The sequence below is a fragment of the Prosthecobacter sp. genome (genome assembly GCF_044232965.1).
Classification (GTDB): Bacteria; Verrucomicrobiota; Verrucomicrobiia; order Verrucomicrobiales; family Verrucomicrobiaceae; genus Prosthecobacter.
Genome location: NZ_JBIIKX010000043.1, coordinates 1 through 51946, shown reverse-complemented (window position 1 = coordinate 51946; position 51946 = coordinate 1). Strand labels below are relative to the sequence as shown.

Sequence of the window (51946 nt, the reverse complement as noted above, 5' to 3'; positions counted from 1 at the left end):
GGACACGCTTGAGAGCGCCACAAGGTTCCATCATGCGAATCGGCCACCAACAGCACCCAGGCCGCGAAGAAGACTGGCCCCCAAGTTTTGGCCTTTTTAACCCCTCTTTTTCAACAGGCTGCTAAGGCTCATGCAGGATGTGAACTGCGACACCAGCGCGCTGATCCGCGAGTTTACCGATCACCACTACGGCCCCGCCGCCGAGCAGGCCCGTCTTTATCTGGAAGAACTGGAGCAAGGGCGCGAGGCAATGCGCGAGCTGCCGCGCGGTGTCACCTACACGCCCGGACCTCGTTTTGAAGACCACATCTACCCCTACCTCACCGAGGAGAACATTCACCGCTGGCAACGCCGATTTGATGCCATGGAAGCCAGCGCCGCCGCATCCCCCGCAGCTCTGGCCAATGTCCGCCTGCTGCGATGCGAGCTGGATTTCGCGAGTCTGTGGAAGTGGTTCAAACTGCGCCAGTCGCACCCGGACTACTTCAAAGACGCCAACGTATTCGCCAACCGCATCAAGGCCGCCAGCCCGAGACCCTTTGCCCCCGGCACGCTCGCCGACTTCATGGCCATCATCGAAGGCGGTGGTGAAGAGAAGCCGCTGCCTGCCGAGTTCGACGGCATTGACCGCTCCCTCATCCAGACCTTTGTGCCCACCAACTCAGGGCGTCAGGCCGGACCCAAGACCGTGAAGGATGCCGAGGCCGCCCGTGGCTTTGCATCCACCATTCATCTGCCCGACATGCCGTTTCAAATCGGCTTCTACCAATGGGAATCGCGTCAGCCGTCCAAGGGCAAGGAAGGTGCGCGAATCCGCCTGGAGCAGAAAGACATCACCCCTGGCAAATACCGGCTCTACAAACTGGGTGCGATCATCCTCACGCCGGACAGTTGGATTTGGTTCTCGGCCAAGAGCTGGGCCACGAATCAGCAACTCGGCGAGCGCCTCTACGAGCCTGGAGCCATCAATCAATGGGACTCCTGGGTCTCCCTGAAGTTCGACGGCCCCACCTATGGCGGCACGGCGAAAGAAGATCTGGTGCTGTGTGATCGAATCATCGTCGTGAAAAAGCCGTGAAGACCTCTTCCATGAAGCCGCCGATCCAATTCATCTGCCGACTCCTCCTCACCGCCCTTCTCATCGCGCCCCTAACCGCACTCCACGCCGCCGAACCGAAAGCGGGCGACTCGAAGCGGATCGACCTCGGAGACGGCGTTACGCTGGAGGTCGTCTATCTATTGCCAGCTACTCGGATCGACCACGGCCATGTCATCGGCAGGGTGTTGGCGTGACGAACCATTAACCCCCATTCCCGAAAATCATGTTCCGATCCTCCTTGATCCTTCTGTGTCTCAGCGCGTGCGTGCTGCGGCTTTCCGCCGAGTCGCCTGCTGCGCAAAAGCTCGCTGACTTTAAGCGCGTCGTCATCGCGGATGACGCGAACGCGGTGCAGCGGGCAGCAGCTGCCGAACTGGCAAGCTATGTGAGCCGGATCACGGGTCAAAAGGTGGAAGCCATGAAGGCGAGTGTGTTCGCCCTTTCGAAGACAACCGGCCAGTCTTTCTTCGTCGGCGATGGCGCGGCGGAAGTGGCGCTGGGGAATTCGCCGAAACCATGGAAAACCGAGGAGTGGATGCTGCGCTCCGTGCCACAGGGGCTGGTGCTGGCAGGTGATGATGGCGCGGGTGATCCGTGGTCCATCACCACGGCGGCGGGGAGCATGCTGGCGGTTTACACGCTGCTGGAGGATCATCTCGGCGTGCGCTGGTTCTGGCCGGGCGAGTTTGGCGAGCATGTGCCGGCAAATGCCGATGCGCTCGTGCCCGGGCTCATTGACCGAAGGCAGCCTGCGTTTGAGATTCGTTCCGTGGAGCTCGGTTATTCGAGCATTTACCACACGAAGGTGTTTAACGATGCCGCCAGGCGCTGGGCACGTCGATCGCGCCTCGGCTGGGTGAAATCGGCGGTGTTCGGGCACAGTTGGGAGGCGGCGTTTGATCTGCGCAAAGGCGAGACTTTCAAACAGCACCCGGAATGGTTCGCGCTGGTCAATGGCAAACGCCGGCCACCGCAGATGTGTACCACGCACCCCGATGTCATCGCCCGCATGGTGGACTACGTGCTGGCGGGCAAACAGGACATCATGAACATCTCGCCGAGCGATGGCGGCGGCTTCTGCGAATGCGAGCGCTGCCAGGCGCTCGATGTGCCGGGCGTGCTCGCGTATGACAAAAAGCACGTCCAGCTCAGCGACCGCATTTTCACCTACGCCAACGAAATCGCCCGTCGGGTGCGCGAGAAGAATCCGGCGAAGAGTTGCGGCATGTTCGCTTACACTTACTACAACAAACCGCCCGTGAAGATCGCCAGGCTGGAGCCGAACCTGTATCTTTCCTTCGTTTTCCAAAGCGGTGCTCATCGCGATCCTGAAAACCTGCGCGAGTGGCGGGAGTCCGTCTCGGGCTGGCAGAAAATCGGCGCCAAAATGGTCGTGCGCGAAGGCTGGGGCAATCACTACTACCACGACATGCCGTTCATCCATGATCGTCAGATCATCGCGAATCTGGCCGAAGCGAGCAGTCTGGGATTCGTCGCCGCGTATGGAGAAGGTAGTAAATCCTTCGCCACCATGGCCCCGAACTTCTGGGCCATCACGCACATGATGTGGGATCCGAAACGCGCACCGGATAAAGTGATGCCCGACTTTTACCAATCCGCCTACGGACCTGTCGCCCTCGAAATGGAGGCCTTTTTTGGCGCTTACAGCCAGGCGCTCGACGCGAACTGGTCCAAGCGCGACCGCATCGTGGACGCCACAGGGATTGCCTATGCCAATGTCATCGCCGCCTGGGGCAAACTCATCCCCGCCGAGGCCGTTGCGGAGGCTGAAAAGCACCTCCAGGCCGCCGAAGCCAAAGCTCCTGCGGGCGAATACGCCGATCGCGTGAAGTTTCACCGCTTTGGCCACGAATACACCAAGGGCATGCTCGAACTGCTCGCCAACTACAAATCGCTCAGCGAGCTCGGCGTGAAGATGGATTTTGCCGTGGCCGTGAAAGCCACGCGCGATGATCCCGCTGCCCGCGATGCCTTGCTGAAGCGCACCTACGAGCTGGGCGAGCAGCGCGAGCAAATGCTCCTCGCCCACCGCGACTGGGCCGGCCCCGATGAAGGGCTCTATGCCTTCACCAATGACCGAAACATCCGCCAATGGCACGCCAACGTGAAAAAAGCCCTCGGCATCACCAAACCGAGCGCAGTGACCAAGGAGACACTCGACGGGAAGCAAGGCCGGTGAAGATCGTCTCGCGTGATATTCTTCCCCCAACTCAGCCGTAGTGGTTGACTCATGCTCACCATCAACGGCACCTCCCGCACCAACTGCTCCGGCGTCACGCGCCGTGAGGTGCTGCAGATTGGCGGTGCGGGGTTGTTTGGGATGACGCTGCCGGGCGTGCTCGCGGCGCAGGAGGCGCAGCAGGCCTTTGCGGGAGGGAAAGCGAAGTCGGTGATCTTTTTGTTCCTGTTCGGTGGTCCGAGCCAGCTTGAGACCTTCGACATGAAGCCGGGTGCCAAGCGCGAGGTGCGCGGCCCATTCAAACCGACCCAGAGCCGCACTCCCGATCTACTCATCAGCGAGCATCTGGGTCGTCTGGCGAAGATCTCGCACAAATACGCGGTCATCCGCTCGATGACGCACAACTACAACGATCACAGCGGTGCGGGGCATTATTTGCAAACGGGCCATCGCTGGCATTTGCCCGTCGGCGGCGGTTTTTCGGCCACGCCGCAGGATTGGCCGTCGATGGGCTCCGTGGTGGAGCATTTGAGCCAAAAAATGCCCGGTGGCATGGAGCGCGATCTCGCCTCGTATGCCGTGCTGCCGAACCGGCTCGGCCGGTTACAGGATCGCGGTCAATACATCCGCCCCGGCGAGTATGCGGGCTGGCTCGGTCAGGCCTACAACCCGATGACCACCGTCATCGACAAAAAGGAAGTGAAGGACAATCCCTACTGGCGTGCCTGCGCGGATGGCGAGCTGAGCTATGAGATCGAAGGTCTGAAGCCAGTCATCCCCGTGAGCCGAATCCAGGAGCGTGTCGGCTTGCTCGATCAATTTGAAGCCGTGCGCACGCGTCTCGACATGGGCGATGGCGACGCGATGGATCTGCACCGCAAGCGCGCGATGGCGCTCATCTCCTCGGACAAAACGAGTAGCGCTCTCAACATCCGCGCCGAGTCTGAACAGATGCGTGATCGCTACGGTCGCCATCTTTTCGGCCAGAGCTGCCTCATGGCACGTCGTTTGGTCGAAGCGGGCACGCGCTTCGTCACCGTGCATTACGACTGCCCGGATGGCTATGGCTGGGACTCGCACCGCACGAGCGATGACGTGCGTGATCATCTGCTGCCCACGTTTGATCAAGGCTGCTCCGCGCTGCTCACCGATCTCGACGAGCGCGGATTGCTCGATGAGACACTCGTTATCGCCATCGGCGAAATGGGACGCACGCCGATCCCGAACGCCACCTGGGGCCGCGGCCACTGGAGCACGTGCTTCCCCGCGCTCATCGCCGGTGCCGGAGTGCGCGGTGGCATCGTCTATGGCAAGTCCGACAAAGAAGCCGCTTATCCCGATGACAAACCGGTGTCGCCCGAAGATCTCGCCAAAACGATCTACTGGTCACTCGGCATCGATCCTGATCTGATGCTCATGAACCGCGAGAGCCGCCCGATCCCGATCGTGGATGGCGGGAAGCCGGTGATGGGGTTGTTTGGGTGAGTCATCCAATACGCGACAAAATGCTCCCGCTGGAGCTGTATTGCTTCCATGCGCACACTTCTGCTCGCCTTCCTCGTCACCGCCTCTGTATTCGCTGCGGATGCTCCCAAAGCTCCGCTGATGGCCGGAGCCGCCACATCCAACATCACGCCGGAACTCGGCGGCGAGGTCGTGGGAGGTTTCGCGCCGTATCCATGCACGCATATTCACGATGAGCTGCATGCACGCTGTCTGGTGCTGGATGATGGCAAAACGAAGCTGGCACTGGTGGTGTGTGATTTGCTCGGCCTGCATCGCAGCGTGTCGCTGAAGGCACGGGAACTCATCGAGAAGGAAACCGGCATCCCGGCGGCGAATGTGCTCATCAGCGGCACACACACGCACTCGGCCGTGAACGCGCTCGGTGGGCCGGTGCGCGGCTTCTTCTCGGACTTGGAGCTCACGGATTACCAAAAGTTCGTGGCGCGACGCATCGCGGATGGTGTGCGGCGTGCGGCGAATCTGCTGCGTCCGGCGGAAATCGCGTTTGGCACTGTGGACGTGCCGGAGCATGTGCACATCCGCCGCTGGTTTCTCAAGGAAGGCTCCATGCCGCCGAATCCGTTTGGTAAAATCGACAAGGTGAAGATGAACCCCGGCGCGGGCAATCCTGCACTGGTGGAGCCTGCGGGTGAACCCGACCCAACGATCAGCATCATCGCGCTGCGTGAACCGAGCGGACGGCTCATCTCCGTCTATACGGCCTACTCGCTGCATTACGTTGGCGGCGTGACCGGCGCGGACATCTCCGCCGATTACTACGGCGTGTATTGCGAGGCCTTGAAGAAGCTGCAAGCCAACGGCGGCGACTACCCGCCCTTTGTCGCGATGATGGCGAATGGCACCAGCGGCGACGCGAACAACATCAACTTCCGCAATCCCCAACCGGGCAAGAAGCCCTATGAGCAGATGCGCTACGTCGCTGAAGATGTCGCTGCGAAGGTGAACGTGGCTTTGCAAAAACTGACGTGGCAAGGTGAAGCGCCGCTCGCCGCGAAGTATCGCGAACTCGACGTGAAATGGCGCAGCATCCCCGATGAACTCATCGCCTGGGCCAAAGAAACCGAATCCAAGGCCCCACGCATCCAAGGTGGCAAAGCCGATCTGCCCCTGGCCTATGCTGGACGCGTGCAGCGCCTCGCCAAAGCCAGCCCGGAGACCAAATTCCCCGCGCAAATCCTCCGCATTGGCGACATCTGCATCGGCTCCTCGCCCTGCGAGACCTTTGCTGAAACCGGCGTCGAATTCCGCAAGCGCAGCCCCTTTGCGAAGTCCTTCATGGTCGAACTCGCGCATGGCTACTACGGCTACATGCCCACGCCGCGCCACTTTGAACTTGGCGGCTACGAAACCTGGCCCGGCACGAACAACACCGAATCCCAGGCCTCCGTGAAGCTCATGAACGCGCTTATGGAGATGGCTGCGGAAGTCAAAGCAAACGGTCCGTGAGTGTGCCGTGGACGACGTGCCTGGCTTTTGGCACTCTCTCAATCATTTGGGCAGAGGAAACTGGGCACGAAGAAGGTTCTCCGCTTCTTCGAGGGCGATCCGGTCAGGCGGATGGCCGATGACGTTTTCTAATTCCGGTTGATCAGAGGTGTGATCGTAGAGTTCGCGTGATTCGATCTCGCCGGTCTGCCAGTGCCGCCACTCGGTGTAGCGCCACTTGGCGGTGCGGACACTGTAACCCATGTGTGTGGGTTGTTTCGTGGGGGTGCGGTCGGGATACGCCGGGCGTGGATGCTGGGTGAAGGCGGCGGGCTTGACCGTGAGCGCCGGATTATCCAGAACGGGGAGCAGACTTCTACCTTCGAGACCCGGCGCGGCAGGCAAGCCGCAGAGGGCGTTCAGAGTGGGGAAGATGTCGATCATTTCGACAAGGGCATCGGTTTGCACACCTTCTTGCCCGGCCTGCGGCGTGGTGAGGATCAAGGGAACGCGGGCGTCGAGCTCAAAGTTGCTCGTCTTGGCCCACAGGCCGTGCTCGCCGAGGTGATAGCCGTGGTCACCCCAAAAGACGATGATGGTGTTTTCGAGAAGGCCTTGCTCTTTCATCGCCGCGATGACCTTGCCGATCTGAGCGTCCATGTAGCTGATGCCTGCAAAGTAGCCGTGGCGCATCTCCGCGATCTGCTCCGCAGTGGGCTGCTTTTGCTGATCTGCCGGGCCAAGAATCTCGGTGCTTTGATGCGAGGCGATTTTGGGTGCGTTGACAGGCCATGCCGGGTTCAGAGCAGGCAACTGTGCGCGGTCGTAAAGGTCCCAGTATTTCTTCGGGGCATTGAAGGGCGCATGAGGCTTCCAGAAACCGAGCGCGAGGAAAAAGGGGCCGTTCTTTTTCAGCTCAGGAAGGATGCGCACAGCCTCGGCGGCGACGCGGCCATCGTAATAGGCTTCGTCAGGCACGTCGTAGCACTCGCACATGCCGACGGAGCCGTATTTGCGCAGGCCTTCGGTGTGTTTGGCGTGGTTTTCGGGGAGCGCCCCGCTGATCTGCGGCGTGTCGTCACCGTGATTGGCGTAATGGAGAAATTCGGGGGCAGACCACGAGCGCGGATCGCCTTTCTCCTTCGTGTGCCAGTTGTGGAAGAGCTTGCCGGTGCAGCGCGTCGTGTAGCCATGCTCCTTGAACCACAGTGGCAGCGTGGTGATCTCCGGCTTCAACTCGCGGAAGTGCGTGCCATTGACGTAGAGACCGAGCGTGCCCGGTCGCAGACCGGTGAGCATGCTGGAGCGGCTGGGATTGCACACCGCTTGCTGACAATAAGCACGCGTGAATGTGGTGCCGCGCGCCGCAATGGCATCGAGATGCGGCGTTTTCGCCACCGAGCCGTAGCAGCCGAGCTCCGGCCGCAGGTCATCGGCGGTGATGAGAAGCACATTCGGCTGAGCGCCATCAAGACGCGGCAGGATCATAAGTGCTCCGAGGAGGATGACAGGGACGATGCGATCAGGTTTCATGGCGGCTGGTTGATGATGAGTTGCACGCATGGCTTTAGCCCGGACAACTGCAAGACAGGAGGAGTTCGGCGCGATAGTCGAGCATCACTTCTTCACTTCAACGTGTTTACCATGAAAGCCATTCCGCTTCTGCTTTTCCTTCTTGTTGCTTCTTCAGCCTTCGCAGGATGGCAGGCTGGCGCGGCGAAGGCCGACATCACGCCCACGGAGTCCGTGCCGCTGGCAGGTTACGGCGGCAAGACGCGAATGTCGCAACGGGTGGAGCATCCGATCTGGCTGAAAGCGTTGGCGCTCAAGGATGATGCAGGGGCGACCTCGGTGCTCGTGACGGCGGATTTGGTGGGGCTGAGCGACAAGATGATTGCAGTCATCGCGAATTCGGCGCTGGAGAAGCATCGCGTTCCCAGAGAGCGGCTGATCTTGAACACCTCGCACAATCACTCGTGCCCGGTGACGGAGGATGTGCTGTGGTTGTATTATGAATTCACGCCGGAGGAGGCTGCGGCCAAGGATCGCTACACGGCGATGGTGTATGCAAAATACGACGAGGTCATCGGCGCGGCCATCGCGAGCCTCGCGCCTGCGGAGTTGGCCTTTGAGCAGGGCTTGGCCGGAGTGGCGGTGAATCGGCGTCGTTCGCGTGGCCCGGAGAGTCGCGCCTTCGGCGGGCAGGTGGATCAGGATGTGCCGGTGATCACGGTGAAGAGCGGAGATGATCTCAAGGCCATTGTCTTCGGTTATTCGTGCCACACGACGGCGCTCGGCGGCCTCAGCATCAATGGGGACTACGCGGGCTTTGCTCAGTTGGAGCTGGAGAAGTCGTTTCCAGGCTCGGTGGCGTTGTTTGTGCAGAATTGCGGCGGCGATGCCAATCCGCTGCCGCGCATTCGCGGAAAGGATGTCGAAGCGACCGAGTTGGCGTCAATGTATGGCAAAGTTCTGGCCGAAGCGGTGCGGCAGGTGATCGCAGGCGCGATGAAACCGCTCGGCGGACCAATTCGGGCTGCTATGAGCGAGACGGAGCTGGATTTGCAGCCCGGCATTCCGCTCGATGAATTGAAACAGCGGGTTCCGAACCTCAGCGGCATGCCGAAACGGGAGTTCGAGCATTTCATCCGCCAGTATGAGACGCTCGGCTCGCCGCCGGACCGCGTGAAGTATCCGATTCAGGTCTGGCAGTTCGGCGCTGGCTTCACGTTCATTGCGCTCACGGGCGAGACGGTGGTGGATTACTCGCTGAAGTTCAAAGCGGCTTATGGCTGGAACAACACCTGGGTTTGCGGTTACAACAACGACCTCACCAGCTACATCCCCAGCCTGCGCGTGCTCAAAGAAGGCGGTTACGAAGGCGTGACCGGCATGTTTGAGTATGGACACCGCGCGCCCTACATGGAGACGGTGGAGGAACGGATCACGACGAAGGTCGAGGAACTCGTGAAGGCGGCAGCAAAGTAGTCATCTTGCTCCCGCGAGATGAGCACAACGCTCACGCCGAAACGACACGCCTCCGAAGTTCGTTGCCACCATGGCACTGCGAAAGCACTCAGCTCGTCTCGCGGAGCGAGACGGCTACTTTACGACCGGAGCCGTCTGCTCCGGCGTCACGCGACCGCCGGGAAGCTCCATGATCTTGATGTTTCGGAAATGAATCTCCGCGCCTTCGGATTCGAGACAGAGGTAGCCTTTGCGCACGGTGCTCTGGCTGATGCCATTGACGAACTTGCCGTTGATCGAGAGCTTCACCGTTCCATCGACGCAGACGACGTCGTAGGTGTTCCATTCGCCTTTGCCTTTGCAGCGCATCTCATACGACATGCTGCGGCGGCCGCGTGGATTGTCGGGGATGCCTTCCAGGCCGTTCGCGCCGAAGAGTTCGCCGGAAACATAGCCGGGATGATTCGGCTGGCCGTCCTTGGTAGGATGCAGCTTCGGCCAATCGAGTTCCAACATCTGCACTTCCATCCCTTTGGGCAGATCTTTGCCAGGAGCGGCAGTTCCCTCGCTCCAAACGAAGACGCCGGAGTTGCCACCGGCCTGCGTGTGCTTCCACTCGATGTGCAGGAAGAAATTCTCATACTGCTTCTCGCTGCGCATCACGCCGATGGGCAGGCCTTTGCATACGAGCAGGCCATCTTTGACGCTCCAGGTGTCCTTGCTGGTGTTCACATCCACCCAGCCGGTGAGATCCTTGCCGTTGAAGAGATCGCGCCACTGCGGCACGTCTTCGGCGAATGCGGTGGTGGCGAGGAGGAGCGGGAAAAGGAGGTGTTTCATGGCGTGACTCTCACAGCGCGGCCCGGACGAGCATCTTTCACGAGTTCGCCATCGCGGACGACAAAAGTGCCGTTCACGAGCACATGTGGAATGCCTGCCGAGGGCGTGGTTGGCGCTTCAAACGTCGCGCGGTCGATCACTTTGGCCGGATCGAAGATGGTAATGTCCGCATCGGCTCCGATGGCGATGCGACCTTTGTTCTTCATCATCGGCACATGGCCTTCGAGACGCTTCGCGGGCAGGATGGTCATCTTCGCCAGCGCATCCATGAGCGGCAGCAGTTTCTTCTCGCGGGAGTAATGGCCGAGCACGCGCGCAAAGGTGCCTGCGCCGCGCGGATGACCTTTGCCATCGACAAACGGAATGCCGTCGCTGGCGATCATCACGCCGGGATGCGCGATGGCCTTCTCGACGTTCTCGTCCTTCATCATGTAGATGATCACCCAGCCGCCTTGCTTGCGATACGACTCAAACGTCTCCTTTGTGAGCCTCTCGCCCGTCGCGGCCCAGGCGAGATCGCCATAACTGATTTTGAGATTGTCCTGCCAGCCGGGGTTGAACATCGCCGACTCTAGCGCGGTGGAAGCGGCGGTGTAGGGATACACTTCGGTCGTGAGATCCATGCCTGCGGCCTTGCTGGCGTCGATCAGCTTCAAGACCTCCGGCACATCCGTGATGCCGCTGCTGCCGACATGCACGATGTGCAGCGCTGCGCCGGTTTTCTTTGCCGTGTCGATGGCCTCGCGGATCGCAGCGATGCCAAAGGCACGCGTGTGGACAAAAGCGGGCACCTTGCGCTGCGCCGCGATGCGAAACATGGCCTCGATCTCGCTCGGATCAGCCGCTGGCGTGTAATTGATGCCGAATCCGATGCCCAGCGCGCCTTCATCGAGCCCGCGACGAATCGCCTCATCCATGAGCTTCAATTCGGCCTCGCTCGCGATCTGGTTGGCACCTGCGGGCGATGCGCCGAGGCCGGAAACTCGGGCGCGATTCACCGCCCAGTGGCCGATGCGAAGCTGCGGATGAAACGCGGCAAAGCGCACCGTGATGTGGCCGACAGCAGCCCCGAAATTCAGCGGCGCTTTGCCTTCCATGGAGCGATACCATTCACTCACCGGATAAACGCCGACTTCCATGTCGAGCACCGTCGTCACGCCATCACGCGCCTGGATCTGCATGTCGCCAGTGGTCTGGCCGTGCGCATGGATGTCGATGAAACCGGGAGACACGACGTGACCGGCCACATTGATGATTTGATCACCGGAAAGTGGCACCTCGGAGATCGCGCTGATTTTGCCGCCGGTAATGCCGATGTGCCGCACGGCATCGAGACCGCTCGCCGGGTCCATCACGCGACCGTTGGCGATGACGAGGTCGTGCGCAGAAAGTGGAAGCGAGGTGGCCAAAGTGGCGAAGGCAGTGAGGAATCGAAGACATGCATTCATAAATTGGAAAGTGGCGGGCGTTGCGGTGGTTGCATCTGGATACGCGCAGCCAGCACGATTGCTGTTCGGAGTCCGTATGTTTTCTCCAGCCATGAATCATCTCCTGCTCGCCGTGCTGACGGCATTTCCTGTCCTCGCCTTTGCCCAAACGAATGCTCCCGCTCCGTCGGGTGATGCGCCGTCCATTCCTGTCGAACGACACGCTGCGATCACAGGGCAGGGCTATTTCCCGGTGGCGATTCGATTGCACGATGGCCGCATCGCCGTGGTGATGCGTGGTGGCGCGGGACACCTCGGTCTGGCGGGGCGGCTGGACATGATCTTCTCCAGTGATGAAGGCAAAACGTGGTCGAAGCCGGTGGTGGTGAATGATTCGCCCATCGACGACCGCAATCCGGCGCTCGGCGTGGCCAAGGACGGCACCCTCGTCGTCGGCTTCTGGCGCACAGCGACGTATGACGAAGCGGGCAAATACAGCCCGAAACTCACCGACAAAGAACGCAGCACCTGGGTCACGAGGTCAAAGGATGGCGGCCAGACATGGTCGGAGCCGACGCGGATCGACGTGAGCGACATCGAGCTGGGCAGTCCGTTTGGCCGCATGGTCACGCTGCCAGATGGGGCGATGCTGATGGCGATCTACGGCTATCAGGTGCGCCCCGCAGGCGAGAAGCTGCCCGGCGACCGCAACCACAGCTATGTCTATCGCTCCACCGACGACGGGCAGACGTGGAAGCGCCTGTCGGAGATCGGCGATGGGAAACAGCAGCTCAATGAAACCGCATTGGAGCGGATGCCCGATGGCCGGATCATCGCCGCGATGCGCTCACGCGCTGGCGAGGTGTGGCTCTCCGAAAGCGCGGACAGTGGCTCGACTTGGTCGGCCACAAAGCAACTCACGCCTGTGAACGTGCATCCCGCCGATCTCTGCGTGCTTCCCGATGGTCGCGTGCTCATGACCGTCGGCAATCGCGTCGGTCCCACCGGCGTGCTCGGCATGGTGGGCGACACGCACGGTCAGTTCGATTGGGAAAAACGATTCGCGCTCGTGAATGACGCGCTCGGTCGTGATTGCGGCTACCCGAGCAGCATCGCGCTCAAAGACGGGCGCGTGCTCACGCTTTACTACGCCACTCGGGTGAAGAACGAGCCGGCATGGAAAGCACACTGCGGCGCGGTAATTTTCACCCCACCAGCTCGTTGATCACCTGCCCGCCTTCGACCACGATGGGGCGCGGGCGGCCTTGCGGATCAGTCCAGTGCGCGTGGGTGTCGATGCCGAGATGATGAAACACCGTGGCGGCAAGATCACCTGGGGCAACGCGGCGGCTGTCGATGTCCCCGCCTTGCCTGTCAGTGCTGCCGATGACCTGGCCGTGCCTCATGCCACCGCCAGCGGCGACCATGGACATCACGCGCGGCCAGTGATCGCGTCCGGCGTTCTTGTTGATCGTCGGGCTGCGGCCAAACTCGCCCATCATGAGGATGAGCGTGCTGTCGAGCAGACCACGGTCTTCCAGATCAGTGACGATGGCGTGCAGCGTGCGGTCCACGCTCGGTAACAGCGGCGTGAGACCCTTTTTGATGCCGCCCCACTTCACCTCATCGCCATGATGATCAAAGTAGCCCCAGGCACCGCTCACGGTGACAAAGGTGGAGCCAGCTTCGACGAGACGACGTGCCAGCAGCGCTTTCTCGCCAATGCTGTCGCGGCCATAGCGGTCACGCATCGCAGGCGTTTCGGCGTCGAGATTGAAGGCGCGTTGCGCGTTGCCGGTCATGAGCACCTCGTAGGCCTGCTGCGTGTAGCGATCCGCAGCGGCAATTTGAGCATTGCCATCGACGCTGCGCTTCCAGTCGTCCATCTGTGTGAGCAAATCACGGCGATTGCCGAGACGCTCGATGGTCAAGCCTTCGGAGAGTTTGAGACGGCCGGACAAATCCTTGCCGCTGACAGGTTCGAAGTCGCCACCCATGTGCCCCGCGCCCCAGATATCGGCAGGCAGCGAGTCAGCCAGAGCAACGTAACCAGGAATGCCCGGTGCGTTTGCCCCGCGAAATTTCGCCGCAATCGAACCCATCGACGGCCAACCGCCTCCATCGCGACCATCGTTCGTGCGCTTTGCGAGCGGATTGCAGGCCTGCATGGTGATCGGCGTGTGATTGCTGGCGCTGCAATCAACCGAGCGGATCAGCGTGAGCTTGTCCATGATCTTCGCGGTGAGTGGCAAGTGCTCGCAGACATGAATGCCGGGCACTTTCGTCGAGATGTGACCGAAGGGGCCGCGAATCTCGCTCGGCGCGTCCGGTTTTGGGTCCCACATGTCGATGTGACTCGGCCCGCCGGAGAGCCAGAAGAGGATCACGTTCGTCTTGCTCTTCGCTTGGCCGGTTGCGGCGGCCAGCGCCTGCGTCTGGAGCAGCGAAGGCATCGAAATACCTGCCAAGCCAGCGAGGCCGGTCTGAAGAAACCCACGCCGCGTGGAGCCGACGCGCAGCAGATCTCCGCGAGCGGGACTGAAGGCCTGAGTGATGGATGCAGTCTTGGGATTCATGCGGGTGACGTGGAGTTGCACCATAACCTACGCCGCCACATCGCCTGACTTGCCGTGCGGCTCAAAAGAGTCAGGTCTTTGCCGCTGGAAACAAGGCGTGCATCGCACGCACAGATTGTTCGACGAGAATCCCCGCCGACACCGATGAGGTTGTAGCCGGGGGCGCTAGCCCCCTCGCCGCTGAGGCTCCTTCGCACCGCATCCATCAGCTTGTGTCTCGTCTGCCTGCTCGCATCCGCGCAAGATAAAGCTTTGCGCTCAAGTAGGTAGTTGGCGACTCAAACCATGAGATACTTCTCCCATTCACTTCACCTCACCAATGGCAAGTCATCTGCGCGCAGGGCGTGGGTGCTGTCACTGGCGATGGTGTGTGGGGCGATGGCTTCAGCGGCGGATGCGGCTAAGCCCTGGTGGGAGAAGATTGACCCGGCCACACTGCCTGCGGCGAACCTGCCGATGGCGGAGGTGATCGATCGCTGCATTGATCAAAAACTGAAGCAGCGTGATGTGATGCCCGCTCTGACGGCGCCTCTCGAGACGCGACTGCGGCGGCTGATGCTCGACCTGCACGGGCGCGTGCCGACATTGGGTGAGCTGGATGCGTTCGTGGCCGAAGGCGACTCACCGGAGGCATGGGCTCGCCATGTGGACCGGCTCATGGCAAGTCAGGCTTTTGATCGCCATCTGTCGAATGAGTTGAACTGGCTGCTGATGGACGGACAGGGCACGGAGTTTCAAAAGTATCTCGATCTCGCCGTGACGAAGAAGAAAGGCTGGGACGTGGTGTTCCGCGATGCCATCGCAGGACAGGTGGACACCGAGTCACGGCCCGGTGTGGATCAGTTTTTGCGGCAGAGGGTGATGGACACCGACCGCATGGCCAATGATGTGAGTGTGCGCTTCTTCGGCGTGAACATCAGTTGCGCCCAGTGTCACGATCACCCGTATGTGAAGGACTGGACGCAGGACACCTACTACGGGATGAAGTCCTTCTTTGCCCGCACCTTCGACAACGGAGGTTTCGTCGGCGAGCGTGAGTATGGGCAGATCAGCTTCAAGACCAGCAAGGGCAAAGAGAAGCCCGCGACCTTGAGTTTCCTTGGCGGCGCGCCTTTGACCGACCCTGCTTCAATGGAGCCGACCGAAGAGCAGAAGAAGGCCGAGCGTGCGCTGCTGGAGCAGTTGAAGAAGGACAAGAAACCACCGCCGCCCGCGCAATACAGCCGCAGAGCACGGTTGATCGAGACGGGACTGGCGACAGAGCAACAGCATTGGTTTACCCGGGCCATCGTTAATCGCATGTGGGACCGCTTGTTCGGCTGTGGCCTGGTGATGCCGCTCGACCAAATGCACGGCGAAAACACCCCGAGCCATCCGGAGCTGATGCAGTGGTTGGCGCGCGACTTGGCGGCCAATGGCTACGATCTCCGGCGCCTGATCCGCGGCATCGTGACGAGCAAGGCATGGCAGCGCGACAGCCGTTGGAAGAGCGACACGCGTCCGCCCATGGACCTGTTCGCGGTCGCCCATCCGCGACCGCTGACTCCGAGACAGCAGGCGATGTCGCTGCGGTTCGCTGCGATGGAGCCGTCGTATCTTGCGCCAGGCAAAGCGAAGCCCGAGGAGATCGAGCAACGCATCCTCAACACCGAGCGCGGTGCATCAGGCTATGAGCGCTGGTTCGAGCGCCCGGGCGAGGACTTCCAGGTGTCGGTGGATGAGGCATTGTTCCTCAGCAACAGCAACGACGTGCAAGGCCAGTTGCTCGACGGCAGCGGCTTGGTGAAAGCAATGGAAGCGCTGCCCGAGGTTGCGGAGCGCATTCGTCTCGCAGGCAAAGCGATCTGGCAGCGCGAGTTGAGCGAGGAGGAAGTTTCGTTGCTGGCCAGCTATCTCGACGCGCGCAGCGATCGCCCGCAGGCGGGGCTGCGGCAGATTGTGTGGGCCATGCTGTCGAGCGCGGAGTTCCGCTTCAACTACTGACCCTTTTCTCAAACACCAACGGACATGAGCAATCCATCCAACTACTGCGGCACCAACGCACACCACATCAGCCGCAGGGCCTTCTTGAGCCAGGCGCTCGCGGTCGGCTCCGGCTCTCTGCTCGGCAGCAGCGGAGCGATTCACGCACTGGACGAGACCTCCATCAATGACGCGCTACGCAAGACTGGACGCAGCGTCATCCTGCTCTGGCTGGCCGGTGGATCGAGCCAACTGGAGACTTGGGATCCCAAGCCAGGTCGTCCTACTGGAGGTCCGTATGACTCTATCCCCACCTCGGTGCCCGGAGTGCACATCTCCGAGCTGATGCCAAAGATGGCCAAGCGCATGCATCGCACCGCCATCATCCGCTCGCTCAACACCCGCGATGGCGGGCATGGCACGGGCGCGGAGATGATGCTGCGTGGCCGCAAGAATGAAGCCGCTCTGCAATACCCAGACCTCGGCTCCATCATCGCGAAGGAACTCGGCCGCGCCGACAGCCGCGTGCCGGGCTACGTGTCGTTTTACTCACAAACCGAAGGACGTGGCAGCGGCAAGCTCTCGCCCGCCTTCCTCGGTGCGCGCTATGCGCCGATGAACCTCGACGACAGCACCATGCCGCCAAACCTCACGCGGCTGGAGGCCATCAACGACCTCGATCACCGCGACCGCGCGCGCTTACGCGACCTGCTCAGTGCGCGCTTCTCCGCTGGTCGCGAGACCGAGACAATGCGTAGCCACGCCTCCGCCTATGCTCGGGTGCATGGCTTGATGAGCAGTGAGCCGCTCTTCGACATCGAGAAAGAACCGCGCTGGGTGCGCAACTGGTATGGCCCCTCGCTCTTCGGCCAGCAGGCACTGATGGCGCGGCGCATGGTGGAGGCAGGAGTGTCGTTCGTGCGCGTCTCGCGGGCCTGGTGGGACAGCCACGGGCAGAACTTCGAAACGCACGCCGAGATGGTGCCGGAACTGGATCACGTGATGGCCACGCTGCTCGATGATCTCGATCAACGCGGCCTGCTGGAATCGACTCTCGTGGTCGCCTACGGTGAGTTCGGCCGCACGCCGACCATCAATGCCAGCCTAGGGCGCGATCATTTCGCCGATGCCTGGAGCGCGGCGCTGTATGGCTGCGGCATCCAGGAAGGAGCCGTGTGGGGCAAAACGGACGAGGACGGGCGCAAGGTCGTCGAGGGCGAAGTCGGTGCAGGTGAGTTGTTCGCCACCATTCTGGCGGCGGTCGGCATCGATCCGAACCATGAATACCAAGTCGGCGCGCGTCCCGTGCCGTTGGTCAATCCCGGCATCCGTCCCATCCGCGAGCTGCTTGCGTAACCCTCACTCGTTGTCTCGATCATGGCTGCGTCATTCACCATCAAGGAAGAGAAGAAGCTCTCCCGCCAGGACATCCACTTTAGCCTCGCCCGCGTGCCGGGCACGAGCCAGGTCTTCTCCGGCAGCTCGGATGGTGGCATCTATTTCACCGATCTCGCCGTCGAGAAGCCGGAGCCAATCGCGCTCGACGGCGGCGAGGTGCGGCATCGTCCCGGCGGCTATGTCACAGGGCTCGCGCTCGCGGCGGATCACAGCCGCCTGGTCTCCGGCTCGTATGACAAGCAGCTCATCTGGTGGGATGTGGCATCGCGGAAGCCCGTTCACGCCGTGGCCACTGCCCATGCGAAATGGATCCGCAAAGTCGTGGCAGCGCCTGATGGCAAACTCGTCGCCAGCGTGGCCGATGACATGATTTGCCGGCTATGGGACGGACTCAGCGGAAAGCCGCTGGGCGAGCTGCAAGGCCATGACGCCGAGACGCCGCATCAGTATCCATCCATGCTCTTCACCTGCGCCTTCAACGCCGATGGCTCACGACTTGCCACCGCAGACAAGATGGGCCGCATCGTGATCTGGGACGTGGCCGCACGAAAAGCCATCACCACGCTGGATGCCTCGTGCATGTATACCTGGGACCCGAAGCAGCGCCGCCACTCCATCGGCGGTGTGCGGGCCTTGGCTTTCTCACCCGACGGTCGTCAGTTGGCCGCTGGAGGCATCGGCCAGATCGGCAACATCGATCACCTCGGCGCGGGCGCACGTTTCCGGCTGTTTGATTGGGAGAAGGGCGAGACGCTCGCCGAGATCGAGTCCTCTGCGACCAAGGGCATCGTTCAGTGCTTGGCATTTCATCCGCAAGGCCAGTGGTTGCTCGGTTGCGGTGGCGACAACGCTGGCTTCGCGATCCTCATCGATCCTGCGACGCGCAAGATCGCCTATGAGGGCAAGGCCCCGTTCCACGTGCACGACTTTGTGGTCAACGAAGCCGCTGACCGCGTCATCGTCGCCGGTCACAACGGCCTGGCCGTGACCAGCATCTCGATGGGCTGATCGTTCCACCTGCCGATCTCACCCTTCCTCGCCCGATGTCAGGGCTTTGTTGTTGGAAACAGCGCCTGCATGGCCCGCACGGTTTGATCGACGAGAATCTGTCCACCTTCGGGTCCTACTCTATTGACGTGCGGCAGGCCGCTGTAGCTGCCGCCTTCGATGGCGAGCGTGGTGGGCAGATACATGCCGCAGCCGTTGGTGAGCTGGAGCACAAAGGTCTGCTGCGCGGGGCTGCGGGCCTTCATCTGGATGCCCCAGTCGAGATACAGCTCAAAGGTGTTCGTGGTGATGGCGACGTCGCCGAGACGCAGGACGTGCAGCTCCATCTCGTAAGGCGGCAGTTTGTCGGCTTCCTCGAAGCGCTTCACGATGCCCTGTTCGAGCTTCAGCATGGTGATGACGCGGTTGTCCGGCTTCTCGACGACGCTGTATTGCGCGATGTTCTTCTTCGCGTCCGCATACTCGCGTTCGAGGATCTTGCGCGGCGGCAGCGGCAGGTCTTCGACGATGTGACCAAAGGGCGCGTCGCTGCGGATGTCGGCCTTCGCGGCATCGAGCGTGTCGAAAACGGCGTTGCTGATGCGGCGACCGAGTTCCTGCTGCCGCGTGAGGCCGCGCAGCTTGATCATGTGGGCCTCGGCGTCCTTGCGATACTGCGGATGCGGCGATTGATCGCCCGCCGCACTGCACCAGCCGAGCACGGTCAGGTCAGGCAGGTTCAATTTGGCCTTCAACTGCTCGCGTGCGTCGTGCCAGAAGTCCGCGTTGAGGGCGCTGCGGCTTTCCACTTCCTGCGAAGGACATGCGACGTTGATTGCGACGGCTTGAAGCTGCTTTTCGGCATTCCAGAAGAACAGAGTCTCGATTCCCGAGTCGGAACCGGCCTCCATGTGGCGGAAGCGCGCGTCATTCGTCTTCGCATACATCTGCGCGTGACCATCGGCGAAGACGGAACGGCGGTTTTCGCCGATCTGGGCAAAACCGAGCGTCCAACTCACACCGCCGGGCTTGCGGCTCTTCCAGGCTTGCACGGCGGCCTGCGACAGGCGCTCGACGAGAAACTTCGTGTATTCCGCCGGCTGCATGACGCCTTCTTTGGGAATCGGATAGGTGATCAACGTCTCCTCCGGAATCTCGGACGTCACCGGCGCGGTGTGCGTGTGCGTGGCGGAAACGATGACCTTCCGCACATCGAAGTCCGGCAGCAGCGGCTTCAAATGCTGGCGAAACTGCGCGAGCACGGAGTGATGAATGCCCACAAGGTCACAGGAGATGAGAATGCTCTGATCGACCACCTTGCCGCCCTCCGCCGACTCAATCGCCACCGCAGCGGCGATGATCGGCGCTTCGACGCTTTGCGATATGCGCGTCCCAAACTGCCCTGCGAGCGCCACCGGCCTGTCGGGCGTGATGCTGATGGTCGAAGAGCCGATGCGGAGTTCGGCGGCGTGCAGCGAAGAGGTGACCAGTAGAGCAAGGAGAAGTCGCATGAGGATCAAACGGTCTGCCGCATCGGAATCTTCGAAACTCAGGGTGCATGACGCATGCAACAATGAGTCATGCGTTGGCTTATTGAATGCCTCCTTACCGCCATGAACCCCACTGCTGCTACCAACCGCCGCTCCTTTCTCCAAAACACCGCCGCCGCGGCCTCCACGCTGATATTGCCTTCTGGACTGCTGCGCGGCCAGTCGGCGCGCAAGCTCAACGTCGGCTTCATCGGCATGGGCGGGCAGATTCAGGGCCACGTAAGCAAGATTGTGCAACTCGGTCATCACGTCGGCGCACTGTGCGATGTCGATTCGGCGCAGATCGAGAACTCGAAGAAGCGGCATGGCGCGGGCGTGGCCGACGCGGCGGTTTATCGCGACTACCGCGTGCTGCTTGAAAAAGAGAAGTCGCTCGACGCAGTCGTCATCGCCACGCCGGACCACTGGCATGCGCCGATCTGCCGTGCGGTGATGCAGGCGGGCAAGCATGTGTATTGCGAGAAGCCGCTCACGCACACCATCGCGGAGGCACGTGAGCTGCGCGAGATGGCACGCACCGCGAAGGTGATCACGCAGACCGGCAATCAGGGCAGCGCATCACCGAATCTGCGCCGCAGCATGGAGCTGATCGGCGCGGGATTCTTCGGCGCGATCAGCGACATCCACGTCTGGCATCCCACGCACAGTTGGCCGAGCGGCGAGGAGCGCCCTGCGGGCCATGATCCCATCCCTGCGACGCTCGACTGGGACTTCTGGCTCGGCACCGCGCCCGAACGCGCCTACAAGACCGGCATCTACCATCCGGCGAAGTGGCGCGGCTGGTATGATTTTGGCAACGGCTCGCTCGGTGACTTCTGCTGCCACGGCTTCAACATGCCTGTGCGCGCGTTGAACCTCGACTATCCGACGCGCATCGAGATCACCGGCACGGGAATGGGCAAGGAGAGCTTCGCCGCAGCTTGCACGGTGCATTTTCATTTCGCGGCTCGCGGCGATCGCGGCCCGGTGCGCTTGCATTTCTACACCGGTGGCGATTTGCCGCCTGCGGAGGTCACCGCGCCGCTCGTCGCCACATTCGGCAGCCTGCCACGCACCGGCTGCCTGCTCATCGGCGAGCACGGGCAGCTCCAAAGCGGCCTGTGGAATTCCGAATGCTATGTGAAGCTCAACAGTGACGCGAAATTCACCGGCGCGGACAATCATCCCGCCGCGAAACAGGTGCCCATCTCGCTCCCACGCGTCAAAGGCCACATCGACGAGTGGATCGACGCGATCCAAGACGGGCCGAAAGTCTTCGCCGACTTCGATCTCGGCGGCCACCTCACCGAGATCGGCCTCTCCGGCATCGTGGCGCTGCGTTTGCAAAAAAGCATCGACTGGGACGGCCCGAACATGAAAGTCCCCGGCATGCCGGAGGCGGACAAGTTTATCCGCAAGACCGAGCGGGCGAAATACGGGCGGGCGTAAGGGCTGGGTGACCATGGTCAACCCGGCCTGACAGCTCAGAAGCCGCTTCCAAGCAGCGAAACGGCATCCATTTCCTTATTGAAGGCTGAAAGGCACCCGGATCGGGCACGTTTACGCGCCACCATGATGAACCGCCGCAAACTCCTCCGTCAGATCACCGCCACCGCTGGTGCTGCTTTGGGATCACCGTTTTTTTCCGGGATCAGCCAGGCTGCCCCGCGTGCCACGAGCGGTGGGCCGAAGCGTGTGATCTTTTTCCTCCAGAATCAGGGTTTTGATCCAAAAACCTGCATCCCGGCGGGCATGACGAGCAGCGGCTCGCTGGCCAAGGCGAAGCTGCCTGAGCCGATTTCGGCGCTGGAGCCATTTAAGGAGCGCCTGCACATCATCAACGGCCTGCACGGCCTCCACACCAGCCCGTCGCACAGCGCCTTCTTCGGGGCGCTCGGCGGCTACCGCGGCAGCGATGGCACACCGCCCAGTGCGTCCACGATTGACTATGAATTGAGCAAAGTGTTGCCGGAGACGCTCCTGCCGCATCTCTGCATTGGCATGGACTCGATGGAAAACATGAAGGCCAAGCCCACGGTGGCAAACCTTTCGGCCAGTGGTGCGGGGCAGCCGATTTTCATGCATTCGAACCCGAATCACCTCTATGAGATGCTCTACGGCGGCATCTCGGACGGGGACATTCGCAAGCAGCATGAGGCTCGCTCCAGCATGTTCGACCGCATCGAACAGCTCGCCGCCGCACAGGGCAAGGCGCTGCCGATGGCGGACCAGCAGCGCTATGGGCGCTACGTGCAGGGCTTCCAGGACATCAACGGCTTGCGGGCACGCCTCAGCGGCGTCTCCGATCACCTGCGAAAATTCGCGCCGAAAGTCGATGAACGCTACACCAAGCCCCAGTTCGAAACCGACTGGCATGACGTGCTCCTCGACCTCGGCATCTCGGCGATCAAATCGGGCATCACCAGTGTGCTCACCATCGGCTCAGGCCGCGGGGAGATCTTCGGCTCATGGAAAGGCATCGGCGTCGAGGAGCAGGGCCACAATCTCGGCCACATGGAGCAGCCGGATAATCCGATCTGGATCAAAATCCGCCAATACAACAGCCGCATGCTCGTGAAGCTCATGGAGCAGCTCGAAAGCGTGCCTGAGGGCAGCGGCACGATGATGGACAACACGCTCATCGTTTACACCAGCAACAACGCCGACAAACAACACACCAGCGGCGCGACCTGGCCTGTGATGCTCCTTGGGAACTGCGGCGGCGTCTTCAAGACCGGCTGTTTCACCCAACTCGATGGCACGCGTCCGATCAACGCCCTCTACTCCAGCATCCTGACGGCTTCAGGCGTCCAATGCGACCGCTTCAACATGAGCGAGAAGATGGCGGCGAAGTTTGATTCCGGCGTCGGTCCCCTCAAAGAAGTACTGGCGTGATCCGTGCGCTCCTGTTTTGCTCCATTGCCCTCACAGCCACCGTTTGCGCCCAAAACTGGCCGCAGGCGTCCGGGCCGAACCTCAATTGGAAAGTCGAAGGAGCCGCGCCGCCGCTGAAATGGTCGGTCGTGGGCGCTGAAAACATCCTTTGGCGCACTCCTTTGCCGGAAGGCGGACAAAGCGCGGTGACGATCTGGGGTGATCGCGCCTTCGTGACGACGCATCGTCCGATGGAGGAATCGAGCGACCGGCTTGAGCCGAACATCGTCGGCTACTGCCTGGATGCGAATACCGGCAAGATTCTCTGGAAAGTCGATCTTCCCGGCACGGACCCGGTGAGCACGGCGGGCATTTTCAGCGATGGCACCACCTTTGCGCCCATCGCCGATGGTGAACACGTCTGGTTCTTCAATCGTTGCGGTTCGATGGGCTGTTTTGATTTTAATGGCAAGCCAGTGTGGCTTCGCGAGTTCCGCCCGCTCACGCGCCACACGAACCGCGAATGCGAACCCATCCTCGTCGGCGACAAGATCATCACGGTCGAAGTCCGCAACAAAGAGGCCGGGCAAAAACTGGAGCGACACAAGCCGGTGCCACCGGGAATCGATCCGCGTGATGTCTGGACCTACCTGCACGCGATCGACAAGAAGACCGGCAAAATCCTGTGGCTCGAAGAAGTCGGCACCTGTGTCCACAACACACCCATGGCTGGGAAGTTGGCGGATGGCCGCTGGGCGATCGCGCATGGCCGCGGCGGCGGTCATTCCCCCTTGGAAGAGCCTTATGGCGTGAGCCTGACCCTGCTCGACTCTGGCAAAACGCTCTGGAGCCGAGAGTCCAAGGGCGACAGCTCCTACAACTCGCATTGGAACGCGAAACACGTGTTCTGGTTTCAGGGACCCAACCACCTCGTGCTCGACACCTCGACGGGTGAGATCCTACGCACTCAAAACGTGACCGAAAACGTGGACATCACCGATGCGCAGACCGGCAAACGCGAGCACGGATTCGCCTTCAAGGCCAGCAAGCGCATGCCGCTAACGAATCAGACCAACATCATCGTCGGTGACTGGCACTACTTCCTCGCTCACGACATCGCCGCCATCGGCCGCGTGCACATTGAAACCGGCAAAACCGAGTACCTGCGCGTCCCGGTGCAACTCATCGCCGGAACGGAACCAAAACGAATCTGGGACATGAAGGAGGCGCTTCCGAACGACACGAAGAACTCACGCGGCATCGACATCGCGACCGACAAACGCGCCAAAGGCACCGGTTGGGGCCATGTTTCCGCAGCGAGCCCGACTCTGGTCAATCGCCACCTGTTCTTCCCCATCATGAACGGCACGGTTTATGTCATCAATGCCTTTGCCGAAACGCTCGATGAAAAAGCCCTCGTCGCGATCAATGACCTCGGACCCGCAGGTGAGACCTGGACGCTCGCATCGTTCAGTTACGCCAATGGCCGCCTCTGGATGCACACGATGAAGGAGGTCATCTGCATTGGAACCAACTGACTGCCTTCACCGCGACCTAGCTGAGCCGCCTCACCCAACTGACTTCCATTTTTTTCCAGCAGCCGCACTTTGATCTCCCGAAGATTCAAGGATGCCAGCAGATTGAAATTCAAAATAATCTGCGGGCCTCCCTGAATCTGCGGGAAGAATAAAAACCTCTCCATTTTGCTCCAACACCCCCATGATCACCCGAGCCACAAGTTCTCCAACGACCCGCCAAGCTTCTCTCATCGTGATGATGCTCAGCGCCGGAATCGTGCTGCCAGCTCTGGCTGCGGAAACCTACACGCCGGGCAAGCCCGTTCAGGCGAAGTTCAAAGACCTCGCGCTGCCTTTCCTCGAACAACACTGCTTTGACTGCCACGACAACGACACGCAAAAGGGCGATCTGAACCTCAGCGAACTCACCGCGGTGGATGAGACCAACGCCGCCACTTGGAAGTCCGTGTGGGCACAGATCGCGCTGGAGGAAATGCCGCCGAAAAAGCAGGACCAGCCCGAAGTCATCGACCGGTTGCGTTTCTCCGACTGGATCGTCGGCGAGCTGCAACGCGTCATGAAGGACAAGGGCGGCTTCCACGCGCATCTCGATCCAAAGAAGGCTAACTTCATCAGTCACGACCTGCTCTTTGGCAAACTGCCGGAAGGCATCAAGCTGACACCCACCGCCTCCCCTGCCCGCATCTGGCGCGTGACGCCGCAGGAGCACATCACGCGGCTCAACGAACTGATCAACACCGAGCCGACATACGATCCGCGGAAGCCCGGCCTCCGCACCCACGGTGATGCCGTTCCAACCAACCACGGAGGCGAGTTGAAGCTCTACTTTGGCGTCGATAACATTCTAAGGTGGGAAGGAGGCACGGTGGCCTATGCCACCTCGGTGAAAAGCGTGCCCGTGGTGCTGTCTTCGGCCCGCAAGGTCGGCTTGAAGAACTACCCCGACTTTTACACCGTCAACAGCGCCGAAGCGACGCAGATCCTCGGCAAGGCGGAGGACATCTTGCAATTCATGGCCTACGGCCCGCTCAGCCTCGTCGGCATGAAGGAGCAGATCACCGATGACCCGAAAACCTACGACAAGGTGAAGCCGAAGGGCGACTTGCGCGGGCTGCCGACGGCCATTGTTTACAGCACGAAAGTCCTGCGGCCGCTGACCCCTCTGCACGATCTCATGAAGGAGCCGCAGGTCACCGACACACGCCTGCGTGCTGCTGTGGACTACCTTTTCGAAGCTCTGACCTTCCGTCCGCCAAACAAGGCCGAGTCCGACAATTACCTGCAAATCGTCAAAGACAGCATCGCCAAGGTCGGCAAGGAAGACGGCGTCTTCATGGGCCTGTCGTCCATCTTTCTCGATCGCGACGCGTTGTTTCGTCACGAATTGGCGGAAACCGGCAAGCCGGACGAGCACGGCCGCGTCATGCTGCAGGATTGGGAGCTGGGCCTCGCCGTGAATCACGCGCTGCGCTACATCAAACCCGACGAACCTCTCCGTCAGGCGATCCTCGAAGGCCACATGAAGACGCGTGAAGATGTGCAACGTGAGGTCACCCGCATGCTCGCAGACGAAAGCATCCGCAAGCCGCGCGTCCTGCAGTTCTTCCGCGATTACTTCGACTACGATCTGGGCGGTTACATTTGCAAAGACACCAAGGCACTGGCCGGCACCGGAATCTCACTTCGAGGGGATGGGCATTACGGCGCCATGTTTGACGCCACAGCCAGCACGGACCGCCTGATCGAGCTGGTCCTCGCAGAAGACAAAAACGTGCTCAAGGAGCTGCTCACCACCCAGCGCGTCGTCGCCACCAAGACCGACAACATCTACTTCGGCAGGAAACTCACCAAGGAAGAGCAGGCTGCCGCGGTGGCCGCGAAGAAGAAGGCTGAGGCAGAGGAGGAGCAGAAAGAAGCGGCTAGACTCCAGGCGATGAAGGCGGAGGTCGCCGCATTGGAAGCCAAGTTGAAGGACAATCCCGACGACAAGGCCGCCCAGAAATCCCTCGCCCAGCAAAGCAAGTTGCTGGCCGCAGCCGAGAAGAGAGCCGACAACGAGAAGAAGGCACGGAAGCGCGGCGGGGGTGGCAACACCGATATCGCCATTGCCAACCTGACCGGCCCGCCAACGGAAGCGCGCGTCAGCCGACCCTCATTTGGAGCTGGCTCCATGAAACCCGAGCGCATCCTGGCCACCGCGCCCGCGGGTGAGCGACTCGGCATCCTCACTCACCCAGCCTGGCTCGTTTCCCAATCTGATGCCATGGATAACCACGCCATCCATCGCGGCATCTGGATTCGCGAGCGTCTCCTCGGCGGTGGCATCCCCGATGTGCCCATCACCGTCGATGCCCAGCTTCCCGTCGAGCCGCAAAGCACGCTGCGCGAGCGCATGCGCGTGACGAAGGCAAAGTACTGCTGGACCTGCCACCAGAAGATGGATCCGCTCGGACTGCCCTTCGAAATGTACAACCACGCCGGCCTCTTCCGCACCACCGAGCTCGACAAACCCGTCGATGCCACTGGTGAGATCATCAACAGCGGCGATCCAGCCCTCGATGGCCCCGTCAAGAACGCCCTCGAAATGATCCAAAAGCTCGCCGAGAGCCAGCGCGTCGAGCAAGTCTTCGTCCGCCACGCCTTCCGCTTCTGGATGGGCCGCAACGAAACCCTCAACGACGCCCCCGTGCTCAAAGCCGCCCACGCCGCCTACCGCAACAACGGCGGCAGCATGAAAGCCCTCATCACTTCCCTCCTAACTTCGGATGCCTTCTTATATCGCAAGGTGGAGCGTGCAGCGAAGACGGCGGCAAAGTGACCTCCAGACGGCACACGGCACGCCACGCAAGGTCTGCGGCGTAGCGGACCACTTTAACCCGGATCATGCAATAGGAGCAAGCGGAAGAGCTGGAGCTCTTGTCAGACGGGGGGATTGACGGGCATGGCAGAATCACCTGCATGGTGAATCTGCCGATCGAATACTCTGGCAAGCCCGTGACGCCCTTTGGCGGCATGGCGTTGATGAAACGTTTTGTCGATCAGACGGGCATCCGAGAGCATCTCGCCACGCTGGATTTGCCCCGGGGCGGCTCCAACTGCGCCTACGATCCAGTCCACGTCATCGAATCCTTCTGGCTGGGCATCTGGACGGGAGCCAGCCGCTACATCCACTGCGACTGGCTGCGGCAGGACGAGACACTGGCTGCCATCTTCGGCTACGACCGCCTGCCCAGCCAAAGCACCTACAGCCGGTTCTTCGGGCGCTTCTCCCAGGCGCGCAACACGGCGGTGTTCCCGGCATTGCAACGCTGGTTCTTTGAGCAGATCCACGTCGGCGCGGTGACGGTGGACTTCGACAGCACCGTCATCACACGCGAGGGCAGCCAGGAAGGCACGGCCAAAGGCTACAACCCCAACCGCAAAGGGCGCAACTCGCACCACCCGCTCATCGCCTTCATCAGCCAGACACGCATGGTGGCCAACGCCTGGCTGCGCCCGGGCAACACCGCGGCGTGCTCCAACTGCGTGGAGTTCATGCGCGAGACCTTCGATGAAGCGCTCGCCGGAGTGAAGGTGGGCCTGGTGCGAGCCGACAGCGGCTTTTACACCAACGACATCTTGAGCACGCTGGAAGAGCGCAGCGTGCCCTACATCATCGCCGCAAAAGCCTACGCCAACCTCAAAAACGAGATCCATGGCATGAAGGACTGGGTGGAAGTCTGTCCCGGCATCGCGGTCAAAGAGTGGCTGCAGCAGCCGGCGAATCCCAAGGCCAAAGCGAGGCGGCACATCGTCGTGCGCAAGCAGACCAGCCGCCGTCCACAGGCGGGAGGCAAGCTGCTCTTCGAGGACCTGCCCGACTACCGCTTCAGCCTGTATGTGACCAACCTCGACCTGCCGCTGGACCAGATTTGGAACATCTACAACACCCGCGCCGATTGTGAGAATCGAATCAGGGAGCTAAAGCAGGACTTCGGCCTCGACGCCTTCTGCCTCCAGGACTTTTGGGCCACCGAAGCCTCGTTCCGCTTCATCATGGTGGCCTACAACCTCATCAGCCTGTTCCGTCACTTTGCACTCAACAGCCACAACCAGGCAACGTTGGCGACCTTGAGGTCCTATTGCTTTGCAATAGGAGCGTGGGTCAGCCACCACGCCCGCAAACGGGTGCTCAAGCTCTCACTGCCACGCCAAAAGCGCCCATGGATGGACTCCATCTCCCAACAGATCGAGGCTCGTCCGCCTCCGTTTGCCTATTCTACTGCATAGTCCGGGTTTAAATAAGCTCTGCAATCGGCTGGCCAAGATCAACGAGATACTGCGGCCTGCCAGTCGTGTCAGTGAGCGTGGTGCCGCGTGCGTCGATACCGAGGTGCTGATACAGCGTGGCGATTACGTCCTGATAATGCACCGGACGCTCGGTGGCCTCGGCGGCGTGTTTGTCGGTGGCGCCGATGACCTGACCGGTTTTAAGATGCCCCCCCGCCATGATGCCCATGGCTACTTTGGGCCAGTGATCGCGGCCGGCTTTGTCATTGATCTTTGGTGTGCGGCCAAACTCGCCCCAGACGATGATCATCACGTCCTGCAACATGCCGCGTTCATCGAGATCGGTGACCAGCGTGTTCAGCGCGTGATCGATCAGCGGACCGAGATAGCGCATGGCGGAGAAGTTTCGTGAATGTGTGTCGAAGTCGCTGATGGAGATGCTCACGCAGCGCACACCGGCCTCGATCAGGCGGCGCGCAAGCAGGAACTTCTGCGCGCACTTCGGGCTTTCCATCGAGCCAAAGGCATCTGCAGGGCGGATGATGCGCGGCGTGTAGCGTTCGAGCACTTGGGGATCTTCTTTGCTCAGATCCATCGCTGCCGCGAATCGACCGGAAGTCAGAATGCCGAGCGAGAGTTGATTGAACTCATCCAGCGCGTGCATCGAGCCGCTGGTGTCGATGTCGCGGCGGATCGTGTCGAGATCGCGCAGCAGCGACACTCGATCTTCGAGTCGCCCAACAGTCAGGCCTTTTGTTAGCGCCAAACTTTGACTGTGACCCGAGCCGCGACGCGCCAATTCGGCCTTCATGCCGTTTTCCAACTGCCGCTCAAACAGATGCGAGATGTCCGGGCGAAACGCTGAGGATGCCGTGCCGAGAAAGCCAGGCCGCGCACTGTTGCGCACGAGCGGGCGGCCTTGCATGAGATCGACAAAGGCAGGCGCGGAGTCCTTCGAAGTGCTTAGCAGTTTGCTCACCACACAACCCATCGCCGGACGTCCACCGATGAAGGCCAGCTCTTTGTCACCAAAGCCTGACTGGCACTGAAACGCATCGTGATTCCCCATCGCGCCGCTCAGCGAGCGCAGGAAGACATACTTGTCCGCATTCGCCGCCAATCGCGGCAGCAGCTCGGTCAAATGCAGCCCCGGAATCTTCGTCGGCAGCGATTTGAACTCACCACGAATCTCGCTCGGTGCGTCTGGCTTTGGATCGATGAGATCCATCTGCGGCGGACCGCCATCGAGATGAATGTTGATCACCGCCTTCGTCGAAGACCGCACTCCAGTCGCCGATTCCGCGCGCAGCAAGTCCGCCAGCGTCAGCGATCCAACACCGAGCGCCCCCGCCTTCAGAAAACTGCGGCGGTGGTGGCTGGAAGTGCTGCTCGGGAAGGTGAACATGCGCTCCAAACCTACGGTTCGCCGATGAAGGCACTTTCCGGGGATAATCGCACTGCAGCCACGCCGTATGCCTTTCCAACCATGAACAACCCGACACCCTATGGCCCTACCAGCTCGAAGCCCGCACGGATCCTCAAAGAGAAGATGATGAAAGGCCACACCGTCTTTGGCACGCTGATCCAACACGCTGTCGTGCCTGCCATTGTGGATTTCATTCCGGATGGCAGCATCGACTTCGTGATCGTCACCGCCGAGCACAATGCGCTCGACATCGCCGACTTCATGCCGCTGCGCTATGCACTGGCCGCGAAGGGCATCGCCACGCTGGCGCGCACGCACAGCCGAGATGCGGATGATGTGGCGAAGGTGTGTGATTCGTTCGACGGCGTGGTCATTCCGTATGCCGAAGACGTGGAGCTGATCAAACGCCTCGCTGCTGCAGCCGTGTATCGCCCGCTCAAAGGCGTGGCGCTGGAGCGTGCCATCAAAGAAGGCAAATGGCCCAGCGACAAGACCCGCGACTACATCGAGCAAAAGTGCGCCGACACGCTCTTCGTGCCAATGATCGAATCCGTCCGCGCCTTGGAGAATCTTGACGCCATCTGCGCCATCCCCGGCGTGAGCGCTCTCTTCATCGGCCCGAACGACATGACGACGAACATGGGCATCCCGAACGAATACGACAACCCGGAGTTCATCGCCGTGGTGCAGAAGGTCCTTGATGCCGCCGATAAGCGCCACATCCCCGCTGGCTCATGGTTTGGTAAAACCGAGCAGCAACTCCGCGCCATCAAGCAAGGCGCACGCTTCATCTGTCATTCGAATGACAGCAGCCTGCTGAAGGACATCATGACGACGGTCTTCGGAGCGCTGCGGCAAGGCTGATCTCTTTTATGAACCGACGGACTGCTTTCATCTTCACGTCATCTCTGCTGCTATCGGTGATTTCATCGCTGGCGCAGAGTAAAGCCGCGCCGTGGTATGAGGAACGGGCGAATTTGCTGCACTACAAAGACGATCAAGGTGCGCTGAAGCCCGTGAAATCCCCGCAGGATTGGGCGCGACGCGTGGCGCACATCCGGGCGAACATGGAACTGGTGATGGGAGCGCTGCCGCCAAAGACAACACAGTCTTTGGATCTGAAAATTGATGCTGAGACGCCGCTGCGACACTACACGCGGCAGCATGTGACGTTTGTGGCCGAACAAGGTGATCGACTGCCGGGATGGCTGCTGGTGCCGGATGGCGCGAGCGCCACGGACAAGCGCCCGGCGATGATCTGCCTGCCGGGAAGTTCCGCGCCGGGAAAGGACACGCCCGCTGGCCTCACGGCGAGCGCGGATCGTGCGTATGCGCACGAGCTGGCGGAGCGCGGCTATGTGTGTCTCGTGCTCGACTACCCGCTGCTGCACACGGCGGAATACAAGACCGACCCGTATGCGCTGAAGTATGACAGCGCGACGATGAAGGGCATCGTCAATCACCGGCGCGGTGTGGATGTGCTGCAATCGCTGCCGTTTGTCGATGCGGAGGCCATTGGCGTGATCGGGCACTCACTCGGCGGACACAATGCGCTGTTTCTGGCCGTGTTTGATGAGCGGGTGAAGGCGGTGGTGTCGAGCTGCGGGTTCAATGTCTTCGCGAAACACAATGGCGGCGATGTGCGCGCCTGGAGCAGCCGCTACTACATGCCGCGCATCAAGACGGTGTATGGCGATGTGCCGGCAAAGATCCCCTTCGATTTCACCGAGGTGCTGGCAGCGCTGGCACCTCGCGCGGTGTTTGTGAACGCGCCGCTGCACGATGCGCCGGACTTTGAGGTGTCCGGCGTGCGCGATTGCTTCACGGCGGCCATTCCGGTGTATCGCGAGGTGTTCCAGGCCGAGGACCGGCTCGCGGTGCGTTATCCCGACGCCGGACATGCCTTCCCTGCGGCGGAGCGTCAGGCGTCGTATGCGTTTCTCGACAGCCATCTTCGGCCTCGCGTTGGTAAAATGGAGTTGAAGCGTGATCTCGTCGCCCACTGGCCTGTGGTGGACCAAGCGCTGGAAATTCCGGCGAAAGATGCGCCGCAGTTTGGCTCGGGTGATTTCACCTTGTCGATGTGGATGCAGTCGGATGAGGCTGCTGACCGTTTGTCGGGAGATCTCATGAGCCAATACGATCCCGCGAAGCGGCGCGGGGTTCATCTCACGCTGAAGAGCAATCCGGGCGCGACGACGAATCAGGCGAACTGGCGGCACTTGCAGTTTGGCATTGATGATGATCGCACGTCCGATTGGCGTGATTGCGGCCGCCCCGGCAATGCCACGCTCGCCTTTGGACTCGCGGTGCATGAAGGCGCTCTCTACGCGGGCACCTGCGAGCCGGGGAAGAATGAATCAGGCCGAGTGTATCGCTATGGCGGAGGTGACTTGTGGATCGACTGCGGTGCGCCGGACAAATCGAACTCAGTCACCGCGCTCGCGGTGCATCACGGCAAACTTTACGTTGGCACAGGCAAGTATCGGCTCGGCGGCTCCTCGTTGAAGGAATCGGAAAACACCACGCTCGGTGGGCGCGTGTTTCGTTATGAAGGCGGCATGCACTGGGTGGACTGCGGCCAGTTGCCGGAGACGGAGGCCGTGGGCGGACTGGTGGTGTTCAAGGATCAGCTTTATGCCTCGTCGTTGTTCAAACCCGCCGGATTCTTCCGCTACGAGGGCGATGCGCGTTGGACGGCTCTGCCGGTGCCGCAGGGGCCTGATCTCAAGACGCAGGAGATCGGCCCGAAGCGTGTGGAGGCACTGACCGTGCATGACGGCTTTGTTTATGCCAGCAGCTACGACGGTGGCCATGTGCATCGCTTTGATGGCAAGACGTGGACCGACTGCGGCCAGATCGGCGACAACACGCAGACCTACTCCTTCGCGCAATATGAAGGGCGGCTCTATGTCGGAACCTGGCGCAGCGGACGTGTTTTTCGATTCGAAGATGTCGGCCGCTGGACCGACGTAGGCCGCCTCGGCGAGGAACTGGAGGTCATGGGCATGACCGTTCACAACGGCCGCCTCATGGCCGGATCACTGCCGCTGGCGGAGGTCTATTCGTATGAAGGCGGCGACGTGTGGAAGAAGCTCGCACGGCTCGATCACACGCCGGATGTCACCTATCGCCGTGCGTGGACGATGGCCGAGCATGACGGGCAGGTGTTTTGCAGCACGCTGCCTTCCGGCAAGACTTTCGCCTTCAGCGCAGGCCAGCAGACCGCCTGGGGCCACACACTGTCTTCCGCATGGCATCACATTACCGCCGTGAAGTCGGCGAATCGGCTAACGCTCCATGTCGATGGCGAGATGGTTTCACAAACGCCTGCTTTTGATGCCACGAACTACCAACTCAACACGGATGCTCCACTGCGCATCGGCACCGGCATGAATGGAGCGTTGAACGGACGTCTTTCCGATGTGCGTGTGTATCGCAGGACTCTGAATGCCCTGGAAATCGAGGCGCTGGCGAAGGAGATGCCAAAACCATGAGCAGGCTTCACCCTTTCATTCTCGGATGTCTGACACTCGTCACAGCGACGGCTTGGCCACAAGAAGAGGCATCGCCGCTGAAGGCAAACGGCCAGCATCTGAAGGTTTTCGTGCTCACCGGCCAGTCAAACAGCCTCGGCACGACGGCTGACAAAAAGGAGCCGGACATCACACCGGGCAAAAATCCGCTGGATGCGCAGATTCCGTTCTTCTGGGCCAATCGCTCATCACGCAGCGGAGATGGCGCGGCAAAGCTCTACGATGACTCAGGCGGCAATATCGTCACGCTGCGTGCTCAGAAAGGTGATGGAGCGAATCCGCTGTTCTGGGGCCCGGAGATAGGCTTCTCACGACATCTGGCCGCCAATGGCGTGAAGGATTTTCTTTTCGTCAAAGCCAGTCGTGGCGGCGGTGGTAACAGCTATTGGCTGAAGGGCGGCCGCGATGATCACATGTATCGCCATGTCGTCGAAACCGTGCAGCAGGCGATCCAGGCGCTGCCGCAAGGCGTCACCTTTGAGGTCGCCGCGCTGCTTTACATCCAAGGCGAGAGCGACAACCCCGCCGAAGCTGCTGCGTCGGGGGCACGACTGAAAACGCTCGCCGAAAACCTTCGCAAAGATCTGCCGAACGCCGCTGCGATGAAGGTCATCATCGGCAGCATTGCTTCAGGCGATGAGAAGAGCGATGTCGTGCGCGCGCAGCAGTCCGCCTTGGCCAAAACAGATCCCACCTTTCGCTACATCGACACGCTGGACCTGCGCGGCCAGCGCTACGACAACCTGCACTTCAGCAAAGGCGCCAAACTCGAAATCGGCCAGCGCATGGCGAAGGTGTGGCTGGAGTGGAGCAAGTAACCGCAGGCTGCCATCGGCAAGTCCTCGGCTTCGGATCGCGTAGTCTTTGCAACTCATGAAATGCATTCTCCTCGCGCTTATCCTTCTGCCACTCGCTGGCTTTGCAGCAGACACCACTCGCCAAGTCGGAGCGGCCTCTGTGGACATTACGCCGGATTATCCGGTGCGGCTCAGCGGTTATGGAGGAAGGAGATTGCCAAACACCGGGGTCTCGCAGCACATCTTTGCCAAGGCGCTGGCAATCGGCAGTGATGAGGAAGGTCCGGCGGTGCTGGTGACGGTCGATAACTGCGGCGTTCCAGCCTCCATGCGCGCGGAGGTGCTGCGCCGGCTCGCAACGAAGAGCAAAGTGATCGACGCGCGTTTCGCGATCTGCTCCAGCCACACGCATTGCGCGCCAATGCTCATTGGCGTGCTGCCCAATTTATTCGGCATGGACATCCCGGCAGAGCATCTGCCCGTGATCGAGCGCTACACGCGTGAACTCACCAACAACATCGAAAAAGCCGCGCTTGCCGCGCTGGCGGACCGCAAACCGGCCACGCTGGCGTGGGGCGTCGGCAAGGTCGGCTTCGCGGCGAATCGACGGGCGTTTCCTTTGAAGCCGATTGATCATGATCTGCCTGTTTTGCGTGCCACAGGCGCGGATGGCAAGGTGCGGGCCATTTTCACGAGCTACGCCTGCCACTGCACGACGATTGGAATCGACGAGATTCACGGCGACTGGGCCGGTGTTGCTCAGGAAGCATTGCAGCGAGAGTTTCCCGGCGCGATTGCGCTCACGGCGCTCGGTTGCGGTGCGGATCAGAATCCGAATCCGCGACGCACGATGGAACTCGTCAAAAAATACGGTGAAGACCTCGGTGCTGAGGCGAAACGTCTAGCAACGAGTGAACTAAAGCCGGTGAATGGCTCGCTAGAGTGCCAGGCGCAGCAGATTCAGCTCGCGTATGACAAACTGCCAACGCGTGCGGATTGGGAGAGTCTGGCTGCCTCAAAGACACCGGCGATTGCGTATCATGCGAAGAAGAATCTTGCGCGAATAGACCGTGGCGAGAAGATCCCGACGGAACTGCCTTACCTCGTGCAGCGCTGGAGCTTTGGCGATGACATGGCGATGGTCTTCCTGCCGGGCGAGATCACAGTGGACTACTCCCTCCGCATCAAGCGTGAGTTTGATCGCTCGCGCCTGTGGGTGAACGGTTACTCAAACGATGTGCCGTGCTATGTGCCCTCGCGTCGAGTCTTGGACGAAGGCGGCTATGAAGGTGCTGGAGCGATGGTTTACTATGATCGCCCGACGAAGTTCGCGCCTGATGTGGAGGAGCGGATCATCGGCGCGGTGCATGAAGTCACGCCGAAGTCGTTTTTGACGAAGCCGGATCAGATCAAGCCCGCCGAAGCACCCGCAGCCATCGCGTATCCCGATCACTCGAATCTGCTCGTCGTGCGCGATGCGGCTGGAGCCGAGCGCCCGGTCAAAACAGCCGAAGATTGGGCGGAACGTGTCGCGCACATCAAAGCGAACATGCAGCAGGTTATGGGGACGCTGCACGACACCTCTCGCTGGGCTCCGCTGGATGTCGAAGTCGTCTCCGAGGAGAAAACAGCGAAGTATCTGCGCCGCAAAGTGCGCTTCACGCCCGAGTTCGGCGACCGCGTGCCCGCCTGGTTGCTGATCCCGAATGAACTGCCTGCGAGCGGCAAAGCGCCCGCGATGCTGTGCCTGCACCAGACGACGAAGATCGGCAAAGACGAGCCTGCGGGCCTCGGCGGACTGCCATCGCTGCATTACGCGCATGAACTGGCGGAGCGCGGCTATGTGTGCCTCGTGCCGGATTATCCATCGTTCGGCGAATACGAGTATGACTTCAAAAAACACGGCGCAGCGCGTGCCAGCGGCTCGATGAAAGCGATCTGGAACAACATGCGTGCCGTCGATTTGCTCGAAACACTGCCGCAGGTGAACAAGGACCGCATCGGCGTCATTGGTCACTCGCTCGGTGGGCATAACTCGCTGTTCACCGCCGTCTTTGATGACCGCTTGAAGGCCGTGGCCACGAGCTGCGGCTTCACGCCCTTCCACGACTACTACGGCGGCAAAGTCGCGGGCTGGACCAGCGACCGCTACATGCCGCTCATCCGTGATGTGTATGAAAACAGCGCCGACAAGCTGCCCTTCGATTTCTACGAGGTGATCGCCGCCATCGCGCCACGCGGTGTGTTTTCCAATTCACCGCTGAAGGACAGCAACTTCGACATCGGCGGCGTGCGGAAGGCTTATGCGAAGGCCGGGGAGGTCTTTGCGCTTCTGAAAGCGGAGAAGAACCTCACGCTCGTCACTCCCGATGCGCCGCATGACTTTCCTGAAGCAGAAAGGAAGGCCGCGTATGAGTGGCTGGATGGCTTGTTGAAGTGAACCTCACTTCTTCATCAGCGTCGGCTCGGCCCAGATGGCGTAGTTGCTCTTGGGATCGAGTCCGCGCGAGGTGAGACTGAGAGCAAGCTGCGACACGTTTGAAATATCGCATTCCAAGAGCTTGGCGGGATCGGTGCCGTTGAGGGTGATGCTGGCCAGCGGTTTGCCATCGCCAGTGATGGTGAACTCGACGCGACCTTTCGCCCCAAGTTCGGGATGCAGGCCCGCCAGCACCGTGAAGCGCGCATAGACGCCCTTCGGCAGTAGAAACGTCAGCGACTTGCCCATGCCAGCGCTGATGCCGTTGGCGAACTCTTTGTCACCTGCTTCAAGTCGAAGCTTGAGCGGCATGGCTTTGTTTCCTCCCGCCAGGATGCGTCCGCTCTGTGGAAAACCCCAGTGCGGCGAGCTGAAGAACTGCGCCTGCGGGTAATACAAGCTCTCGGCTTCGATGGGCAGGAAAGCGCCGATCTGCACGCGCTTCGTCGCTGCATCAGCCGTGGCTTCAAACTTCTGCGCCCCGAGGCTGAGAATGGTGAAGAGCGCATCAGCGACGACTTGAGCATCCACCGTGGCAGCGCGGAGCTGGTGTTTCACGATGGCGTCTTTGTCTTCGGCATAAAGCGCCTGAATGATCGGCACGGTGGTGGTGCGGGCATTGAGAATGCCTTCATGCAGGCGATGCATCAGCCGCCATGAGGCCTCATTCACGGTGGTGCCGAGCAGCATGGGCTGGTAACCTGCGATGCTCACACTGAAGTCGCCGTTCTCGATGGGACCATGCATAAGCTGGTCCTTCATCGGGTCGGTGGGTGGCATGAACTGCTGGAGCAGCGTGAACATGTTGTCGCCAGGCACCGTGTGCGATGGGCTGCCGTAATCTTCGAGCGTGTGGCAGATCGTGCCCATGAAGCGTGCGGCGTCGCCAGTCTTGCCATCACGCAGCGCGGTCACAGCTTTGTCCATGAAGTAGCGCAGCACTTCGAGGTATTCCGGCTGCTGCGTGGGCAGGTGTAGGATCTTCAAATACACCTCGTTCGGCACCGACTCCATCTTGGCAAACTTGGCGTTTTCTTTGTCCGTGAAAACGTTGTCCGGGATCATGCAGTAGTTGTCGCCGAGCTTGGCGAATTCATCACCGAGCAGCGCTTTTTGCCATGCGGGCAGAACCTCCAGCGCACCTCGTGTGATGGCGTGGTGGGGCTGTCCCCAGCCGAATGCGGGAACAACAGGCATCAGCGAGAGAAGGGCGGCGATGTGGAGCAGTCTCATGGGAGGGTAGGAATGAAGTGAAGATGGCTGGCAGAGACATCCGTTGCGAAAACCACGTTTTTCGAAGCGTAGGTTTAAAGTAATGCCAATGAAAGCCCTCACTTCTGCTTGGATGATTGCGATGCTCGCTGGAACGGGCTTCGCTGTCGAATCGTCGCGTCCACTGAGCTTCACTCACGACATCCAGCCTATTTTGACCAAGGCGGGATGCAACGCCGGTGTGTGCCATGCCAAGGCGATCACCGGTCAGCGTGGTTTTCGTCTTTCCGTGCTCGGGTTTGAGCCAGAAGAAGATTACGAGGCCATCGTGAAGCAGGGCAAAGGTCGCCGCGTGTTTCCGCCAGCGCCGGAGGAAAGCCTGCTCATTACCAAAGGCGCAGCCATTGTGCCGCACACGGGCGGGAAGAAGCTGGAGCCCGGCTCGGAAGACTACAAGACACTGGTCCGCTGGATCGCCGAAGGAATGCCGTATGCGCAGAAAAATGAGCCGAAGCTCAACGACATCATCGTAGAGCCGGCCCGTGCGACTTTGAAGGTCAAGACCACGCAGCAGCTCAAGGTCACGGCACGCTACTCCGATGGCAGCAGCCGCGATGTGACGAAACTCGCGCTCTTTGAGGCCAATGACCGCGCCATGGCCGAAGCGAGCGAGCAAGGTCTCGTGAAGACACTCGATATTCCGGGCAACGTGGCCGTGATGGTGCGCTTTGGCGGCAAGGTTTCGGTTTGCAGCGTGTCGGTGCCGCTTGGCGCTCCGGTGGATTCGCTGCCGCCTGTGAAGAATTTCATCGACCAGCATGTCTTCGCGAACTTGAAGCAGATCGGTGTGCCACCTTCGCCGATTTGCGATGACTCCAGCTTCCTGCGCCGCATCTCGCTCGACATCGGCGGCCGTCTGCCGACCGACGAAGAAACGAAAGCCTTCCTCGCGAGCAAAGAGCCTGACAAACGTGATCGCGCCATCGAAGCGCTCCTCAACAGTCCCGACTACGCCGATTACTTTGCGAACAAGTGGACTTCGCTTCTCAAAAACCAGCGTACCGAGGCCGCCGACATCACCGCGAACTTCGCCTTCCACGCCTGGATGCGTGACAGTTTGCTGGCGAACACAAAGTATGATCAAATCGTGCGCCAGATTCTCGCTTCGACTGGCACCATCGTGTCGAATCCGCCGGTGGCTTGGTACAAGCGAGTCAAGGAGCCGAATGTGCAGCTCGAAGACGTGGCGCAGCTCTTCCTCGGCGTGCGCATGCAGTGCGCGCAGTGCCATCATCATCCCTTCGAGCGCTGGACGCAGGCGGAGTATTATCACCTTGCTGCTTTCTTCAGCCAGATCGGCCGCAAACCCACCGCCATCGCCGGTGAGGATCTCATTTTCCACAAGCGCGGCACTGCGCAGACCGAGCACCGCAAGACGCGCGTCATGCTGAAGCCTGCTGGTCTCGGCGAACCTGAAATGGACATCGCACCCGACGACGATCCGCGCCTCGCCCTGGTCGATTGGATGAGCAAGAAGGACAATCCCTTCTTCGCCAAGTCGCTCGTGAACCGTTACTGGAAACACTTCTTCAAACGCGGCCTCGTCGAGCCTGAGGACGATCTTCGCGACACCAACCCGCCGACGAATCCTGATTTGTTCGAGGCGCTCGCCAAGAGCTTCACCGACAGCGGCTACGATTTGAAATCGCTCGTTCGCACCATCACGCAGAGCCACACCTACCAGCTCAGCTCCACACCAAACGAGCACAACGCGGTGGATCGCCAGGCCTTCTCGCACTTCTACCCGAAACGCATGACCGCTGAAGTGCTGCTCGACAGCATTGACATGGTCACCGGTTCCAAGACGGACTTCGCCGACCTCCCGCCCGGCACCCGAGCCATCTCACTGCCCGATAACAGCTACACCCGCGCCTCGCCTTTCCTAAAAGTCTTCGGACGTCCCGACAACACCAGCGTCTGCGAATGCGAGCGCGTCTCCTCCGCCAGCCTCGCGCAGAGCCTGCACCTCATGAATGCCGCCGATGTGAAAGCCAAGCTCACTGCGAGTGGTGGCCGCGCCGAGATGCTCACCAAGGCCGAGATGTCCGAGCCAAAGCGCATCCGCGAACTCTATCTCGCCGCCTTCTCCCGCGAGCCTGCCGCCGACGAAATTCGCATCGCCGAAACGCATCTGCTGAAGCCTCGCACCGACGCCACCGGCAAGCCGCTCGACTCCCAACGCGCCAAACGCAACGGCTACGAAGACCTGCTCTGGGCGCTGCTGAACACGAAGGAGTTCCTCTACAATCATTAAGACCATGCATTCGAAAACAGCCCTCTCTCTTGCCCTTGGCATCTTCTTTGCCGCTTCCGCCTTGGCTCAGCAGGTCACGCTGCCGCTGCCTCGCCTGCTCACTGTCATGCCAATGGGAGGTCAGGCGGGCACGAATGTCGAAGTCACGATCACCGGTGAAAACATCGAAGACGTGACCGAACTGACCTTCTCCTCGCCGAAGATCGCGGCGAAACCCGTGGCCGGAACGACGAACAAATTTACTGTCAGCATCGCCGCAGATGTGCCGGTGGGTGTTTATGATGCGCGAGTGATGTCGCGGCTCGGTGTATCCTCAGTGCGGGCGTTTTCGGTGAACAAACTGCCAGAAGTGACTCGCACGAAGGCCAACAACACCGTGGAGACGGCGATGGCGCTGCCTGTAGGCACGATTTGCAATGCGACGATGACGAAGCGAGCGGTGGATTTTTATTCCTTCCAAGGCGTGAAGGACAAGGCCGTCGCCATCGATTGTGCGGCGGTCGGGATCGACTCACGGCTCACGCCGGTGCTCATCCTCGCGGATTCGAAGGGTGGCGATCTGAAGGTGAACCGCACCGGCGGCATCATCGAATTCACGCCGCCTGCGGATGGCACTTATCTCATCAAAGTGAGCGACCTCACCTACCAGGGCGGCGAGCGGCATTTCTATCGCCTTGCGCTGCAAAACTCCCCCGCGCAGCCACAACCGCAGACCGCGACAGTCAGCTCGATGTCCTGGCCACCCGAAGGTCTTGCCGCGACGGCTCCAGCCAAGGAAACCGAACCGAACAACAAGGATGCGCAGAAGATCACGCTGCCTTGCGACATCGCGGGTGCTTTCTACCCCGCTGCGGATGTGGACACCTTCGAGTTCACCGCCAAAAAAGGTGAGACGTGGTGGGTGGAGGTTGCCAGCGAGCGACTCGGCCTCAACACCGATCCTTTTGTGCTCGTGCAGCAGGCCAAGGACGGCAAATTCGCCGATGTGGCCGAACTGTATGACATCGCGCCGCCGATGAAGGTCACGAGCAACGGCTATTCGTATGATGGCCCGCCTTACGACGCCGGTTCGCCGGATGTGATGGGCAAGTTTGAGGTCAAGGAAGACGGCATCTATCGCCTGCAAGTGCGCGATCTCTTCGGCGGCACTCGCACCGACCCGAACAACATTTATCGCCTCATCGTGCGTCAGGCCACGCCGGACTTCTCCCTCGCTGCGTGGGCTGTTCATATGACGCTGCGCAATGGCGACCGCGCCTCGCTTTCCAAGCCGATGGCGCTGCGTCAAGGCGATTCGCGTGCGTTTGAAGTCGCGGTGCAGCGCCGTGATGGCTTCGATGGCGAGATCGACATCACCATGGAAAACCTGCCGCCGGGCGTCAGCGCCGCCGGTTTGAAGATCGGCAAGGGCAAGCCTTATGGCCATCTCATCCTCACAGCATCCAGCGATGCGAAGCGCGGTTTCTCGCTCGCCAAGATCGTCGGCAAGGCCACGATCAATGGTGCCGTCGTTGCGCGCCCTGTTCGCGTGGCGAGCATGGAATGGCCCGTGAAAGACGCGAAGGGTGAGATCCCATCCCCACGTCTCATGGCCGACGTTCCCGTGTCCATGACCGATTCCGAGCAGGCCCCAGTGACCATCGCACTGGCTGAAAACAAAATCTTCGAAGCCAAGGCGGGCGAGACGCTGAAAATTCCGCTCAAGCTTACCTGGCGCAATGAGTTCAACGGCACCTCGATCAAAGTGAAAGCTTATGGGGAAGGCTTCAGCGCCATCAAGGAGTTCGACATCCCGATCAAGGCCGCCACGCACGAACTGGTGCTCAATCTCGCCGAATTGAAGATCGCCCCGGGCGACTACACGTTTGCGCTACAGAGCCTCGGCATCTGCAAATATAGCTACAACCCCGCTGCGGTGCCTCTGGCCGAGGCCGAGCAAAAGAAAGCCGAACAATTGCTCGCCGCCGCTGCCGCCGAAGCCAAAAAAATCGCCGCCACTGATGCCGAGGCCGCAAAGAAAGCCGCCGAGAAGCAAAAGCAGGCTGAAGCCGCCATGACCGCCGCATCGACACGCATGAAGTCCGTGACGACCGCCGCGAATCCGACCGACACGGTCGAAATTCTCATCTCCGAACCGATCCGGGTTTCCGTGAAGCCCGCAACCGTCACCACCGCCAGCAAGTGATGAAACAGCACGCCCTCCTCGCTCTTCTTTGCTCCTCGACAGCCGCGCTGGCTGCCGAGCTGGACTATTACAAGGACGTCTATCCGTTCTTGAAGACGAACTGCATCTCGTGTCACAACAAGACCACTACGAAGGCGGATCTGAACATGGAGACGCCCGCGCTGATGATCAAAGGCGGTGAGAATGGAACGGCACTCATTCCGGGAAAGAGCGCGGAGAGCCTCGTGGTGCAGGCCTCGCTGCATCAGCATGACATGGAGATGCCGCCGGGGAACAACAAGTCCGGCGCGGTGAATCTCACGCCTGCGGAGATCGCGATTTTGAAACAGTGGATCGACCAGGGTGCAAAGGCTTCCGTGCAGCAGGAACGCGCGGTGGTGTTGCAGGCATTCGCGGCCAGCGTCGATCCGATCTACAGCGTGGCGATGACCAAAGACGGACGCTATGTGGCCTGCGGACGCTCGAATCAGATCTTCGTCTATGACTTGGCCACACGGCAGTTCGTGGCGCAGATCAGCGATCCAGTGGAGAAGAATGGAGCTGCGCATCGTGCGCTGGTTCAGTCGCTTTCATTCAGTCCGGACGGCACGAAGCTGGCGAGCGGCAGTTTCCGTGAGGTGAAGATTTGGAAGCTTGAAGCTGGCAAACCTGTGGCGAGTGCCGCGAAAGCCGTCTCGGCACCTGCGAGCGCCGACTTGATCAAAAAGATCACCACCGCAGGCAAAGTGGTCGTCTTGAGCAGCGCGATGTCCGCCGATGGCAAGCAGGTCGTCACCGGTTGCGCCGATGGCTCGGTGCGTGTGTGGGATGCCGCCACGGCGAAGCAAATCATTGAACTGCGCGGCAGCGTGGCGGCCACGAAGAAAGTGGCGGAGCTGGACTGGACCATTGCGGCACAGACGCTGGAGACGGCTTTCCAAAAGAGCGAAATCGCCCGAATCGAAGCACAGGACAAGGCGCTCGACGTGCTGCTCGGCAAAGCCAAGGAAGCCATCGTGACGATGAAAAAGGTGCTGCCAGAAAAACAAAAAGCCGTACCGCCCACCACCGAGGCCAAAACCACCGCGCAGAAGGCCGTGGATGAAATCGCGACCAAGATCAAAGCTGGTCCCGGTGGCAAACCGGATGCTGCGCTCGACAAGCAGCTCAAGGATGCGCAGGACAAGCTCATCACCACAAAGATGACCGAAGTCTCCGCCCTCGCGGCCGTCTCTGCCGCCGAGAGCAATGTGAAGGACGCCGAGGACGACTTGAAACGCATCAGTGACTCCAAGGCGAAGAACGCCAAAGCCGTCGCTGCTGCCAATGCGGCCATCGCCACCGCCAAAACCACGCAAGACAAGGCCACCGCCGATCTCGCCGCTTTGAAGCTGGCTTTGACCAAAACAGCCGCAAAGCCCATCGCCGTCTCCTTCTCCGCCGATGCGCAGCGTGTGGCGTCGATGTTTGAAGATGGCACCCTGCGTGTGTGGGCCGCCGCCAGCGGCATTCCGATTGAAGAAAGCGGCGGCAACGTCGCTGCGACCACGACCATCACTTCTGCGCCGGATGGCACGTTTGTGGCGACGAAAGCCGTCACTCAAACCGTCGGCAGCATTCCGCGCTGGACGTTGGAACGCAAGATCGACCCGAAGGGCCTCTTTGCCGACCGTGTGAACGCCGTGCGCTTCAGTCCCGATGGCAAAGCGCTCGCCACCGGCGGCGGCGAGTTGTCCCGCTCCGGCGACATCATCATCTTCGATGTCGCGACTGGCAAAGCCACGCAGACGTGGAAGGAAAAACACACCGACACGGTGCTGTGCCTCGATTTCTCGCCCGATGGCAAGCGCCTCGCCTCCGGTGCCGCCGACAAGATCGCGCGTGTCACCGACATTGCCTCCGGCAAGCAAACGAACTTGTTTGAAGGCCACACGCATCACGTCATGGGCGTTGCCTTCCGCAGCGATGGCCGCGTGCTCGCCACTGCCGGCGCGGAGGGGACTGTCTCGACCTGGGACATGATCATCGGCGAGCGAAAGAAGAAGATCGAAGGCTGGACCAAGGAAGTCACCTCGCTGCAATTCATCGGTGCCACGAATCAAATCGTCACGAGTGCTGGCGACAATCGCGTCCGCATCGTCACCGACGACGGCACCGAAGTCCGCTCCATCGCCAATCTCCCTGACTACATGCAAGCCGCCGTCAGCGTCCCCAACGGCAGCGCCATCATCGCCGGCGGTGAGGACAGCCTGCTGCGCGTGTGGGATGGCGCAGGCAAAGAACTCGTGGCGTTTGGCGCGAAGTAACGTCCGAGCAATCGAGGTCTCAGGATAAACCACGACGTTCACACTCGTAGGTTTCGACGCTTGTCCTCCCTAATCCAGCCACCCTCCCAGATTCGCTGCGCCGGTCCGATGTCGCGGCGTGGGTTCATGGACTTCGGGTTGACGGGGCTGGCGACGCTGAGCTGGCCGGGCTTGATGAAGCTGCGTGCGGAGAATGCCCTGAAGCCGAGGAGCGAGCGCACGGCGGTGATCATGGTGTTTCTGCCGGGCGGGCAGTCGCACCTCGACACCTATGATCCGAAGCCGGAGTCGAGTAGCGAGTATCGCGGGCCGTTCAAGACGGTCGCCACGAAGGTGCCGGGCACGCATTTCACGGAGTTGATGCCGTTGCAGGCGAAGATCGCGGACAAGTTCACCGTGCTGCGCTCGATGAATCAAACGGCGGGAGGGCATCCGGCGGGCACGCTGCAAATGCTCTCGGGCGATCCCGACACGCGCGACAAGCCGGCTCCGCGGCTGCCGGACTGGATGTCGGTGGCGCACTACCTGCGCTCCAAATATCCGCAGCGGCCGCAGGCGTTGCCAAACTATGTCAGCGTCAATCCGATCAACGCGTCCTACTGCGGACCGGCGTATCTGGGCGAATCTTATGCGCCGTTCTCGGTGAGCGAGGATCCTAACCGCCCGAACTTTGAGGTGCCGAACATCGGCCTGCCGGACGAAGCAGAGACGCGGCGGCTCAGCGACCGCGTCGCGTTGCGGCGGAGTCTCGACAAGATGGAGCGGGCCTTTGATCGCGAAGGCGAACTCGGTGCGCTCGATCAGTTTGAGTCCCAGGCGATGTCCCTTCTCACGAATTCGCAGACACGCGATGCTTTTGACCTGAGCAAGGAAGACGCACGGACGCGGGATCGTTACGGGCGGAATCGCTGGGGTCAGCAGTTGCTGCTGGCGCGTCGGCTCGTCGAGTCGGGTGTCGAAATCATCACCAGCAGCCTGCATGGTCCTCTTTGCGGACGCACGCAGGTTTGGGACGATCATGCGGTGGATCATCACATCTTTGAGGCGCTGCGATTCCGCATGGGTAACTACGATCAGTCCGTGTCCGCTCTCATTGAGGACATTTACGCGCGTGGTCTCGACAAACGCGTGCTCGTCGTCGTCACGGGTGAGTTTGGCCGCACACCGAAGATCACTTTTGATCGCAGCACGGGTGCTGGCGATGCCAGCGGACCGGCGGGCACGCTGCAACCGGGCCGCGACCACTGGCCGCGCGCATTTTCCAACATCTGGGCTGGTGGCGGCATCCAGACGGGTGCGGTCATTGGTGCTACGGACAAACGCGGTGAGGACGTGATCGAGCGGCCATGCAGCGCGGGGGATTTTCTCGCCACGATCTATCACCATCTCGGCATCGACGCCTCCAAGGTCACGATCAAGGACTTCAATGGCCGCCCGACGCCCATCGTCGATCACGGCAGGCCGATTCCAGAGCTGATGGCATGAGCTTTGCCCAAGCATTGCCCGATAAACACAGGCAACGCCGAGCGTAGGTTTCAGCGCATGTCCTCCATCATTCAGCCCCCTTCTATCGTTCGTTGCGCCGGTCCTTTGTCGCGCCGGAGCTTCATGCAGTTCGGTTTGACCGGCATGGCGACGCTGAGCTGGCCGAGCCTGCTCAAACTGCGGGCGGCGAACGCGGCGCTGCCGAAGAGCGAGCGGAAATCCATCATCATGGTCTGGTTGCCGGGCGGGCAATCGCACATCGACACCTACGATCCAAAGCCAGACGCGAGCAGCGAGTATCGCGGGCCGTTCAAGACGATCAGCACGAAGGTGCCAGGCACGCAGTTCACCGAACTGTTGCCGATGAGCGCAAAGATCGCGGACAAGTTCACCGTGCTGCGCTCCATGTATCAAAGCGCGGGCGGACATCCGGCGGGCACCATGCAGATGTTCTCTGGCGACACCGACACGCGTGACAAGCCCAAGCCACGGCTGCCGGACTGGATGTCGGTGGTGCATTATCTGCGTGCCAAAGAAGGCGGACGCACCAATCCGCTGCCAAATTACATCGGCGTGCCTGCGGCGTCGGGAGAATACTCCAGCCCCGCCTACCTAGGCGATGCCTATGCACCCTTCGCGGTGAGTGATGATCCGAATCGCCCGAACTTTCAGGTGCCGAACATCGGATTGGCCGACGAGTCGGAAAATCGTCGCCTCAGCGACCGCATCGTGCTGCGCAAAAGCCTCGACAAGATGGAGCGTGCGTTTGATCGCGAGGGTGAACTCGGCGCACTGGATGAATTTGAATCTCAGGCCGCCACGCTGCTCACGAATCCGCAGACACGCGACGCCTTTGACCTGAGCAAGGAAGATCCGGCGACGCGGGACCGCTATGGTCGCAACCGCTGGGGCCAGCAGTTGCTCTTGGCGCGTCGTCTCGTCGAGTCGGGCGTCGAAATCATCACCAGCAGCCTCAGCGGCCCGCTCTGCGGTCGCGTGAACAACTGGGACGACCACGCGGTAAACCAGCATCAGTTTGAAGCGCTGCGCTTCCGCATGCCGACCTATGACCGCTGCGTCTCCGCGCTCATCGAGGACATTTATGCGCGAGGACTCGACAAGAAAGTGCTCGTCGTCGTCACCGGCGAGTTTGGCCGCACGCCGAAGATCAGCTTCGACCGCAGCACCGGCGCGGGTGATGCCAGCGGCCCCACGGGCACTCTGCAACCGGGCCGCGACCACTGGCCGCGTGCCTTCACCAACATCTGGGCCGGCGGCGGCATCCAGACCGGTGGCGTTATCGGTGCCAGCGACAAACGCGGTGAAGACGTGGTCGAGCGCCCCTGCAACGCCAGCGACTTCCTCGCGACGATTTACCACCATCTCGGCATCGACTACGGCAAGGTCACGCTCAACGACCTGAACGGTCGTCCGGTACACATCGTGGAGAATGGACGTGCGATTCCTGAGCTGATCGCGTGATGAGTTGCGGCATTTGAGCGCGTAGAAGAGCCATGCAACTCCGCCCGGCTCTTCTCCTCTCATCCTTGGTGCTCTCCTTCGCTCACGCGCAGGAGGTACAAGACGGTCAGTTCGCCGTCACCTCGAACTTGAAGGCGGGTGTCTCGAAAATCGACATCACGCCGACGGACACCGCAGCCATCAAGATCGTGGGGCATGTGCGACAGGTCTCCGGCGTGCGCGATCCGTTGCGCGCGGGTGTTTTGATCCTTGATGATGGCGAGACGAAGGCCGCGATTGTGACGATGGACACCATCGGCGCATGGGAGGACATGGTGAAGCTCGCGCGGCAGAACATCGAACAGGAAACCGGCGTGCCTGCGGCGAACATCATGGTCTGCGCCTCGCACAATCACTCGGGACCGGGTTATGTGGAGAATCTGCGTTGGGCATCGGAGTTGATCAAAAAGCTTACCGCAGCGGCAAAAGAAGCGTCAGGCAATATGCGCACGGTAAACATTGGTTACGGTGAAGATCACATCGGCTTTGGCATCAACCGCCGCAAAACCATCGATGGCCGTGCCATCGTGCGTTTGAACTCCGAAGGCCTGAACGATCCGCGTGTGAAGGTGCTGCGCTTCGATGATGGCAAGTCGCTCACGCCGATGGCGGTGATGATGCATGCGGTGTGTCATCCATGCTTCTTCACCTGGGGCGACAAAGGCTCGCAGCCTTATCCAAAGGGCTACCCGAAGATGACGGCAGACTTCCCCGGCGAGGCGCAGACGTTTGTCGAGATGGTCTATGGTCAGAAGACCTCGGCGATGTTCATGCAAGGCTGTGCGGGTGACATCCGGCCAAATTTACCGGGCTATCCGTATCGCTGCGCCGACGAGGCCGACATTCAATGGGCGGGCCGCGATCTCGGTGGTGCAGTCGCACGCGCAGCGGCGTTGAGCGTGACACGTGAGCAGTTGCGCAAGCGCGCATCGTTTTATCAGATCCGTGTGGCGAGTGAAGTGGTCGATCTGCCTGGCAAGGAAGGCCCTGTGCCCTCGGAGCTGATGGCCATGAAAGTCGGCCCGTTCCTCTTTCTGACGATGCCCGGTGAGCCGATGGTCGAATACGGCTTCAAGCTGGAGAAGGCCATCGCGGATCGTGCCACGCCGATCATCGTGGGCTACTCGAACGGCAACATCGGCTACATCGCCACCGAGGATGCCTACAAGGTCGGTGGCTATGAGCCGAACATGTCCAAGCTCAAACCCGAGGCCGAACCGATCATCTTGAAGCAGCTCGGCGTGCTCGCAGATCGCGTGGTTGGCGATGTGTTTGAGTCGTTTTCAAAACATCCCAAAGATTTGGTGAAGCGCGAAGCGGAGGAGAAAGCCCGGCTGCAATCCGTGCCAACCGTGAAGCCTTAGTCCGGATCTCTCCTCATGACCGATCCAGCACGGCCCACCACCATTCGTCATCGCATCATCGGCGTTACGATGCTGATGGCGTTCATCCTCTATCTCGACCGCATCTGCATGGGCGAAATCGTGAAATCGATGTCGTTCAACAACGACCTCGCCCTGTCGCAGGAGCAGATCGGCCGCATCCTCAGCGCGTTCTTCTTTACCTACGCTTTGTTTCAAGTGCCCGCTGGCTGGGCGAGCGATCGTTTCGGTGCGCGGCCAATGCTGACGCTCTACATCGTGCTGTGGTCGCTCTGCACCATGCTCACAGGTTTCATGACGGGCTTTGCCGGACTGCTCATCGCACGACTGTTGTGTGGCATTGCCGAGTCGGGCGCGTATCCCACGTCGATGGCCTTGGTCCGCAAATGGATTCCTCTGACCGGCCGTGCGCGTGCCAGCGGCATGGTCGCTTTGGGCGGTCGAATCGGAGGCACGCTGGCACCGTTTTTGACGATCTGGATGATCGTGACGATGGGGAACTGGCGCACCTCGTTGTGGATCGATGGTGCGGTCGGGCTCATCATCGCGCTGGTGTTTTGGAAAACGGTGCGCTCGAATCCTCAGGAGCATCCGCAGGTGAATACGGCGGAGTTGGCACTCATCGGCAGGCCGGAGATCGAGAAGCCCCTGAGTGCGCGTGAACTCAAAAGCGCGCTGTGGAGCTTTAGCAAAAGCACCAGCTTGTGGTGCAACTCCGCTGCGCAAATGCTGCAAAACATCGGCTGGGGATTCCTGGTGACCTGGCTGCCGACGTACCTCGTCAAAGAGCGCGGCGTGGGCGAGATCGAAGGCGGCAAGATGCTCACCTATGTGCTCGCGTTCGGCATGGCAGGCCAGATCGCCGGCGGTTACTACTGCGACTGGGCCACGCGCCGTTTTGGCCTGCGAGCGGGCCGCCTACTGCCCATGACCAGCTCCATGTTCGTCTGCGCGGCAGCCTACATTTGCTGCCCGTTCGTCGAGTCCACCTGGATGCTCGTTGCCTGCTGCGCCGTCGTTTCTTTCTGCACCGATCTCGCCAATCCCGCCGTGTGGTCCTTCATGGGCGATGTCGGCGGACGCGCCACCGCAGCCGCCGGAGGCTGGGGTAACATGTGGGGCAACTTCGGTGCCAGTGCCGGCGCCTTGCTCGTGCCCTGGCTCATGAAGATCGGCGGTGGCGATGGCAAAACGCTCGTCTTCTTCACGCTCGCCGGTGCCTTCGTTCTGGCGGGCCTCATCATCCTGCCAATGGATGCGACGAAGAAGCTCATCCCTGACGAAACAATCGCTCCAAACCCCATTCCCTCATGACACACCCACTCGTCTCCTACCCGCAACTTCCCAACACCCCGACCTCGCATCTCCCGTTCAGTCCGTGCGTGGTGGTGGGAGATTTGATCTTCGTCTCCGGCCAGGCCTCCGTCGATCAGCAGGGAAACATCGTCAGCGACACCTTTGAAGGCGAGTTCCGCCGCAGCATTGAAAACGTGCGCAAGGTGCTCGAAGCCGCAGGTAGCGACCTCGCGCATGTCGTTCAGACACGCAATTACGTCCGCGATGCCGGGGACGTGACGCTCTACAACCAGCTCTACCGCGAATACTTCCCGCAGCCGTCACCGGCGCGCACCACCATCACGAACTGCCTGCCGCCCTCGCTCAAATACGAAGTCGAGGCCATCGCCGTGCGCAAACCTGCTCAATGATTCCCATGAACAACGACGAAGCCGCCCGCCGCGCCTATTGGGCCGAACAGATGGAGCAAGGCTATGCCATCGTGCAGAAGCTCATCGAGTTCCCCGTGAACGAATGCGGCGAGCGCTTCGCCTCCATCCCTGAAGCTGCCGCCGCTGCGAATGTGGAGATGCGATTCTCCACCAGCAAGATCGCAGGTGATCTGGATCGCGTCTATTTCCTGCGCGAGAGCCTCGTGCGCGATGTGATCACCATTGGTCGCGAGATGAACGACCGTGGTTGGATTCTGAAGATCGAGGACGGCTTCCGCTCGTTGGAGATGCAACGCCAGCTCGTGCGCAAGCCGTCGGTCTTCGACACCGTACTCAAAAAGACGATGTGGGAACTCGGTGGCGAAATTCCAACGCCCGAGATGATGTTCCGTCGAGCCATCGTGCTCACGGCGAACATGCCAAAAATCGGCGCGCACATGTCCGGCTCCGCCATCGACATCTCGGTGTTCCGACGCGATGACGGGACCGAGGTCTGGCGCGGTTATCCGTATCTCGAAATGAGCGAATGCACGCCCATGCGCTCGCCATTCGTCGCACCCGAGCATGTCGCTACGCGGCTCGAAATCTGCGCGATGATGGAGAAGCACGGCTTCATCCATTTCCCCTTCGAGTTCTGGCACTTCGACAAGGACGACGCCGGCATGCACATCCTCACCGGCAATCCCGCCCCCTGCCGCTTCGGCCCCGTGAACTGGAATCCACAGACCAACGAGGTCACTCCCGTCGAAAATCCACTATCGCTACTCAACCCGCTGCCGGTCATCGAGCGCGAAATCGCGGCGGCCTTGGAGCGAGCGAAGAACTGATCACGTTTCGCCCGAGGTCAGTCCATCTAACAGCCTGTTGAAAAAGAGGGGTTAAAAAGGCCAAAACTTGGGGGCCAGTCTTCTTCGCGGCCTGGGTGCTGTTGGTGGCCGATTCGCATGATGGAACCTTGTGGCGCTCTCAAGCGTGTCCA

Annotated in this window: 35 protein-coding genes; 28 read left to right on the top strand and 7 right to left on the bottom strand. The window is 60.9% G+C overall.

The genetic code is table 11. The features are described 5' to 3' along the window. The first annotated feature begins 130 nt into the window (after window positions 1–130). The 5 genes from ACILSI_RS17080 to ACILSI_RS17060 are packed head-to-tail and all read left to right on the top strand — an operon-like array spanning window position 131 to window position 6272. Complete coding sequence (locus tag ACILSI_RS17080) at window positions 131–1078, top strand: hypothetical protein (protein ID WP_395723112.1); 948 nt, start codon at window positions 131–133, stop codon at window positions 1076–1078. Between the two features lie 11 nt (window positions 1079–1089). Then, entirely contained in the window at window positions 1090–1293 is a 204-nt protein-coding gene (locus tag ACILSI_RS17075; protein WP_395723111.1) for a hypothetical protein, read from the top strand. 29 nt (window positions 1294–1322) lie between these two features. Next, a complete protein-coding gene (locus tag ACILSI_RS17070; protein WP_395723110.1) occupies window positions 1323–3299 on the top strand; it encodes a DUF4838 domain-containing protein in 1977 nt (658 codons plus the stop codon). A 51-nt stretch (window positions 3300–3350) separates the two neighbouring features. After that, window positions 3351–4784 carry a DUF1501 domain-containing protein gene (locus ACILSI_RS17065; protein ID WP_395723109.1) on the top strand — a complete coding sequence of 478 codons (1434 nt, stop codon included), beginning with the start codon at window positions 3351–3353 and terminating at the stop codon, window positions 4782–4784. Between the two features lie 48 nt (window positions 4785–4832). After that, window positions 4833–6272: a hypothetical protein gene (locus ACILSI_RS17060; RefSeq protein ID WP_395723108.1), complete on the top strand. Its 1440-nt coding sequence runs from the start codon at window positions 4833–4835 to the stop codon at window positions 6270–6272. A 42-nt stretch (window positions 6273–6314) separates the two neighbouring features. Here ACILSI_RS17060 and ACILSI_RS17055 read toward each other — a convergent pair whose 3' ends face one another. Beyond that, window positions 6315–7784 (bottom strand): sulfatase, encoded by a 1470-nt coding sequence (locus tag ACILSI_RS17055; protein WP_395723107.1) that lies wholly within the window; start codon window positions 7782–7784, stop codon window positions 6315–6317. 111 nt (window positions 7785–7895) lie between these two features. On the opposite strand from ACILSI_RS17055, the gene ACILSI_RS17050 reads away from it, so the two are divergent. Then, entirely contained in the window at window positions 7896–9239 is a 1344-nt protein-coding gene (locus ACILSI_RS17050) for a hypothetical protein (RefSeq protein ID WP_395723106.1), read from the top strand. A 114-nt stretch (window positions 9240–9353) separates the two neighbouring features. On the opposite strand, the gene ACILSI_RS17045 is transcribed toward ACILSI_RS17050, so the two are convergent. Further along, window positions 9354–10058 carry a DUF1080 domain-containing protein gene (locus tag ACILSI_RS17045; RefSeq protein WP_395723105.1) on the bottom strand — a complete coding sequence of 235 codons (705 nt, stop codon included), beginning with the start codon at window positions 10056–10058 and terminating at the stop codon, window positions 9354–9356. Further along, entirely contained in the window at window positions 10055–11506 is a 1452-nt protein-coding gene (locus ACILSI_RS17040) for an amidohydrolase family protein (RefSeq protein WP_395723104.1), read from the bottom strand. The genes ACILSI_RS17045 and ACILSI_RS17040 overlap by 4 nt, the downstream gene beginning before the upstream one ends. Before the next feature lie 91 nt (window positions 11507–11597). On the opposite strand from ACILSI_RS17040, the gene ACILSI_RS17035 reads away from it, so the two are divergent. Continuing rightward, window positions 11598–12710, top strand: a complete 1113-nt coding sequence (locus ACILSI_RS17035) for a sialidase family protein (RefSeq protein WP_395723103.1) — start codon at window positions 11598–11600, stop codon at window positions 12708–12710. Here the strand turns inward: ACILSI_RS17035 and ACILSI_RS17030 are convergent. Next, window positions 12691–14061, bottom strand: coding sequence for a DUF1501 domain-containing protein (locus ACILSI_RS17030; RefSeq protein WP_395723102.1), 1371 nt, complete (start codon window positions 14059–14061; stop codon window positions 12691–12693). The two genes, ACILSI_RS17035 and ACILSI_RS17030, sit on opposite strands and share 20 nt — an antisense overlap. Window positions 14062–14346: 285 nt before the next feature. Here ACILSI_RS17030 and ACILSI_RS17025 point away from each other — a divergent pair, with 285 nt between their 5' ends. From ACILSI_RS17025 to ACILSI_RS17015, 3 genes are read left to right on the top strand one after another with little or no spacing between them, the layout of a single operon-like run. Next, entirely contained in the window at window positions 14347–16044 is a 1698-nt protein-coding gene (locus ACILSI_RS17025) for a DUF1549 domain-containing protein (protein ID WP_395723101.1), read from the top strand. A gap of 24 nt (window positions 16045–16068) precedes the next feature. Next, window positions 16069–17379, top strand: coding sequence for a DUF1501 domain-containing protein (locus ACILSI_RS17020; RefSeq protein ID WP_395723100.1), 1311 nt, complete (start codon window positions 16069–16071; stop codon window positions 17377–17379). Between the two features lie 21 nt (window positions 17380–17400). Continuing rightward, the gene (locus ACILSI_RS17015) at window positions 17401–18429 is read left to right on the top strand and encodes a WD40 repeat domain-containing protein (RefSeq protein WP_395723099.1); all 1029 of its coding nucleotides are present in this window, start codon (window positions 17401–17403) and stop codon (window positions 18427–18429) included. A 38-nt stretch (window positions 18430–18467) separates the two neighbouring features. Here the strand turns inward: ACILSI_RS17015 and ACILSI_RS17010 are convergent, their stop codons facing one another. Further along, window positions 18468–19919, bottom strand: a complete 1452-nt coding sequence (locus tag ACILSI_RS17010; RefSeq protein WP_395723098.1) for a hypothetical protein — start codon at window positions 19917–19919, stop codon at window positions 18468–18470. Between the two features lie 102 nt (window positions 19920–20021). Here ACILSI_RS17010 and ACILSI_RS17005 point away from each other — a divergent pair, with 102 nt between their 5' ends. The 5 genes from ACILSI_RS17005 (at window position 20022) to ACILSI_RS16985 (ending at window position 28618) form a co-directional block, all read left to right on the top strand. Further along, window positions 20022–21386, top strand: coding sequence for a Gfo/Idh/MocA family protein (locus ACILSI_RS17005; RefSeq protein WP_395723097.1), 1365 nt, complete (start codon window positions 20022–20024; stop codon window positions 21384–21386). Window positions 21387–21509: 123 nt separating this feature from the next. Next, a complete protein-coding gene (locus tag ACILSI_RS17000; RefSeq protein WP_395723096.1) occupies window positions 21510–22832 on the top strand; it encodes a DUF1552 domain-containing protein in 1323 nt (440 codons plus the stop codon). After that, window positions 22829–24349: a hypothetical protein gene (locus ACILSI_RS16995; RefSeq protein WP_395723095.1), complete on the top strand. Its 1521-nt coding sequence runs from the start codon at window positions 22829–22831 to the stop codon at window positions 24347–24349. The genes ACILSI_RS17000 and ACILSI_RS16995 overlap by 4 nt, the downstream gene beginning before the upstream one ends. Before the next feature lie 235 nt (window positions 24350–24584). Continuing rightward, the gene (locus tag ACILSI_RS16990; protein WP_395723113.1) at window positions 24585–27167 is read left to right on the top strand and encodes a DUF1588 domain-containing protein; all 2583 of its coding nucleotides are present in this window, start codon (window positions 24585–24587) and stop codon (window positions 27165–27167) included. Between the two features lie 140 nt (window positions 27168–27307). Continuing rightward, window positions 27308–28618, top strand: a complete 1311-nt coding sequence (locus tag ACILSI_RS16985; protein WP_395723094.1) for an IS1380 family transposase — start codon at window positions 27308–27310, stop codon at window positions 28616–28618. A 7-nt stretch (window positions 28619–28625) separates the two neighbouring features. Here the strand turns inward: ACILSI_RS16985 and ACILSI_RS16980 are convergent, their stop codons facing one another. Continuing rightward, a complete protein-coding gene (locus ACILSI_RS16980; protein ID WP_395723093.1) occupies window positions 28626–30023 on the bottom strand; it encodes a DUF1501 domain-containing protein in 1398 nt (465 codons plus the stop codon). Between the two features lie 81 nt (window positions 30024–30104). Here ACILSI_RS16980 and ACILSI_RS16975 point away from each other — a divergent pair, with 81 nt between their 5' ends. From ACILSI_RS16975 to ACILSI_RS16960, 4 genes are read left to right on the top strand one after another with little or no spacing between them, the layout of a single operon-like run. Beyond that, the gene (locus tag ACILSI_RS16975) at window positions 30105–30908 is read left to right on the top strand and encodes an HpcH/HpaI aldolase/citrate lyase family protein (RefSeq protein ID WP_395723092.1); all 804 of its coding nucleotides are present in this window, start codon (window positions 30105–30107) and stop codon (window positions 30906–30908) included. Between the two features lie 8 nt (window positions 30909–30916). Continuing rightward, window positions 30917–33541: a LamG-like jellyroll fold domain-containing protein gene (locus ACILSI_RS16970; protein ID WP_395723091.1), complete on the top strand. Its 2625-nt coding sequence runs from the start codon at window positions 30917–30919 to the stop codon at window positions 33539–33541. Continuing rightward, entirely contained in the window at window positions 33538–34398 is an 861-nt protein-coding gene (locus tag ACILSI_RS16965; RefSeq protein ID WP_395723090.1) for a sialate O-acetylesterase, read from the top strand. The genes ACILSI_RS16970 and ACILSI_RS16965 overlap by 4 nt, the downstream gene beginning before the upstream one ends. Window positions 34399–34453: 55 nt before the next feature. Next, window positions 34454–36817 (top strand): neutral/alkaline non-lysosomal ceramidase N-terminal domain-containing protein, encoded by a 2364-nt coding sequence (locus ACILSI_RS16960; RefSeq protein ID WP_395723089.1) that lies wholly within the window; start codon window positions 34454–34456, stop codon window positions 36815–36817. Between the two features lie 3 nt (window positions 36818–36820). Here ACILSI_RS16960 and ACILSI_RS16955 read toward each other — a convergent pair whose 3' ends face one another. Then, entirely contained in the window at window positions 36821–38089 is a 1269-nt protein-coding gene (locus ACILSI_RS16955; protein ID WP_395723088.1) for an NPCBM/NEW2 domain-containing protein, read from the bottom strand. An 88-nt stretch (window positions 38090–38177) separates the two neighbouring features. Between ACILSI_RS16955 and ACILSI_RS16950 the strand changes: the two genes are divergently transcribed. The 9 genes from ACILSI_RS16950 (at window position 38178) to ACILSI_RS16910 (ending at window position 51794) form a co-directional block, all read left to right on the top strand. Next, complete coding sequence (locus ACILSI_RS16950; RefSeq protein ID WP_395723087.1) at window positions 38178–40382, top strand: DUF1553 domain-containing protein; 2205 nt, start codon at window positions 38178–38180, stop codon at window positions 40380–40382. Between the two features lie 4 nt (window positions 40383–40386). Continuing rightward, window positions 40387–42567 carry a serine protease gene (locus tag ACILSI_RS16945; protein WP_395723086.1) on the top strand — a complete coding sequence of 727 codons (2181 nt, stop codon included), beginning with the start codon at window positions 40387–40389 and terminating at the stop codon, window positions 42565–42567. Further along, a complete protein-coding gene (locus tag ACILSI_RS16940; RefSeq protein WP_395723085.1) occupies window positions 42567–44852 on the top strand; it encodes a c-type cytochrome domain-containing protein in 2286 nt (761 codons plus the stop codon). Before ACILSI_RS16945 ends, ACILSI_RS16940 begins: the two co-directional genes overlap by 1 nt. 126 nt (window positions 44853–44978) lie before the next feature. After that, window positions 44979–46337, top strand: coding sequence for a DUF1501 domain-containing protein (locus tag ACILSI_RS16935; protein WP_395723084.1), 1359 nt, complete (start codon window positions 44979–44981; stop codon window positions 46335–46337). A 57-nt stretch (window positions 46338–46394) separates the two neighbouring features. Further along, a complete protein-coding gene (locus ACILSI_RS16930; RefSeq protein ID WP_395723083.1) occupies window positions 46395–47819 on the top strand; it encodes a DUF1501 domain-containing protein in 1425 nt (474 codons plus the stop codon). Between the two features lie 32 nt (window positions 47820–47851). Further along, the gene (locus ACILSI_RS16925) at window positions 47852–49222 is read left to right on the top strand and encodes a hypothetical protein (protein WP_395723082.1); all 1371 of its coding nucleotides are present in this window, start codon (window positions 47852–47854) and stop codon (window positions 49220–49222) included. A gap of 15 nt (window positions 49223–49237) precedes the next feature. Continuing rightward, window positions 49238–50554: an MFS transporter gene (locus tag ACILSI_RS16920; RefSeq protein ID WP_395723081.1), complete on the top strand. Its 1317-nt coding sequence runs from the start codon at window positions 49238–49240 to the stop codon at window positions 50552–50554. Beyond that, window positions 50551–50946: a RidA family protein gene (locus tag ACILSI_RS16915; protein ID WP_395723080.1), complete on the top strand. Its 396-nt coding sequence runs from the start codon at window positions 50551–50553 to the stop codon at window positions 50944–50946. The genes ACILSI_RS16920 and ACILSI_RS16915 overlap by 4 nt, the downstream gene beginning before the upstream one ends. 5 nt (window positions 50947–50951) lie before the next feature. Then, window positions 50952–51794 carry a M15 family metallopeptidase gene (locus ACILSI_RS16910; protein WP_395723079.1) on the top strand — a complete coding sequence of 281 codons (843 nt, stop codon included), beginning with the start codon at window positions 50952–50954 and terminating at the stop codon, window positions 51792–51794. Window positions 51795–51946 lie beyond the last annotated feature (152 nt).

Coding starts and splice junctions, on each gene's coding strand:
- ACILSI_RS17080 (WP_395723112.1), top strand. CDS start 131: ATGCAGGATGTGAACTGCGACACCAGCGCGCTGATCCGCGAGTTTACC.
- ACILSI_RS17075 (WP_395723111.1), top strand. CDS start 1,090: ATGAAGCCGCCGATCCAATTCATCTGCCGACTCCTCCTCACCGCCCTT.
- ACILSI_RS17070 (WP_395723110.1), top strand. CDS start 1,323: ATGTTCCGATCCTCCTTGATCCTTCTGTGTCTCAGCGCGTGCGTGCTG.
- ACILSI_RS17065 (WP_395723109.1), top strand. CDS start 3,351: ATGCTCACCATCAACGGCACCTCCCGCACCAACTGCTCCGGCGTCACG.
- ACILSI_RS17060 (WP_395723108.1), top strand. CDS start 4,833: ATGCGCACACTTCTGCTCGCCTTCCTCGTCACCGCCTCTGTATTCGCT.
- ACILSI_RS17055 (WP_395723107.1), bottom strand. CDS start 7,784: ATGAAACCTGATCGCATCGTCCCTGTCATCCTCCTCGGAGCACTTATG.
- ACILSI_RS17050 (WP_395723106.1), top strand. CDS start 7,896: ATGAAAGCCATTCCGCTTCTGCTTTTCCTTCTTGTTGCTTCTTCAGCC.
- ACILSI_RS17045 (WP_395723105.1), bottom strand. CDS start 10,058: ATGAAACACCTCCTTTTCCCGCTCCTCCTCGCCACCACCGCATTCGCC.
- ACILSI_RS17040 (WP_395723104.1), bottom strand. CDS start 11,506: ATGAATGCATGTCTTCGATTCCTCACTGCCTTCGCCACTTTGGCCACC.
- ACILSI_RS17035 (WP_395723103.1), top strand. CDS start 11,598: ATGAATCATCTCCTGCTCGCCGTGCTGACGGCATTTCCTGTCCTCGCC.
- ACILSI_RS17030 (WP_395723102.1), bottom strand. CDS start 14,061: ATGAATCCCAAGACTGCATCCATCACTCAGGCCTTCAGTCCCGCTCGC.
- ACILSI_RS17025 (WP_395723101.1), top strand. CDS start 14,347: ATGAGATACTTCTCCCATTCACTTCACCTCACCAATGGCAAGTCATCT.
- ACILSI_RS17020 (WP_395723100.1), top strand. CDS start 16,069: ATGAGCAATCCATCCAACTACTGCGGCACCAACGCACACCACATCAGC.
- ACILSI_RS17015 (WP_395723099.1), top strand. CDS start 17,401: ATGGCTGCGTCATTCACCATCAAGGAAGAGAAGAAGCTCTCCCGCCAG.
- ACILSI_RS17010 (WP_395723098.1), bottom strand. CDS start 19,919: ATGCGACTTCTCCTTGCTCTACTGGTCACCTCTTCGCTGCACGCCGCC.
- ACILSI_RS17005 (WP_395723097.1), top strand. CDS start 20,022: ATGAACCCCACTGCTGCTACCAACCGCCGCTCCTTTCTCCAAAACACC.
- ACILSI_RS17000 (WP_395723096.1), top strand. CDS start 21,510: ATGATGAACCGCCGCAAACTCCTCCGTCAGATCACCGCCACCGCTGGT.
- ACILSI_RS16990 (WP_395723113.1), top strand. CDS start 24,585: ATGATGCTCAGCGCCGGAATCGTGCTGCCAGCTCTGGCTGCGGAAACC.
- ACILSI_RS16985 (WP_395723094.1), top strand. CDS start 27,308: ATGGTGAATCTGCCGATCGAATACTCTGGCAAGCCCGTGACGCCCTTT.
- ACILSI_RS16980 (WP_395723093.1), bottom strand. CDS start 30,023: ATGTTCACCTTCCCGAGCAGCACTTCCAGCCACCACCGCCGCAGTTTT.
- ACILSI_RS16975 (WP_395723092.1), top strand. CDS start 30,105: ATGAACAACCCGACACCCTATGGCCCTACCAGCTCGAAGCCCGCACGG.
- ACILSI_RS16970 (WP_395723091.1), top strand. CDS start 30,917: ATGAACCGACGGACTGCTTTCATCTTCACGTCATCTCTGCTGCTATCG.
- ACILSI_RS16965 (WP_395723090.1), top strand. CDS start 33,538: ATGAGCAGGCTTCACCCTTTCATTCTCGGATGTCTGACACTCGTCACA.
- ACILSI_RS16960 (WP_395723089.1), top strand. CDS start 34,454: ATGAAATGCATTCTCCTCGCGCTTATCCTTCTGCCACTCGCTGGCTTT.
- ACILSI_RS16955 (WP_395723088.1), bottom strand. CDS start 38,089: ATGAGACTGCTCCACATCGCCGCCCTTCTCTCGCTGATGCCTGTTGTT.
- ACILSI_RS16950 (WP_395723087.1), top strand. CDS start 38,178: ATGAAAGCCCTCACTTCTGCTTGGATGATTGCGATGCTCGCTGGAACG.
- ACILSI_RS16945 (WP_395723086.1), top strand. CDS start 40,387: ATGCATTCGAAAACAGCCCTCTCTCTTGCCCTTGGCATCTTCTTTGCC.
- ACILSI_RS16940 (WP_395723085.1), top strand. CDS start 42,567: ATGAAACAGCACGCCCTCCTCGCTCTTCTTTGCTCCTCGACAGCCGCG.
- ACILSI_RS16935 (WP_395723084.1), top strand. CDS start 44,979: ATGGACTTCGGGTTGACGGGGCTGGCGACGCTGAGCTGGCCGGGCTTG.
- ACILSI_RS16930 (WP_395723083.1), top strand. CDS start 46,395: ATGTCCTCCATCATTCAGCCCCCTTCTATCGTTCGTTGCGCCGGTCCT.
- ACILSI_RS16925 (WP_395723082.1), top strand. CDS start 47,852: ATGCAACTCCGCCCGGCTCTTCTCCTCTCATCCTTGGTGCTCTCCTTC.
- ACILSI_RS16920 (WP_395723081.1), top strand. CDS start 49,238: ATGACCGATCCAGCACGGCCCACCACCATTCGTCATCGCATCATCGGC.
- ACILSI_RS16915 (WP_395723080.1), top strand. CDS start 50,551: ATGACACACCCACTCGTCTCCTACCCGCAACTTCCCAACACCCCGACC.
- ACILSI_RS16910 (WP_395723079.1), top strand. CDS start 50,952: ATGAACAACGACGAAGCCGCCCGCCGCGCCTATTGGGCCGAACAGATG.